The organism is Microcystis sp. M_QC_C_20170808_M9Col (assembly GCF_007095495.1).
Lineage (GTDB): Bacteria > Cyanobacteriota > Cyanobacteriia > Cyanobacteriales > Microcystaceae > Microcystis > Microcystis aeruginosa.
On the sequence record NZ_SFBZ01000240.1, the window covers coordinates 1 to 57,671 of the forward strand.

Sequence of the window (57,671 nt, forward strand, 5' to 3'; positions counted from 1 at the left end):
CAGCAGCAGGTGGAAATCTACCGACTAAATAGCGATGGGGAAATTATTAATTTACCTGCTATTTTATCCGGGGAAGATGTCTTACCCGGGTTTGTTTTGAATTTAACTTAGGAAGGATTACAGGGAATAACAAAGGGAATGACACCGAATCAGGCTATCTCTATTTTGTCAAAACATTTCCATAAAAGCGATCGATTGTCAGCTTGACGGTGTATAATCTCTTAAAGGCCAGCATCAAGCTACAAAGTTCTCAATATATCCCAAAAAAAACAATTAGGATTTCAGGAACAGATGCTCTGGCTTCTTCTTCAAAGAAAGAGGAAACTCTCAGTCACAACATTGATATTTGTCAATAATGTCACCTAAAATTTTCAATCATCACTTTACTCCTCTTAAATCCCTCTCTCTGGGATTATTTCTCCTGCAAGCTTTCACTCCCCTCACCCTAGCAGCCCCCCCGCGAGAACAGGATCAAACCGTCGGCTGTGATATTCTGGTGGTGGGTGGTGGTTTAGCCGGTGCCGGTGCGGCCTACGAAGCTTTATTATTAGGAAAAACCGTCTGTTTAACCGAGATTACCGACTGGGTGGGGGGACAGATATCTTCTCAGGGAACCTCCGCATTAGATGAAAGACGGACACAAAGAGAAAAATTATTTTTCCCGAAAGGTTATCTAGAATTTAGGGAAAGAATTAGAAAGCATTACGGGAAACGCAACCCCGGAGAATGTTGGGTAAGCGGGTCTTGTTTTTTGCCTTTTGATGGACATAAATTATTATTTCAACAGTTAGAAGACGCTGCCAAAAAAGGCAAAGGAACCCTGAAATGGTTTCCCACCACGGTAGTCAAAGAATTAAATATTGAAACTTTACCCAATCGCGGTACCGGTCAACAGATTACCAGTGTAATTGCTATTCAACATAGTCCCGTAAAAGGTACTCCTCCCCTAAATACCGAGTTTTTATCGCAAAAAATGGCGGATATCTATCGCTACGAAAATTCTCCCCGTTTTGATAAAAAAATCCTCCGTTTTGTCCCCAAATCCTCCCAACCGAATCAATTAGCAGATTGGTATGTGATTGAAGCGACCGAAACCGGGGAAATAATCGGATTATCAGATATTCCCTACCGTTTAGGTGTCGATAAGCGCAGTTATCTCGAACCTTCTTCCTCTAGCGTCACTGGAGACCCCTACTGTACCCAAGGCTTTACCTATACCTTCGCCATGGAGGAAACAGAAAAACCACAAACCCACGAGAAACCCGTTTATTATGAACGCTATGCCCCCTATTTTAGCTATGAATTGCCGCGATTAGCCGATTTTGACCTAGTTTTCACCTATCGTCGTATTTGGAGTCCGCAACTGGGTAAAGAGAAAACCTTTGGGGGAATTACTTTTACCGAACCCGTCCCGGGGGATATTTCCATGCAGAATTGGACCTGGGGAAATGATTACCGTCCGGGTACTGCTAAGGATAACTTTATCTACACCCGTGAACAGTTGCAACAGCTAGGACAGTTATCTCCGGGGGGATGGATGGGAGGATTACGCACCGAAACCCTCGCGAGGGGCGAAGAACACGCCATTTCCTACTATTATTGGTTAGTAGAAGGAACCACCGATTCCCAGTTAGGGGACGGGGTAAAAGTTCCCCATTTGAATAACCGTTATCTCTCCGGTTTTGATTCTCCCATGGGAACTGCCCACGGTTTGTCAAAATATCCCTATATTCGGGAAGCAAGACGGATTATCGGTCGTCCTTCCCTGACTTTCCCCACTGGTTTTACCGTCACGGAAATCGATATTTCCCGACAAAATTTTCAAAGCGATTTCTATCGTCAAAATCTTTCTCCGGCAGAATATCGGCGCTTAATTGCCACCTTGGCAGGATTAGAGGGATTTTCCGTACTTGATGGCACATTATCCCCCGATAAGGCCGTTAAACGCAAGCGCTCTACCATTTACCCCGATTCCGTCGGTATCGGTCACTATGCGATTGATTTTCATCCCTGCATGACAGAACATCCCCCCGAAAAACCGGGTAATACAGAAAAAGCAGGAGAAAGACGGGGACAAGGGCAAGCTTATCCTTTTGAGATACCTTTAAGGGCTATAATTCCCCAAAAAATCGATAATTTACTGATAGCGGGTAAAAGTATCGCTCTTAGTCATATTGCTGCGGCCGCCTATCGTGTCCATTCCTTCGAGTGGTCCTCTGGGGTAGCTGCTGGCATCACGGCAGTGTATGCTTTAGATAATAATGTACTGCCCTATCAATTAGTAGAAAGTGATTTTCTCATCGGGAATAAACAATTGCGAGAATTACGGCAAAAAATCGACGCAAGTGGTAATCCAACTGTGTTCCCCGATGCCTCAATTTTCCGGTCGATGGATGATTGGTATTAATTAGGGTTTGCTGAAAAAACTTTTTCAGCAGACCCTAGGTACTGCTCATCCATGTCTCTCAGATTGCCCGATTTCGTCCCCCCCCTCAACGGTTACGACTGTTTTGGGTTGAGAATACTATTAATAATCAGAGCGTTTTTGGGAAGATAAGGAGGATCAATCATTTCACGATGAATACCAGTGGCATAATGATTGATTCTTTCTCCTTTTGTTGCTTGTATCCAATCATCTTGAGCTTCATAGTTTCCCTCAGCACGAATCAAATGAATAGTCCCTTGAATTTGTACATTTTTTAAGTCAGAATTCCAAAGAAAATTAAAGTATTCCCACACTTGATTATAAGTGCGATTGCGGAGTTTTTGATTCTCTAAAAAGTAACCTCTTAATTCCTGACGTTTGGGATTTAATAAGAAAGCATCAACCCCTTCTTGAATCTCTGACATATCAGCTTTTTTAGCCTCACGTCCTCCTCTGTAAGTATCCAGTAAAATGACATCAGAAACAACTCTCCCTCGACTTTCTAATTGTTGCGCCATTAACATCGCTAAAAATCCGCCGGCGGAATGTCCCATTAATTTTATATCTTGATTCTGAGCCAAATCCTCAATTAATTCAGCGTATTTTTCTAACATTAATTCATCGCTAATATACCGGAAAGTATAGAGAGCATAATCCGTTATATACTCCGCTAAATTGGCATAAGCAGCAGCGAAACCAAGGGCGGGGGGAAATAAAAAGACGGCCTTTTCTTGCTCCTTATTAAACACCACATAAGGGCGTTCTTTCGGTTGAATATTCATCTCTTGAGCATAGATAATATAATCGCTTAATTCGGCTACTGTTGGCTTTTCATAAATCATTGATAAAGGAATTTCTATTGCGATTTTTTCATAAATTAAAGCCATAAGATTCATAGCTTGTAAGGAATGACCACCCAACTCAAAGAAGTTATCATTAACCCCTATCTTGCCAGCTTGTAGAAGTTGTTGCCAAAGGCTTACTAAGATAGTTTCCGTTGAATTGCGGGGGGCTAAATAGGGTGATTCAACTAGAGAAGTCTCATCCGGTATAGGCAATTTATGAACGTCTATTTTCCCATTAGGATTTAAGGGAAAATCCGACAACATGACAAAGGCAGAAGGGATCATGTAAACGGGTAATTTCTGCTGTAAGAAACGACGCAAATCCTGGGAAGTTAATAAAGTATCTTTTCTGATTACATAAGCAACTAACCGTTGATTATATAAGGTATCTTCCCGCATAATCACAACAGTTTGTTCAACGTTGGGATGAGTTTCTAAAACCGTCTGAATTTCTCCTAATTCAATGCGTAAACCTCTCAGCTTAACTTGATTATCAATCCGTCCTAAATATTCAATGTTTCCATCAGGAAGATAGCGAGCTAAATCCCCGGTTTTATATAATTTCCCCTCAGCAAAAGGATGAGGAATAAATTTTTCAGCCGTTAATTCAGGTTGGTTAAGGTATCCACGCGCTAAACCCATTCCACCAATATGTAATTCTCCAGCAACACCAATAGGAACCGGTTGGAGATAACTGTCGAGGATATAAACTTGGGCATTAGCAATGGGAGTTCCAATAGAAATTTGGGAATTTGGCTGACAGCACCAGATAGTAGTCTCAACCGCTACTTCTGTTGGTCCATAAGCGTTATATAATTCACAGTTTAACTGCTGAAAAAATCGTTGATTGAGTTCATAAGATAAGGCTTCTCCCCCGACAATTACTCGTTTTAAACAGTGGCAATCTTTGCTATTGGGATGTTGCAGAAAAACTCGCAATATTGAGGGAACACAAGTGAAATAAGTTACTTGTTCTTGCACAATTAAATCTATTAAATAATCTATATCTTTATACCCGTCAGGTTTAGCCACGACTAGGGTAGCACCAGATGTTAAAGATGAGAAAACTTCCCAAACTGAAACATCAAAACTAAAGGGAGTAATTTGGAGAATGCGCTCTTCAGAGTTAAGATTATAATTATCAATATTGTATTTTAGAGTATTGCAAATTCCTTGATGAATATTCATCACACCTTTAGGTTTTCCCGTTGAACCAGAAGTGTATATAACATAAGCTAAATTTTCTGGGGTAACTGGAGAGATCAAATTCTCTTGGCTATAATTAGCTATCTTTAACCAATCTGTATCTAAACACAGTATTTCGGGGCAATTTTCTGGTAGAGATTGGACTAAAGATTGCTGAGTTAACAACAGAGAAATAGCTGAATCGGATATCATATAATCCAAGCGCTCAGGGGGATAATTAGGATCCAAAGGAACATAAGCTCCCCCAGCTTTAATAATTCCCAATATTCCGATAATCATCTCAAAAGAACGCTCAATAAAAATCCCCACTAATACTTCTGAAGTTACGCCTTTTTCTTGTAAATAGTGGCCGACTTGATTAGCTCGATTATTTAACTCTCGATAGGTCAATTTTTCGCCGTCAAAAATAAGAGCTATTGCCTCGGGATTATCTCTAACTTTTTCTTCAAATAACTGGTGCAAACACTGTTGAGAATAAGCGACTTCGGTTTGATTCCACTCTATTAGTAATTGATGCTGTTCTTCAGGGGTTAATAAATTAATCTCAGATAATTTACAATCGGGATTCTGAATTACACTTTTAATAATTTGTAAAAAGTGACCGTTCATTCTGGCGATGGTTTCAGGCAAAAATAAATCTGGCTCATATTCGATCACTAATGTAAGATTATGACTATCTTCAAAGAAGCTCCAAGTCATATCAAATTGAGCCATCCGTGGTTTTAAGGGATAAGGTTGATGTTCCAAACCAGGAATTTTTAAGACAGTTTTGCTTTCTTTACCCAGTAGAGAAAACATGACATCAAATAAGGGATTTCTGGACAAATCACGTTCTAAATTGAGAGCGGATACTAATTTATCAAAAGGATAATCACGATATTCATAAGCATCAAGACAGGTGTTAGTTACTTCCCCTAAGACTTGCTTAAAAGTTACTCCCTCTGGTAATAAAGTTCTTAAGGCCAAGGTGTTAACATAAAACCCGATCTGGTTTTCTAAATCAGGATGATTTCGTGCTGAAATAGGGATACCAACCACTAAATCCCGTTGGCCGGTGTGGCGGTAGAGTAATATTTTAAAGAAAGTCAGTAGGGTAATAAATAGAGTCGTCTGATTTCGAGTTGCAAAGGTTTGTAATTGTTGGCTAAGACTCTCACTAAATTGATAAGTGTAGGAAGCCGCTTGAGAAGATTTTACTTGAGGTCGAGGGAAGTCTATCGGTAAGTTTAAGATAGGGGGATGTTCGGAAAAAACCTCACACCAATACTCATGTTGTTCTCTAACTTCTTCACTTTCTAACCACTGATTTTGCCATGCCGCATAATCTTTATACTGTAGAGTAAGAGGGGGTAATTCAGCTTTTTTTTGTTGAGTATAAGCAGAGTATAATATAAAGAACTCTTGAAAGATAATATCAAGTGATTGTGCATCTCCAATAATATGATGGACAGTCAAACCAAAGATAAATTCTTCTGACTTAATCTGCACCAATAAGACCCGAATAAGGGGCAACTTTTCTAAACTAAAAGGTAAATTTGCCGACTCTTGAATTAAATCATCTGCCAAGAGTTCAGCATCTTTTTCTGCTCTTAAATCTTTAAAAATGATTAACTGTTCTGTGGGGATTTGCTCATGAATAACTTGCTTAATATTGCCTCCAACACTGGCAAAAGTGGTTCTGAGAATTTCATGACGGTTCACCAGTTCTTGAAAGGCTGCTGTTAATATAGAAACATCTAACTTGCCATTAATTCTCATGGCAAGCCTAATATTATAAGCACTAGAAGATTCGCTGATATGCTGCAAAATCCAAAGCCTTCTTTGACCGTGAGAGACTTGGTAATATTTTTGTTTTTCCAGTGGGTTAATTGAGTCAGATTGTGGTAAGTTGATCATCGTTTTTGTCGGGATTGAATTAATACAGCTTGTTCTTTTAAAGTATTATGGGTAAAAATTTCCCGTAATCGGAGAGAAACTCCAAATTGATTACGGATTTGTGACACTAAGCGCATCGCCTTCAGACTGTTTCCTCCTAGTTCAAAAAATGACTGATTACTGTTACTAACTTCTGCTTCTAATAACTCACCCCAAAGGGAAGCTAATAAAGCTTCTTGTGGATTAAAATCTGGGACTTGGTTAGTTGAGTTAGTAATATTTTCTTCGGGTTTTGGCAAAGCTAGACGATGAATTTTTCCATTGGGTAACAAGGGAAAAGCTTCTAACCGCATTAAAAAGCTAGGCTGCATATAAATCGGTAAGAGTTGCTTTAGTTTACCTCGAATATATTCCTGATGAACTGTATCCTCGGCTTGATAATAAGCAATTACGTTTACTAATTCCTCCTTTTTATTAGCCATAACTAAGGCTTTTTCTACTCCCTCAATCCCACTGAGGACATCTTCAATCTCTCCTAATTCAATCCGTACCCCATTTAATTTAATTTGATTGTCACTGCGTCCTATTACTTCTAAAGTTAGATCAGGAAGCAGTCTGCCTAAGTCTCCAGTACGATAAACTATATCCCTCCCCCCATTCAAAGGATTAGGCACAAAAACTGAATGAGTTAAGCTTTCATCTTGATAATAACCTTTGGTTAAATAGGGGGATTTAACGAACACTTCTCCTACTTCTCCTATTGCCCTGGCGCGATTTCCATCAACCACTGCATAAGCGGCATCTGGCAAAGTTTGACCACCCGGAACCCGTTCATAGGGAATATTATTAGGGTTAGGAATTCGATAAAAATGCTTAACAAATGTAGTTTCACTTGCCCCATAAATATTCACAAATTCTGTCTGAGAGCCAAAAATTTGATGCCATTCAGCCAGTTCTTTCACAAATAAAGGCTCTCCTCCTAAGACAAAAATTCGCAAACTTTTCAGGAGATTATGAGCATTAATTAAACCACGCCCCATCTTTAAAAATAGACGCATTACCGAGGGGACAGTGTGTAGTAAGTTAATTTTCCATTCTCCTATTCGCAGTAATAAAAGCTCTAAGTCTTCTCGCTCTGTACTCTCTGGAATATACAGAGTTCCCCCTGAGCATAAAGTCACACAGGTTTCCCTCAAATAAGCATCAAAATTAATTTGAGCAATTTGTAAACAGCGCCAACTTTCATTAATGCCAAATTCCCGTTTTTCCCAATCAATGAAATGACGTAAGCTGCCGTGACTGCCTAAAATTGCTTTAGGTTCACCGGTTGAGCCAGAAGTAAACATAATATAATTAGAATCATCAGCATCCGGCATAGCTAGAAGGGGTTGCAGTTTGCTTAATTGGCAAGGAAACTCTTGATAATCCATGCCATTCCACTGATGATATTGCTGAATTTTATGAGCCTTAACCACTAAGATATGAGGCGGTTTTTCTAATGCGGATAGTTGGGGTTTAATCCCCTCTAAATTCTCAGCCGCAACTAAGATAATTTCGGGGCTAGTTTTAATCATCATGCGTTGCCGGCGCTCCTCGGGTTCATCTAAACGTAGAGGTAAATAGATTCCTCCGGCTTTAAATACTGCCAGCATAGCGATTAACTGACGATAATCTCCTTCTAGGAGAACACCACAAACCTTATCTTTTTCCACGCCTAATTCTTTTAAGGCATAAGCCCAAAAGTTAGTTAGTTCATGTAATTCTTGATAGCTAAATTTACCCCCTGGATAAATAATCGATGTTTTCTCCGGTTTGGCTGCAACTTGGTCAATAAAATCATGGATGATAGTACGGGTTTCTAAGCGAGGAATAGGATTGATAAAATTGGCAATGAAAGCGGTTTCTGCTGCCGATAACAAAGAAATGTCTTTGACGGGTTGGGCGGGGTTAGATAGCATTTCATTCAAGAGTTTATCGAAGTGAATGAGACATTTTTTCATCCTCTCCTCTTGGAATAAGTCGGTGTTATAAATTAGCTCTAATCTGAGTTTTTCCTGATCTTCACTAAACACAAAAGATAGATCAAACTTACTGGTCGGGGTCAGGGAATCTAGAGATTTTATTTGTATATTTTCCAAGCCTACAGGTTGATCAAAATTTTGCAGAAGGACTAATATATCAAACAAGGGAGTGCGGTTAATTTCTCTAGAAACAGCTAATTTTTCTACTAAAATATCAAAGGGATAATCGGAATGTTCTAAGGCTTCGGTAACGGTTTGACGAACCTTTGCGAGTAGATTTTTGTAGCCTTTTTCGGGTTCAATTTGGTCACGAATAACTAAGGTATTGAGAAATAAACCGATTAGAGATTGCAGTTGAGGATGGCTTCTGGTGGCGATTTCTGTACCAATAGTAATATCATGTTGACCACTGTAGCGATACAGTAATATTTTGACAGCCGCTACCAATGCCATGAATAGGGTGATTTCGTTTTCCTGACAAATTTTTCTTAATTTAGAAATCGTTTCTCGGTCAAATGTCCAGCTTAAATGAGAACCCTTAAACGTCTTTATTTGGGGACGTTTAAAGTCTGTCGGTAAGTGAACTCTGGTCAGTTGTCCATTGTCCAGTTTTTGCCGCCAGTAATCTAGGTTTTTGGGATTATTTTCGCTTCTTAAAAGATTATTTTGCCATCCTGCATAATCTTTATATTGTATCGGCAATGGCTCTATACTAGGCTGTAATCCTTTGGCTAAATCAGAGTAGTATTGTAAGCATTCTTTAGCTAACAAACTCATTGACCAACCATCACAGATAATATGATGAATTTCTAACTCTAAAATATATTCATTCGGAGATAGTTTATAAATCTTAGAGCGCACCAGGGGACTTTTCTCTAAGTCAAACGGTTTTCTCTCTTTTGCAATCGTTTCTAGGATTTCTTCATCAGGTTTATTTGTCCAGTCTTTAAATTCCCAATCAAAAGGACGATTTTGCAGGATTTTCTGTTGTGGTTCACCGTTAATTAAAATGAAAGATGTCCGCAGGGATTCATGACGGGAAATCAATAATTGTATGGCTTTTTCAAAGACATCGGGGCTAAAATCTCCTGCTATTTTGAGAGTGGAAACAATATGATAAGCTACATTATTGAGATCCATCTGTTGCAAGACATAGAAACGTCTCTGAGCATGGGATGTTTCGTAGGTTTCCTGTGCAGATACAAGGGGAATAGTGGCTACCGTCAGAGGGGTAACAGTGCTTAATAATGCTGCTTGTTCAGCAATGGTAGGATGAGCAAATACTTGTTTAATGGGCAAAGATTGCCCTAACTTTTCCTGAATTTTACTCACTAGAGAAATAGCTTTTAAGCTATGTCCTCCTAACTCAAAGAAGTTGTCACTAACCCCTATTTTGGATACCTGAAGAACATCTTGCCAAATCTGAGCTAAGAGGCTTTCTTTTTCATTTCTTGGGGCTATATAAGCAGATTCAATAATTGATGTCTCATCGGGGACGGGTAATTTTTTCCTGTCTATCTTGCCATTGTTATTTAAGGGAAAATCCGACAAGATGACAAAGGCAGAAGGCACCATATAAGCGGGCAGTTGCTGCTGTAAGAAACGGCGCAATTCTCCGATACCTAATGAGGGGTATTTCCTGACTATATAAGCGACTAACCGTTGATTGTCTGAGGTATCTTCTCGCAAAATAACTACGGCTTTTTCCACTTCAGAATGTGTCTCTAAAACTGCTTCTATTTCTCCTAATTCAATCCGTAATCCTCTCAGCTTCACCTGATTATCAATGCGCCCTAAAAATTCAATATTGCCCTCTGGAAGATAGCGAACTAAATCCCCCGTTTTATATAAAATACCCGAATTAAAAGGGTTAGAAATAAATTTTTCTTGAGTTAATTCCAGACGATTGAGATAACCCCGCGCTAACCCGACACTGCTAATATGTAACTCTCCAGGAACCCCAATCGGAAGCGGTTGTAAATTCTGATCTAAAATATAAATTTTTGTGTTAGAAATTGGCTTACCAATAGACGGGGATGAGGAGTTTCCTTCCTCATAATCGGGAACTAATCCTGAAGTGGTTACTACTGTATTCTCTGTTGGACCATAATTATTAATCAGCTTAAAAGGCATTGATACTGAAGGGTAATGATGGAGTTTATCCCCACCCGTTAAGATAATTCTGAGGGCTATATTTTCATCCCATTTTAAAGATAAAATCTTCTCAACTAGGGGAGTTGGTAAAAAGCTGACGGTGATTTCTTGGGCAATTAACCAGTCTCGCAAGTCCGGGGGAGATTGCATGATTTCAGGTTTAACTAAGACAAGACTCGCACCTGCTGTTAAACAGGGCCATAACTCCCAAACCGCAGCGTCAAAAGCACTTCTTGCTAGTTGAGTAATTTTGTCTAAAGGCGTAATTTCAAAAGCGTCTTGATGCCAACAAATTAAATTCATTAACCCCCGATGGCTAATTAATACTCCTTTGGGTTTTCCCGTTGAACCTGATGTATAAATAACATAGGCTAAATTCTCAGGAGTCGTTAGATTGAAGGGATTTTCTGGACTATAGGTAGCTATCTTTTCCCAATCCCTATCTAAACACAGTAACTCGGCCCCAGTTTGGGGAAGAAAATCCCCTAAAGATTCCTGAGTTAACACCAAAGAAACACCCGAATCTGAGAGGATATCCCCCAAGCGCTCGGTAGGATAATCCGGATCTAAAGGTACATAAGCTCCCCCGGCTTTTAATATCCCTAATAAACCGATGACCATCTCTAGGGAACGCTCCATAAAAATCCCGACCAAACTTTCTGGACCTACACCCTTATCTCGTAAACAGTGAGCTAACTGATTGCCCCGGTTATTTAACTGTTGATAGGTTAATTTTTGTCCTTCAAAAATAACCGCTATTCCCTGCGGATTCTGTGCAACTTGTTCCTCAAATAATTGATGTAAAGACTTATCTAAAGGATAATCTGCCTCGGTATTGTTCCACTCTACTAATAACTGATGTTGCTCTTGTGTTGTCAATATAGGTAATTGTGTTACCCGTTGCCGAGTATCAGTAACAATCCCTGTTAAAATAGTCTGTAAATGTGCTGCCATCCGTTCAATCGTATCCTGAGTAAAACGGCTAGTATCATAGACTAACTGAATCAGTAACTCTTGTCTAGGAATAGCAACCACCGTCAAAGGATAATTAGTTTCCTCAAAATTCTCCACATCCTTAACCCTTAAGGATTGACGAGAATCTCTCGATAACGCTTCTCTAGGATAATTCTCAAAAACGACCAAACTCTCAAACAGGGGAATCCCCGGTGGAATATCACTTAATCTCTGTATTTCAGCCAGAGAAACATAAGCATAATCCTGAATTTCTGCTTGCTTTTGCTGTAATTCCTGTAACCAAGATAGCAATAAATCTGATTCTCTGATGGAGACTCGCAGCGGCAATGTATTAATAAATAATCCTACCCTATGTTCTACCCCTGATAAATCATGAGGGCGACCAGAAACCGTAACCCCAAATAAAACTTCTGACTCCCCACTATAGCGACTGAGAAGAATCGCCCAAGCGGCCTGTACTAGAGTAGATAAGGTCAGATTATGCTTTTGCGCCAAAGATTGCAGGTCTTTGGAGTGAGAAGCCGATAAATGACAGTTATACTCTTTATAAGTTGGCTTACCTTCAGATTTCATTAACTGGAGTCTGTCCACCCTCAGGGGGGTGGGAGTCATAAACCCTTCAAGAGTTCGCTGCCAAAAACTCTCAGCAACAGATGGGTTTTGCTGCTGTAACCAAACAATATAATCTTGATAGGGACGCGGCAAAGGAAGATGATAACTTTTCCCTTGAATACCTGCCTCATAAAACCCTAAAACTTCTTGATAAATAATAGGCATACTCCAACCATCCAGAATAATATGATGATGATTGCAGAGGAATTTATAAGTTTGGTCCGATAGTTGAATCATCAAGCAGCGCATTAAAGGAGCAACTTTTAGTTCAAACCCTTGTTGACGCTCTGTTTGTAACAATAAATCTAAACGTTGTTGTTGTTCTGTGGGGGAAAGATTGCGCCAATCCTGATAATCCCAAGGCAAATCAACCTTTTTTCGCACAATTTGCAGAGGGTTTTCCCGTTTTTCCCAAAGAAATAGAGTCCTTAATACCGAGTGACGCTCTACAACTTTTTCCCACGCTTGCCTAAAAACTGCAAGGTTAATTTCTCCCTCCAGAGTAATTAGAGTTTGACTACAATAAATCCCTGAATCAGGAGTATAAAGACTATGAAAGAGCATCCCTTCCTGCATGGGGGAAAGAGGATAAATAGACTCCACATTTTTGGCGGGTTGATTTTTTGTGTCTGCCATGAAAGATTCTCCTTATTAGTCAATTTCTGCCAGAATATCGTCTAATTCCTGTTGATTCAAGTGCGCTACTGGAAAATCTGAGGGAGTGTAACCCCCAGCATCAGGAGATAAACAATGCTCAATCAATTTCAGCAAAGCTTCTTTATAGCTGCGCCCTAAATATTCTACCGTCGAACGTTCATAGATGAGATCGCTATAAGTCCAGTTTACTTGTAACTGTCCCTCGATAACTCTGGCCGTAATCTCTAATAAATGACTACGATGTCCCTTAAGACTGTGATTAGGCCCCTTAGACTCATTCGCTAATTTCCAATCCCCTTTTTGCAATTGTCCTTGCTCAAATTGACCTAAATAATTAAACAAAACTTCTCTGGCAGGAATTTCAGCTAATTGAGACTTAATATCAGCATCATCACTCAAATATCGCGAAATTCCATAGCCAATTCCCCTGTGAGGAATAGCTCGTAACTGTTCTTTAATAGATTTGAGCCGCTCACCCGGGTGATTTTCGGGGGGGAGTCGCAAAATAACCGGAAAAAGACTGGTAAACCAACCTACCGTCCTCGATAAGTCAACCTCACTGAACAAATCTTCTCGTCCGTGTCCTTCCAAATCAAGAGATATGGTCAAATTTTCTGTCCATTGTGTCAAAGTTTCCGCTAAAGCGGTTAACAAAACCTCATTAATTTGAGTGTTATAGGCAGCGGGGACTTTTTGCAAGAGGGTGCGGGTTTGTTCTTCATCTAGAGTCACCGTGACATCATTTGCCGTCGCTACTGTATTGTATTGTTTTCCAGCCTCGTCATCTACAGGTAAATTTCTCGCCTCTAACCAAGGTTGAGTTAACCAATAGTCTAATGGCTCTTTCGCTTTTTCCCCTTGTCCATAATCCCTCAAGAGAAGCGCCCAATCCTGAAAGGCTATGGTTTTAGGTGGAAGTTCTACATTCTCCCCCCTTTCTAGCTGTTGATAAGTCATCAATAAATCTTCTAACAAAATTCGCCAAGATACACCATCAACCCCCAAGTGATGAATAATAATCAGTAACCGACTGGGTTGATAGGGTGCCAATTCAAATAGTACCGCCTTGATTAATAGTCCAGTAGAGAGGTTTAAACTTGCCTGTTGAGTTGTTGCCATTGCTAAGAGAGTTTCCCTTTGCTGAGATTGAGGAATAGAAGACAAATCAATCACTTCAAAAGGTACTTCCTCCGGCATTCCTTCATTAACTTGTTGCCATTGTCCTTCCTCCACAGTAAACCGTAACCGCAAAGCGTCATGATGTTCAATTAATTTTCTCAGAGATTGAGCTAACAAATCAGCTTTCAGGTGATGGGGAACTTCTAAGAGGACAGACTGATTAAAGTGGTGCATTTCAGCGCGATTTTGCTCAAAAAACCACAGTTGAATGGGAGTGAGAGGCACAATACCCGTCACTAAACCCTGTTTAGCTAATTCGGCTGTGGAATAATCGGCAACTGTAGCTAGTTCAGCAAGAGTAGGATATTCAAATATCTGTTTAGGGGTAATCTTCAACCCGGCTTGACGAGCGCGAGCGACAACCTGAATACTGAGAATAGAATCGCCCCCAACTTCAAAAAAGCGGTCATAACGACTCACTTGTTTAATTCTGAGAACATCTTGCCAAATACTGGCCAAAATCTTTTCTTTCTGAGTATGCGGGGGGACAAAATCCTGCTCAGATGTCCAAGGTATCTCAGGGAGGGGTAAACTGGAACGGTCAATTTTTCCATTGGGAGTCAGAGGGAGAGTTTCTAAGGAGACAAAAAGAGCCGGAATCATATACTCTGGCAATTTCTGTCCCAAGAAACGACGCAAATCCTCAGTATTTATCGGGCCATTTTCTCCTACTAGATAAGCGACTAATCTCTTATTCCGATAGGAGTCTTCCCAAACCTTCACCACCTTTTGCTTAACTTGGGGATAAGTCCCTAGAGTTGCCTCAATTTCTCCTAATTCAATGCGGAAACCCCGCAATTTTACCTGATTATCACCCCGCCCCAAAAAATCAATATTTCCATCGGGTAAATATCGGGCTAAATCTCCTGTTTTATAGAGTTTGGCATTGGGTTCATTACTAAACGGATTGGAGATAAATTTCTCGGCGGTTAATTCAGGTTGATTCAGATAACATCGAGCTAACCCTTTACCCCCGATATATAAATCACCAATAGTTCCTAGAGGAACCGGTTGCTTAAAAGAGTCCAGAATATAAACTTGAGTATTGGCAATAGGCCGGCCGATACTCGGTTGTCCATGGTGTCCTTTAGGCACTAAGCTAAAAGTGGAATAAGTGGTATCTTCTGAAGGACCGTAGAGATTATAAACATTCTTAATGTTTTCCTGCTGGTAAAGCTTCTGTACCAATTGATTAGACAAAGCTTCTCCGGCGAGGTTTACCGTTTGCACAGTCTCAGGTATCGCCTCAATTTCCAGCAGTTGAGCGATCGCTGTAGGTACGGTATTAATTAATGTTACCTCTTTGGCTGCACTTAAACTAGGCAAATCTAGAACATTCTGGGCCAGAATAATCTTACCCCCCACAGCCAAGGGCAAAAATAGTTCAAATACTGACAAATCAAAACAAATAGAAGTAGCTCCCAAAACCCCCGCTAATTCCTCACTGCTAAAGACTTCCTTGGACCAATTCAGTAAGGTTGTGGTGCTGTGATGCTCAATGACAACCCCTTTTGGTTTCCCCGTTGAACCGGAGGTATAAATCACATAAGCGGTATTACTGGAACTTACGGGTAAAGAGAGGTTTTCGGGACTTTCTAGGGCTATATTTCTGGCTTCTGCCTCTAATATCACCAGATTCCCTGGATAATTCCCTAATTTCTCTACTAATTTTGCTTGTGTTAGCAACAAGGAAACTTGAGCATCTTCTAAGATAACATTGAGGCGTTCAGTTGGATAAGCTGGATCTAAAGGTACATAAGCTCCCCCTGCTTTGAGAATGGCTAATAACCCTATAACCATCTCAGGGGTCCGTTCTAGGCAAATTCCCACCAAAGACTCCGGTTTTAACCCTTTTTTGCCTAAATAATGCCCTAATTGATTCGCTTTTTCGTTTAATTGACGGTAGGTTAATTGTTCATTTTCTGTAATAATAGCGATCGCATCAGGACTGCGCTTAACTTGCTCCTCAAACAATTGATGAATACACCCATCCGGATAGTGAACCTCGGTATCATTCCATTCTTTTAATAATTGATGTTGTTCTTGCTCAGAAAGTAAACAACAAGTTTCATAACGTTCTAACCCTTCCGTTGCCATAGCGATGAGAGTTTTCTCGTAGTATCCTCCGATTAACTCCATCTGCTTTTCCCCTAGATAATTCCCATCATATTTAAGGGTAAGTTCTATTTGAGATGAAAGGGGATGAAGACTAAAATTAGCTAACAATGTAAAATTAGTTTGATTAAAAAACTTCCCTCCTAAGACCTCTAAATCTTTCACCCCGATGATACCTTGATAAACATGGAAATGAATAAAATTAAAAGCCGTATCAAACAAAGGTTGACCTGATTTTTGTAACTCAGCGAGGGGATATCTTCGCCAAGATAAGCATTCTCTTTCAACATCAAAAGCTTGCTTAACTAAATCGCTCCAAGGGCCTCCAGATAACTCTAAACGTAGGGGCAAAGTATTCAAAAATAAACCTAATATCTTTTCCCCATCGGCTGCTTCTAACCGTCCATTAGAGACTAAACCCGTAACAATATCCCTCTGATTATTCAGTAAACTTAATACCCGAAAATGAGCCGCCAATAAAACACTTTTTAGGGGTACTCCCACTTGTTTACCGAGTTGTTTTAATCCCTGAGATACCTGACTAGATATAGGAACTAACCAATCCAAATCTTGATTAACTTGATTAGATTTCGACCACTGAGGAAGTTTAGTCAGCGTCACATCTCTGAGTTTTTCTTGCCAATAATTCTGGCATTCTGGCGATTGGACAGTTTTCTTTTCTAAGGCAACAAAATCCCTAAAACTGAGAGCGGGAGTTGGAGAGAGAGGGAGAACTTTTTTGTCGAGAAGATAGAGATACTGTTGTAACAATTCTGTGAGCAACGAAGCCACACTCCAACCATCTAAAATAGAGTGATGAAAACTGAAAGTTAGGTTAAAGTTATCCTGACTGCGGCGATGGAGATGAAAGCGAAATAAAGGAGGAATATTCCAGTCAAAAGTGCGGATTTTTTCCCGCTCAATCCAATCATCAATAGCCGTGTCTTGTTCAGAAGTAGATAGATGGGTTAGGTCATCTAATCCTAAAGGAACATCGATTTGTCGATGAACTAATTGTAGGGGTTCCTGATATTCAAAGAGTGCGAAACTGGTTCGTAATACTGGATGCCGCTGGACAATCTCCTGAATAGCACTATGTAAAGCGGGAAAACTAAAATCAGCACGAATATGATAGGTAAACACATCATGGTACACCGATAGATTACCCTGATATTCACTATGAAATATCATCCCCAATTGTAGATCAGTTAGAGGATAAGCATCCTCCACTTCCTCCGGTAAATTGAGGCGAACTTCTTGAGAAATTAAACTAAAAACTTCCGTTTTTTCAGTCCCTAAAGTATCAATTTCATAGCTAACGCAATTGGCCAATTCTTGAATGGTTTGATGTTGCAATAATTGGGGTAAGGAAAAATGAAAACCCATTTGTCGCGCCTTAGCGATCACTTGTATGCCCCGAATCGAATCCCCCCCAAGTTCAAAAAAATTATCGTGAATACCAACCTCTTCGATGCCCAAAACTTCAGCCCAAATCAGCGCTAAAATTTCCTCAAGAGGGGTACAAGGTGCTACAAAATTCTCCGAATTCCTTAAACTGTTATAGCTTGGAGAGGGTAGGGCGCGACGGTCAATTTTTCCACTATTTGTCAGAGGAATAGCATCCAATTGCACAAAGGCATGAGGTATCATGTATTCTGGGAGTTGGTTTTGCAGATAACTCCGCAGTTGGGGAATCAGTTTACTGTTTAACTTAGACCTTAAAGGGTGATTTGCATAAAGTTGCCATTCAGGTTTTGCGGTGTGGGTGGGGGTAAAAGCGATGTAATTTCTACGGGAATTTTCCAGCGGGGCAAAAATCACATCGTAACGGTCTGGAGTATCCGACCAAGTTACCCAAACCGAAAGGGATAAATCCTCAGCTAAAGCCGAAAAATCTTCAGGTTCTACGGCATTTTCCGGTATAATGTCCGATTTAATAGCTCTAAATTCCTCGGTCGTCCCCAAGTCTTGAGAATTCCTCAACAATTCCGCACTTTTTAAAGGTCTGAACAAGCGAGAATTAGGGACACCTATCACCCTTAACCCCTCAGATTTCCCCAGTTGATTTCTTACCTCAGATAAAGTCAGCTGCTGTTCAGTCCAGTTTAATTCTGGAAAGTCGGTGCTAAAATCCAGAATCGTTTCAATCCGCAGAACAACATTATAACGGAATTGAGTTAATTCGTTGTGGTGTTGACCTCTCTCTAGATGAATCTCGACTTCAGTAATCTGAGGAAAATAGGACTGAATTGCTCTAAAAAAATCCGGGTCAATGAATAACTCATTTTCTTGCTCAATTTTTCTCTGTACACGCTGTTTAAAATCCTTAATCGCATCCTCAGGGTTAGCCTTATAAAGTTCTACATCAGCGTGAAAAGCTTCCATGAGTTGCAAGTTTCGCACATCTCCAAGGAAAATACACCCCCCCGGAGTTAGTACCTTGATAGCTCCCTCTAAAACCCGCAATAAGTAATCTATATGGGGGAAATACTGCACAACCGAGTTAAGGATAATTGTATCGAATCCTTCTGACTCCAAACCCTCAAAATTATCGGCTGTGCTATGCAATAGCCTGACTTGCTCTAGCTGAGGCCCTTCTTGATTAATTCGCTGAATATGGTCTAAGGCTACTGATGAAATATCGGTTCCCCAATAACACTGGCAATGGGGAGCAACTTGGAATAATATTAACCCGGTTCCACAACCTATTTCCAGAACTTTTTTAGGTTGTTGAGCGAGAATAACCTTAACTTTATCATCTAGCCATTCTCGCATCTGAGCAACCGGGATAGGTTCCCCCGTGTAACTACTATTCCAGCCAACAATATTAAATATCCCTTGAGAATCTGCCGATGTTTGGCTGTAAATTTGGTTATAGAGGCTTTGCCATTGCTCGATTTGCTCATCGAATAATTGCCCTTTTTCTGAAGTCGCCAAGAGTTCCCCCTCTTGAGACTGACCCACAACATAAGCAATTAGTGTTTTACTCCCTGTTTCTGTCTCCGATGCAATGACTACCGCTTGCTCAACTGCTGGATGTTCACTGAGTATAGTTTCAATTTCCCCAAGCTCAATCCGGAAACCTCGAATCTTAACTTGATGGTCAATACGCCCCAAAAATTCAATATTTCCATCGGGTAAATACCGGGCTAAATCTCCCGTTTTATATAATTTTGCCCTAATTTCTCCCCCTATTTCTCCTTCGACCTTAGCAAAAGGATTAGGGATAAATTTCTCGGCCGTCAATTCGGGACGATTGAGGTATCCACGAGCTAAACCTATGCCACCAATATGTAATTCTCCCACAATCCCTATAGGAACTGGTTGTAAATCCGGATTAAGAATATAAATCTGAGTATTGGCAATTGGTTGACCAATACTCACTAGAGCTTTTTGATTCTCCGGCAAACAGGGCCAGTAAGTCACATCAATCGCCGCCTCAGTCGGACCGTAGAGGTTGTGAAGTTCACAGTCAAAATGCTCAAAAAAGCGTTGTGTTAAGTCTAATGACAAAGCTTCCCCACTACAGAAAACCCGCTTGAGAGAACTACATTCTTTTAGCTCTGGTTCTTGCAGAAACACTCGCAACATTGAGGGGACAAAATGAAGGGTAGTGATTTGCTGCTTTTGGATCAATTGTATTAAATAGGTACTATCTTTATGACCTTCTGGTTTAGCTACCACTAGGGTTGCACCGGCTAATAAGGGCCAAAAGAATTCCCAGACTGAAACATCAAAACTAAAAGGGGTTTTTTGTAAAATGCCATCACTCTTAGTTAACTGATAAGTATCCTGCATCCACAACAAACGATTCCTAATCCCCTTATGATTATTCATTACGCCTTTAGGCTTACCTGTGGATCCCGAAGTATAAATAACATAGGCTAAATTTTCCCCCGTTACACCACTGTCACAATTGTTCTGACTTTCTTGAGAAATTGCCGGCCAATCTGTATCCAAAGCAACAACAATTCCCCGGTATTCCCCCAACAATCCCCGCAGCGATTCCGCAGTAATGATCACTTTTACCCCAGTATCTTCTAATAGATAACTTAGGCGTTCTTGAGGATAATTAGGATCTAAGGGGACGTAAGCTCCTCCAGCTTTCAGAACAGCCAATAATCCTACTACCATTTCTAAGGAACGCTCTAGATAAATTCCTACTAATTCCTCTGGTTTTACTCCTAATTTTTGTAGGTAATGACCAAGTTGATTGGCTTTTTCATTTAATTCTTGATAAGTTAATTCTTGATTTTCAAAAATGACCGCCACTCTCTCAGGGTAAAGTTTGGCTTGCTCTTCAAATAGCTGATGAATCCATTGCTTTTCAGGATATTGAATGGCCGTATCATTCCAATCTCTCAGTAATTGTTCTCGTTCTTTTGTCGTTAATATATCAATTTCTGACAAATCTATATCGGGATTACTCGTCACTGTTTCTAAGATTTCTAGGTAATGTCCTAGCATTCTCTTGACAAAATCTCTGGGAAATTTATCTTGAATAAAAGTGACAGAAACACCACTATCATCCGCTTCTATGGTAAAAACTAATTGAAACCGATTTAACGAAGAAATGTCCGCACACAGTCCTTCTTTAATCACAGCAACGTCAAAAATGTTCTCTAGATTTCCTCCTCTTGCTGCCAAGGTTTTGACCAAACTATCCAGCGTATAGTTTTGATGGCGATAGCCTTCTTGTAAATCTTTACGAATGATCCTTAGTAAATCTTTAAATGAACTAAAATTATGTTGATTGAACCGGCAAAATATCAGGCTATCTAATTTTTCTGTATTCAAAGCTCCTGTAGCCGTGGCAAACTCGACTTGAGCAGTATATTTAAACATTAAAACCTGGACAACAGCCAGATGAAATGCTAATTTATTAACGGAATTGTTTGCCGTTAAACTGTTGATTTTTTCCTGTAAATCTGTAGAGATAACTTCAATAACGCTATCTTGCTCCCCGGTTTTATTCTGACTTACATTACCAAATAGAGTAGTTACTGGATCTATTTCTTGAAGTTGCCGAATTTGGTAATCTATTGAAACCAGATGTGCTTCCATTGCTGTTCTAAGTAGTTGGACAAAAGTAAAGTTAACTGTAGGGTAAGGAGTCAGGAGACAGGAGACAGGAGACAGCTTTTGTGTATTCTCCCCACTTGCCACTTGCCACTTTCAAGTCAGGAGTCAGTAAGAATTGCGGCAATTTACATTTCTTAAGATAGACAACAGAATTTATGTCCGACTACTTAACCTTTTCCCTAAATAGTAGTTGATGGCGGTATTCAGAGTCATGGGGTACAATGCTTTTTCCCCGTTCCCAGTTCCCTTAAAGCGATAATTCCCGTCTCTGACGAGTGGGATTATTGCTATACGAACTACAGGAAACCCGCCTAGGGCTAAGGTCGAGGTTTCTGTCGCTTGTTCAAAATTGTTCTGAGCCTCGACATCATAGCATATTAACCGACATTCTGCACATCTTCATATACTTTTACATATTTTTACATTCCCCAAGCTGTTTTGACGAAAAATCTTCATTGTAGAAACTACTGTGGGAGCAATAAATTAGTAAAAATTATTAATTGAATATTAAGAAGTGCGGAAAGTGTGACATTTAAAGATAGATTAGCGCAAGACTATCAGATCTGAGGATGCCACACCCCATAAACGTTTATTGCAGATGTCTATTGACAATTACTACCTTGATCAGGTACGATTAGCTGTCTGGTCGTAATAGCTGAAGGGGTGACAACGAGGTTGAAGTTTAAGTGAGGTGGGGGAAAATTTTCCTCACTGTGATCCATCAAATTAATCGACTTACTAGACAAAAACCAAATTCCCTCGTTATCTTTTGGCGAAAGTCTCAAGCTTTTTCCCTAAACCCGACACTCTACACCCTGTTTCACTTTCCATCTGCTTGTCACCCCGTCAGTCGCAATAATTATTCTTTTCCAAGTCGATTCTAACACTATGGACTTTCAAGATAAAAAGAACTTATCCGAAAACGACCAATCAATCCAAACTAGAGTTTTTAAAGCTCTTAGTGAAGCTAAAGAAAAATTAAAAGCTTTCGAGTCTCAACAAAGCGAACCCTTAGCTATCGTCGGTTTAGGTTGTCGTTTCGGTCATAATATTGCGACACCTGAATCCTTCTGGTCTTTCCTCAAAGCGGGTAAAAATAACCTCAGAGAAATACCTAAGGAGCGCTGGAACCAGCAGGATTTTTATGATTCAGATCGGAATAAAGTGGGTAAAATCTATGTTTCTCAGGGGGGGTTTCTTGATGATGTCTCCCAGTTTGATGCCCATTTTTTCGGAATTGCTCCCAAGGAAGCCGTCGCTATGGATCCTCAGCAAAGGTTGCTTTTAGAGGTAGCCTATGAAGCTTTGGAAAATGCAGGAATGGCAACAACGACGGCTAGAAGGGGAAAAACAGGGGTTTTTATCGGGATTACCAACAATGACTATGCCCGTATTCTTACCTCAAATGAGGACTATAATGCCATCGGAGCCTATCATATTTCGGGTAATCATACTAATGCGGCAGCTGGGCGTATTTCTTACCTTTTAAATCTTAATGGTCCGAGTTTGGCAGTAGATACCGCTTGTTCTTCTTCCTTAGTCGCTGTTCATCTCGCTTGCCGTTCCTTACGTTCCCAAGAATGCAGACAAGCTTTAGTCGGAGGAGTGAACTTAGTTTTAACTCCAGAAGTCGTCATCGCCTTGTGCCGCAATCAGATGTTGGCCCCAGATGGCCAATGCAAAACCTTTGACGAAAGTGCCGATGGGTTTGGAATCGGGGAAGGTTGCGGAGTCATCGTCTTAAAAAGACTCAGTGACGCTCTTCAAGATGGTGATCACATTTGGTCCGTGATTCGAGGGACCGCAGTCAACAACGATGGAGCTAGTGGCGGCTTTACCGTTCCTAATGGGCCCGTACAGAGAGAATTAATCAGAGAAGCTCTAGCTGACGCTCGTTTAGATGCCGAGGCTATCGATTATGTTGAAGCTCACGGTACAGGAACATCTTTGGGAGATCCCATCGAAATTAAAGCCATAGCCGAGGCATTATGCCTCAATCGTCGGAAATCCAACCCGTTATTAGTCGGTTCTCTCAAAACTAATTTAGGTCATCTGGCGGCGGCGGCTGGAATTTCAGGATTAATTAAAACCGCATTATCGCTACACTACCGTGAAATTCCGGCTCATCTAAATCTCAAAAAACCCAATCCTCATATTAATTGGGATGCCTTACCGATTAGTATCGTCACGCAAAATTGTCCTTGTAATGTTAACAATGGCCAGCTCAAAGCGGCTGGAGTCAGTTCTTTTGGAGCATCGGGAACCAACGCTCATGTTATTTTAAGCGAACCGCCTCAACCGCAACCCCAAAACCCCAAAATATCCCCCATTCTCGTTACTTTTTCGGCTAAAGAACCCGAACGTTTACGTCTTTTTACGACTCAATTTGTGGATTATCTTGAGCAGAAAACATCTCTCAACGTCAAGGACATTGCCCTATCTTTAAATACCGGTCGTTTTCCCCATAAACATCGTCTCGCTCTTTTAGTTTCTAATCAAGAGAATCTGCGCCAAGGCATTCAGGCTTTTCTCAAGAGCAATGGGGATGAAAAGCAATTTCAAAATATTCAAAATAATAGCTTCGACATCATTTATGGAGAAGCGCAAAGCCATCCTAAAATTGCTTTTCTCTGCCATGACGAGCAAGAAATTAGTCCAGAAATCATTGAAACCCTGCTCAATAATGAGCCAGTATTTTATGATGCTTTTAGGCACTGTGATCATCTGTTTAAAAAATATTTAGAATTTTCTCTTCAGGAATTATTGTCATCTAAAAAAGCCTTAGAGCCTCAGATTCCTTTGTCTGTACAACCGGTATTATTTCCCTATCAATATGCTCTTTGTGAACTCTGGAAATCGTGGGGAATTTCTCCTTCTGCGATTTTAGGTTCTGGATTAGGGGAATATCTCGCCGCTCAACAAGCGGGCGTTTTTTCCCTTGAAGATACCGTCAAGCTGGTGGCAAAACGCGCTCAAATTAGCCCACAAAACCCCAACTCAGAAGACCTTGTATCCTTGCTCAAAAGCACCCCAGAAGTCGATTCTAACTCTCCCGATATTACCCTAATTTATCAGGGTGAAGTGGTGAAAAAATCCCTCAAAAATTCCGTGAATAGAGGGGAAAGGATTAGGCAAAAATCCGACGAAATCGCCCAGGGAATTTCTACTTTGCATCAAATGGGATATCAAATCTTCCTAGAAATGGGAATCAGTGCCAATCTCATTAATATAGGTCGTCAAAAGTTAGGGGTAAATTCAATTCTATGGTTATCTAGTTTAGGGGAAGATTGTCACAGTGATCAGCATGAGCAAAGGGTGCTAGGTCAACTCTATGTAAGAGGATTTAATATTAACTGGGAAGCCTTTCATCGCTCACATCCCGGGCAAAAAATTAGTTTACCTAATTCGCCTTTTATACGCAAACGCTACTGGATAAATTCTGGCAATAAATCAGAGTCTTCTAGCTATAAAAACCCTAATTATTACTCTGGACATCCCTTACTAGGCGATCGTTTTCCTTCTCCCTTAGCTTTCCTTCAATATCGAGGGAGCATTAGTAAACATAAACCTGCATTTTTAGGAGAACATCAGGTTTTTGATCAGGCCATATTGCCAGCATCTGCCTTGATAGAAATGGCTTTAGCTGCCGGGGAGAATCAAAAAGTTATTTTAGAAAATGTTGAATTTAAGAAGGCATTAATTTTAAAAGATACGGAAGACACATTACAGTTAATCATTGAGCAAAAAAGCTTTAAAATTTACCATGAACTTGAGCCAAATTGGGAAATCTTAGTTACTGGAAAAATTGAGGAATTGAAATCAACTAATTTAACCCATTGTCATCTAGAAGAAATCGCCAAAAATTGTTCCGAAGAAGTCGATATCAACTCCTTTTATGAAACTTATCAAAAATCAGGGATAAATTACGGGAGTAACTTTCGGCTCATTCATCAACTGAAGCGGGGGGAAAATACAGCTTTTGCTCAAATCAAATTAACCGATAGGTTAGAGCGGGAAAAATATCATTTTCATCCCGCTATGTTAGACGCTTGTTTTCAAGGGATTGCTGCCATTTTATTTAAAGAAGAATCCTCAGTAACTTATGTTCCTGTTCGCCTTGGGCAATTGGCATTTTTTCACCCTCCTGATGAGCAGGTAATCAGCGCGGTTCGACTGAAAAACTCCTCCCCTAACCCTAACCCTAACCCTAACATTATTATCGCTGATATTGATATCTATTCCCCCCAAGGTCAACCCTTAGCATCCCTCACCAACTTAGAACTAAAAGCCGTTCAATCTCAAGAGATTATCCCCCAAGAAATCCCCCCTCAAATCTATCTAGAAGAATGGATGCCTTGCGAGGAATTATTAGGGAATGGTAGAGACACTTTAGTAGCTCCCCAGGTGATTAAAAATCAAATTCACCCTGCACAGTTAGAACAACAACTAGGGGAAAAATTGGGGCAATATGAGCGCTTAATGGAAGCCTTAGAAAAGTTAAGCGTAACCTATATTTGGCAAGCCTTAACAAAACTTAATGGACAGCCAAAATTAGGTCAAACTTATTCCGAAGCACAGATAGCAAATCAAGGTAAAATTGTCGATTTTTACCGACCTTTATTATCTCGATGTTTAAGCATTTTAGCTGAAGAAAAAATCGTTAATCAGACAAAAGATGGCTGGTTATTCCTCAAAGAATTAGAAGCACCTTCATCGCCATCGCAAATTAAAATTCTCCGCCAAGAATTTGCCGATTATCCAGCAGAAATTAGTCTAATGGAGCGTTGTGGCTCTGCTTTGGCAGCAGTCATGAGTCGTCAAGTTGAGCCATTAGAATTACTCTTTCCTCAAGGGGATTTAGAAGCGATCGCATCAATTTATTCGGAAGCTGCCGGAGCTAAATTGATGAATCAGTTAGTCGCCACCACAATCCGCCGTGCTATTGAGAATTTACCCCCCCATTATACCCTAAGAATTCTCGAAATTGGAGGAGGAACAGGAGCCGTTACTGCTGGCATTTTACCTCACTTACCCACAGAACATATCGAATATGTATTCACCGATATTTCCTCTAGTTTCTTAACAAGAGCCAAGGAAAATTTTAGAAACTATCCCTTTATTAAATATCAAACTTTAGACATTGAAAAAAATCCCTTTACTCAAGATTTTCTCCCCGGCAGTTTTGACATAATCATCGCCGCTAATGTTCTTCATGCCACAGCCAACCTTCAAAAAACCCTGGAAAATGTGCGCTCTCTCATCGCTCCTAAGGGACTACTAATCCTCTTAGAAAGTACAGGGGCAAGACGTTGGGTAGATTTAACCTTTGGCTTGACAGAAGGATGGTGGTTATGTAGTCAAGATCTGCGGCGGAATGGTTATCCGTTAATCAGCACAAAAGATTGGCAAAATTTACTGATTGAGAATCAATTTGAAGACATTAATATTATCGAACCAAGCCAAGCAAAAACCCGAAATTTATTAAAACAAAGTGTCATCATTAGTCGAAGCAGTGAGCAATTACCTTCTCTTCCGGCAAAATCTTACTATCATCAAATAATCTGGGCAGATAGTCAAGGAATTGCTAACGGTTTAATCCCGCTATTCCAACAGAGAGGAATAAGTTGTTCTTGCGTCTTTTTCCAAGATATTAACCCGGAGATTGCTGATGATTACCTATCAATATTGAGAAACTCGATAACTTCAGAAACTCGTCAAATACTGTACTTCTGGGGCTTAGAAAAAATCCCTGGAGAAATGGATCAACAAGTCGAGATTCATTGTCAAAGATTTCTCTTTTTCTTACAAGCCTTATTGCAGCAAGAAAATCCGCCGGCTCTGATTTTAGTGACTCAAGGAGCAGTACCAGCAAAAGCCATTAAAACCCTGACCTCTCCCTCTCAAGCATCCTTATTAGGAATAGCCTTCAGCCTAGTCTTAGAACATCCTGAACTTAATTTTAAGGCGATTGACCTAGATCCAGATGAAGTAAACTCAGCCGACAAACTGCTGCAAGAAATCTACAGTAATCCCCAAGAAAACCGGGTTGCTTTGCGGGGGGAACAGCGTTTTTATCCCCGTTTAGTGCAGAGAAAACTTGAAGATGGAAATATCAATTTTAGTCCTGATGGCTATTATTTAATCACAGGAGGCACAGGGGGGTTAGGATTAGCAACAACCCGATGGATGATTGAAAAAGGGGCGCGGAATCTAGTTTTGTGTAGTCGTCGAGGGGCAGAAGGAGTTAGCCCTGAAATATTAGCCAATCTCTCCTCTAGTGGGGCAGAAATTACCCTCAAAAAACTTGATATTACCGATGCTGAAAAACTGCACACTGTCTTAGAAGAATGCCGTTCTAAATATCCTGTACGAGGCGTTTTTCACATTGCTGGAACCTTAGACGATACCACCTTATTAAGACTAACACCAGAGCGCTTTAATTATGTTTTAGCTCCCAAAGTTAAAGGAACTTGGTTGCTTCATCAACTCACCCTAAATGACCCATTAGAATTCTTTGTCTGTTATACTTCTGCTGTATCTTTAATTGGCTCAGCTGGACAAGCCAATGCCGCGGCAGCTAATGCCTTTGAAGACGCTTTTATCTATTATCGTCAGGCGCATCATTTACCCGGAACGGTCATAAATTGGGGTCCTTGGAGCGAAATAGGTGCAGCAGTAGATCGCAATGTTTTGGAGAGATTAGCCGCTAAAGGATATGCGGCTATGAAACCCGATTTAGCCCTTAATGCTCTCGAAAAAATTCTCCTAAATCAGATTATTCGCGCTGGTGTAATTAAGATTGACTGGCAACAATTTCCTTATATTCATCAAAGCTTTTATAAAAACTTTCTGCCTCAAGGAAAACCCCAAGCAGCCCCCTCATCTGAGTTTTTAAAACAATGGCAAAATTTAACCTTAAAAGAGCGTCCTAATTGGCTAACTAATCATATCATTATGCGTGTTTCTACTGTCTTAGGACGCTCAAATGATGAAACTTTTTCCCCTCAACAAGGCTTTTTTGATTTGGGGATGGACTCTCTCACTTCTACAGAGTTACGAAATCTTTTACAAACTGACTTTAATTGTTCTCTCCCTTCGACAATTACTTTTCGTTTTCCGAATGTTGAAGTCTTAGCTAATTATTTACAGCGAGAAGTTCTAGATAATTGTCAACCGGTATTTACCCCTCAAATAAAAGCAGAAATTTCTCAAAAACAGCCAGAAAAATCACAACTCGATGATGATCCTATTGTTATTGTCGGCATGGCTTGTCGATTCCCCGGCGGTGCTAAGAATTTACAATCTTTCTGGGAACTTTTAGAACAGGGAAAAGATGCTATAACAGAAATTCCTCAAGATCGCTGGGATCAGGAAACATGGTATGATCCTAATCCCGATGTCCCCGGCAAAATATACGCTCCTTACGGTGCATTTCTAGAACAAATTGAGGAATTTGATGGAGAATTTTTTGGCATTATTCCTAGAGAATCTGTCGCCATGGATCCTCAGCAGCGTTTACTCTTGGAAACTACTTGGCAAGCTTTAGAATCTGCTGGACAAAATCCCCAAAAATTACGCAACAGTCAGACGGGAGTTTTTATCGGTTGCATGACTCAAGATTATGCCCAATTAAGTTATTCTCCTCAAGCCATTAATGCTTATACTGGTTCAGGAACTTCTGTTAGTATGGCGGCGGGTCGTCTTTCTTATGTCCTTGGTTTACAGGGTCCATCAATGACTATTGACACCGCTTGTTCCTCCTCATTAGTAGCGATTCATTTAGCTTATAATGCCTTACTTAATGGTGAGTGCGATCTGGCTTTAGCCGGAGGGGTTAATATGATTTTAACTCCCATTATTTCTTTAATCGAAAGTCGCGCCCATATGCTTGCCCCTGATGGACATTGCAAAACCTTTGATGAGAGCGCAAATGGCATGGTGCGAGGAGAAGGCTGTGGAATAGTTGTTCTGAAAAGATTGAGCCAAGCAGTTAAGAATGGAGACCAAATTTTGGCGAAAATTTATGGCACAGCCGTCAATCATGATGGTCCAAGTAGTGGGCTAACTGTTCCTAATGGTCAAGCTCAAGAACAATTATTACATCAAGCCCTTAAACGTGCTAATCTCAAGCCTGAACAAATCGATTATATTGAAGCTCACGGCACTGGAACAGCCCTTGGTGATCCCATTGAATTAGAAAGTATGTCCGCCGTTTTTGGTCAACGCTCCCCTAATCGGCCTTTAATTATTGGTTCAGTAAAAACGAATTTAGGCCATTTAGAAGGTGCTGCTGGAATTGCCGGATTAATTAAAACCGTTCTAGCGTTACAACACCATAAAATACCTCCTCATCTTCACTTTAAAAATCCTAATCCCCGCTTTGATTGGAGTTCTCATATTTTTGAAGTTCCTGTACAAGGAAAACCTTGGCATATCAGCGAACGTTCAAGGATTGCTGGAGTAAGTTCCTTTGGATTTAGTGGAACGAATGCTCATATCATTGTTGGGGAAATTGACGCTGATTTACCTCAACCTTCGGAGAATAATTTTTATCTATTACCCCTTTCGGCTCGTTCTGAAAAATCGCTGCAAGAGTTAGCGAGAAATTATCAAGATATTTTGACTGAGTCTATCAATTTAGCTGATGTTTGTTTTACAGCCAGTACAGGGCGGGGGATTTTTCCGCAACGAATCTGTATTTTAGCAGACTCAATAGCCACGGCACAACGAGCATTAATTGATTACCAAGATGGTGAAAATTCTGACTCATTAATCCGACCGATTTTATCAGAGACTCCACAAAAGATAGCTTTCCTCTTTTCTGGACAAGGCTCTCAATATTCCGGCATGGGAGAAACCCTTTATAACCGAGAAGTTGTTTTCAAGGAAACATTAGATCTTTGTGATCAAATTTTAGAACCCCTTTTAGAAAAATCTCTCTTAGATTTAATCTTTCAAGAGCAAAATAGTGAGTTATTAGAGGAAACCCAAATCACTCAGCCGGTGATTTTTTCCCTTGAATATGCACTCGCCAAATTATGGCAATCTTGGGGAATACAACCTTCAGCCCTTTTAGGACATAGTATTGGGGAATATGTGGCTGCTTGTTGGGCAGGAGTCTTTTCTTTAGAAGATGCCTTAAAATTAGTGACTCAACGGGGTAAATTAATGGGAAAATTGCCCCACAATGGCAGTATGTCCGCTATTTATGCTGATTATGAGACGGTAGCAAACGCTCTAACTTCTTATGAAAATCAAGTTAATATTGCTTCAGCCAATGGCTCAATTACCGTCATTTCTGGATTTAAAGAGATTGTTGAGCAACTCGAAAAAGAATTTATTGATCAAGGGCATAAAACTAAACGTTTAGCGGTATCTCATGCTTTTCATTCGCCTTTAATGCAGCCCATTCTTGATGATTTTTCCCAGGTCTTAAAAACAATTTCTTTTCATGAACCTAGCTTAACGATTATTAGTAATCTGACAGGGAAACCTGTAGGTTCAGAAATTACAACTCCTGATTATTGGGTAGATCATCTGCGTAATACTGTACAGTTTAGTCAAGGATTTCAGTCTTTAATTGATCAGGGTTATCGTTGTTTTCTAGAAGTCGGTTCTAAGCCTGTATTACTGAGTATGGCTCGCCTTATTGCTGCCAACCAAGACCTATTATGGTTGCCTAGTATTGTACCCGGTCAGGATGAACAGGCACAAATGTATAGAAGTTTAGCGACACTTTTTGTTAATGGTTATTCCCTAGACTGGACTAAAGTATTTAAACAAGGTAAGCGGATTATTTTACCGACTTATCCTTTTCAAAGAGAACGGTATTGGTTATCTAATTCGGAATTTTCTCTAGGGCAAATCAAGACTCAGTTACATCCTTTCATTAGAGATTTTAAAAAGTTAGCAACGGGAGACATGATCTTTGAAGGTGAGGTGAGTTCTCTTAACCCTAGTTATTTAGAAGAACACAAGGTATTTGAGAACATTGTATTTCCAGCTACCGGTTTTATTGAAGCTATTTTAGCCGCAAGTCAGAAAATATTTAATGGGCATTTTGTCACCCTTGAAAATGTCTCTATTCATCAGGGATTACTCTTATCTCCAACTCCCTTAATAGTCCAAATAATTTTTAAACCTAAAAAATCATCTCAACTGATTTATACTTTTGAGATATTTAGCAGTGATTCTGCACAAGAACAATGGGTTCTTCATGTTACAGGTGAAGTCAAACCTAATGATATACAAAGCTTGGCTGCCTCAGAATTAACCCAAACTAAATTAGAAAGAGAAACCCCTAAAGAATCGATTTCTATTCGTGAATTCTATGAGCTTTATCAGCAGATGGGTATCAGGTATGGGGAGCAGTTCAAAGCGATTCAAGAGTTATATTCTTTTAAAAAAGGCTCTCAAGCTAAAATTAGTATTAACCCTAGTTTAGCGGATCGGCGTTATTATTTTCATCCAGTTCTTTTGGATGCTTGCTTACAGAGTATTGGGGCAGCTTTCCCCGAAATTCATGGTCAAGAATTGCATCTACCTTATCGATTCTCTTCCTTGGAAATATTCCTAAATCCAACTTCGCAAGTTTGGACAGAAGTTCAGGTCACCTCAGATACTAATGGTGAAATGAGAGTAAATGTTAATATTTATGATGAACAAGGACAGCTTTGCGCTCGCTTTACTGACTTAACAGCACGGCGCATAAATCCAGCTATTTTACAGAGTTTATGGCAAGAAAAGTCAAATAATTGCTTTTATAAAGTGGAATGGAAAAAACTTTCTTCCATGCCAACTGTTGCCGTCGATCCTCAAAATTCTTGGTTAGTCTTGGTTCGTCCAGAAACAGACTTAAATTCCCTAATTAATTTATACAGAAAGGCAGGAGAAAAAGTAATTACTGTAGAAATGGGGCAGAATTATCAATGTTATTCTCAAGATTTTTTTGTGATCAATCCGGATAATAAATCTGATTTTCAGCGTCTCTATCAAGAAGCTTATCCATCTGGAGAATTTCCGACTGGTGTTGTTTTTTGTTGGGAATCTTCAGAAGCTGAAGACGTGCTAGATACAGTATCTCAGAGTTCTCATGCCGTCTTAAATTTAGTGCAAACCCTCACTAATAACTGGGAGAAATTACCCCATTTATGGCTGATTACTCGCGGGGCTAATAAGATTAGCAATGATACGGCTTTATCTCCTCAACAGTCCCATTTATGGGGATTAGGAGCAGTCATTAATCAAGAGTATCCTAAAATGGGTTGTGTTTGTTTAGATTTACCAATCCATAAAGAAGCTAATGAAGCTGCACTTTTATTCAATGAATTAAAGTGTTTCCCCCATGAATTCCGTTTGGCTTTACGTCAAGGAAACCGCTACGCAGCCAGGTTAGTTTCTGCATCTCTTCCTACCTCAGAAAAACGACAGTTTATTAATCAGTCAGGGGCTTATTTAATCACGGGAGGGGGAGGAAAACTCGGCGGATTAGTGGCTCAATGGTTATCAGAAATGGGAGCAAGTCACCTAGTTTTGTGTAGTCGCCATGTTAAATCTTCAACAGAATTGATAGCCCCATTAGTGGAGAAAGGAACAAAAGTAACCTTGATTGAAGCTGATATTACTTCCCCCACAGATATGAAAAATTTATTCTCTCGTTTTGGGGCAGACTTGCCCGTCTTACGAGGAATAATTCATGCAGCAGCGGTCTTAGAAGATGGGCTTATCAGTAATCAAAGTTGGCAAAAATATCAAAAGGTAATGAGTCCAAAAGTAGCAGGAACTTTATTATTAGATCGTTATACTCGCTCTCTATCTTTAGACTTTTTCGTAAGCTTTTCTTCTGCGGCTGTCATCCTTGGTTCACCGGGTCAAAGTAATTATGCGGCGGCTAATGCTTTCATGGATGCTCTAATGCAGCAACGGCAAAGTTTAGGATTACCTGGTATTAGTATCAATTGGGGAGCTTGGGAGACGAGCAACCAAATTGATCAACAACGTTTCGCTAATTGGGGTTTGCAGATGATGCCTTCTGAGCAAGCGTTTCAATATCTCAACCAGATAATTTTAGGTGATATTAACCAAGGAATAGTTATCGATATTAATTGGTCGATTTTTAATCAAACTTTCAATATTAATCAACCCTTCTTTAGCGAGGTATTAACCCTAAAAAATCAAAAACAAACAAGTCCAGCAAAACTATTAGAACGATTAAAATCTGTCTCTATAGACGAACGAATAAACGCTTTAGTAGAAGGACTGGAGAAAATATTAAGAGAAGTGACAGGGTTAAATGGGAACAAAGTTATTCCTCAACAAACATCATTCTTAGACTTAGGTTTAAACTCTCTAATGGTCATAGAATTTAAAAATCGCTTAGAAACAGATTTAGGGTGTAAATTGCCATCTTCGATCATTTTCGATTATCCTAATCTTCTCAGCTTAAGTACCTACTTAAGGGAACAAATTCTAGCCAATCATCTCGATTTTGAGATTAAAATAAATCCAATTCCTGACAATCATAATCCCTACGACAGCCTCAGTGAAGACGAACTGGCAAGATTACTTAATCAAAAATTAACGGAGCTTGATCAATATGGAGGTTAAATTTTAAAAATAATGTTTCAAAAGCCATAAGATGTGGTAGGCTAAGTAGGTGAACATGAGTAAGCTTAACTCTGTGGGGTTAAACTTTTGTTTATATTCACTGATAGTAGCATCCTAATTTGTGTTTAACGGCGTATAAACTTAGAAATTATCGAGAATGGGGCATGGTTGAGAGTATAGATTACAAAAAATTAATGGCAACGACCTTAAGCAAAATGGAGGTAATGCAAGCTCGTATCCATGAATTAGAGACGAGACAAAGTGAATCCATTGCGGTGGTCGGAATGGCTTGTCGTTTTCCTGGAGGTATTAATTCCCCAGAAAAGTATTGGAGTTTTTGTCAAGCCGGACTTGATGCTATAGTAGAAGTTCCTAAAAGCCGTTGGGATATCTCAAAACTGTATTCTCAAGAACCAACTTTAGGAAAAATGAACACCGCTTATGGGGGATTTCTTCAAGAGAATATCACAGAATTTGATGCCCGTTTCTTTTCGATCTCAGCAAGAGAAGCAGCCTCCATGGATCCTCAACAAAGGTTACTCTTAGAAGTTGCTTGGGAAGCGTTAGAAAATGCCAATTTACCTCTGAAAAATTTAGCCGATAATAAGGTAGGGGTATTTGTGGGAATTACTAGCATTGATCATGCTCTGAAGGTTTACGGCACAAACTATGATCAAATTGACTCTTTTTTTGGCACCGGCAATGCTCTAAGCGCAGCCGCCGGAAGGCTATCTTATTTTCTCAATCTTCACGGTCCTTGTCTCTCCATTGATGCAGCCTGTGCATCCTCATTAGTAGCCGTCCATCAGGGGATTCGTAGCCTGAGAAATCGTGAATGTGAACTCGCTTTAGTGGGTGGGGTAAACCTCATTTTAGAACCCGCCATTACGATTAGTCTTTCTCAGTCGGGAATGATGTCCCCCGATGGGCGTTGCAAAACCTTCGATGCCTCTGCCAACGGATATGTGCGAGGGGAAGGCTGTGGGGTTTTAATCTTAAAAACTTTATCAGAAGCCCAGAAAAACGGGGATCAAATTCTTGCCCTGTTGCGAGGTTCGGCGGTGAATCATAATGGTGCTGCTGCCGGTTTAACCGTACCCAGTGGACCCGCTCAGCAAGAATTGCTCCGTCAAGCTCTAGCTGATGCCAGAATACTCCCGGAAGATGTCAGCTACATAGAAGCTCATGGCACAGGTACTTCTTTAGGAGATCCCATCGAATTGAATGCCATTGCCTCAGTTTATGGAAAGCGCTCTGACCCTCTTTATGTCGCCTCAGTGAAAACCAATATCGGCCATCTTGAAGCCGCTGCTGGCATGGCTGGAATGATCAAAACAATTCTGATTCTTCAACAGGGTGAAATCCCGCCTCATCTTCATTTCCAAAGCCCTAATCCTCTGATTAATTGGCAAGACCATCCTATTAAAATTCCTACTCAAAATATACCTTGGCCGAATAACAATAAAGTCCCTATAGCTGGGGTAAGTTCTTTCGGGTTTTCCGGCACAAATGCCCATGTCATTGTTCAACAAGCACCCGTCAGCAAAATCTCAGAAATTCAACAACAAATTCCTAGTCATCTCTTAACTCTTTCAGCCCACAACAAAACCGCTTTAAAAGAATTAGCTAAACGTTTTCATACCCTCCTAGAATCTCATCCTGAAATTGGAGATATTTGTTATAGTGCAGCTGTCGGCAGGATAGATTTACCTGAACGTTTAGCCATTGTTGGCGATACTTGTCCAGAATTACAACAAAGATTAGCCGCTTTTGCTGAAGAAAACCCGCTTGATGATTTGACTTTTTATCAACGTTTTACATCGGAAAAATCCCCTAAAATTGTTTTTCTTTTTACAGGGCAAGGGGCTTGTTATCCTGGCATGGGACATCAACTCTATCAAACTCAGCCGACATTTCGTCAATATATTGATCAATGTGCCGCAATATTAGCGAAGCATTTAGACCATCCTTTAACTGAAATATTATTTGGTGAACAGACCGATTTACTCAATCAAACCGCTTACGCTCAACCGGCTATATTCGCCCTAGAATATTCCCTAACAATGCTATGGAAATCTTGGGGAATTACCCCCAGTTTACTGATTGGCCATAGTGTGGGAGAATATGTAGCAGCTTGTATCGCAGGAGTATTTAGCTTAGAAGCTGGACTCGCCTTAATTGTCAAACGGGGGCAATTAATGCAAACCACAACCTCCGGGAAAATGGCTTCAATTTTTGCTGATGAAGAGACAGTAAGTTCCCTAATTAAAAATTATACTCAAACGGTTTCAATAGCTGCCATTAATCACCCTCAACAGATTGTTATTGCTGGAGAAAGTGCCAGCCTTGAGGAAGTTATTAGCACCTGCAAAAAGCAAAAAATTCCCGCTCAATATCTCCCCGTTACTCAGGCTTTTCATTCCCCTTTAATGGAGCCAATTTTAAAAGAATTTGAAAAAGAGGCTCGTCAAATTTCTTATCAACGCCCCCAAATTCTCTTACTTTCAGGACTTAATGGAGAGGTTTTAGAAAATGCACCAGATGCCACTTACTGGAGCAAACAATGCCGAGAACCAGTAAGATTTTTGTCGAGTTTAATAACCGCTTTCAACAAGGGATATAACCTATTTTTAGAAGTGGGACCAAGACCAATACTGGCAGAACAAGGTCGTCGTTATAAAGATGAGGTCATCTGGTTAAGTTCTCTCAATCGTGGCTTAGATAACTGGCAGACAATTCTTTCAGCCTTGGGACAACTCTACCTAAATGGCGCACCTTTCAATCCAGAACAATTCAATCGAAATTATGGCTATAAAAAAGTCAGATTGCCGAACTATCCCTTTCAAAGGAAACCTTTCCAATTTCAGCCTAATCCTCGAACAGAAAATCAGAGCATTGACAAAATATTTCTAGACTCACAAACCTCTAACCTTACCGATACCGAAACCACAGTTTTCAATATGCAAAAACATCAACAGGAAATCCGTAATCAATTAAAATCAATTTTGGCTTTACTTCTGAAAGAAGATGAGAACGAACTGCCGGAGGATGAGACATTACTAAACTTAGGAGCAGACTCAATTATCTTGACTGACTTTTCTCGCAAAATTGAAGAAAAATTTCAAGTCAAAGTGAAAATAGATCAACTCTTTACCGATTTACAAACTCTTGTTGATATCGCCGAATACCTCTGCCAATTTGTCAAAGAAAAACCCTTAGAAAATGCTTCAGAAATAACGGCTAAAGTTATCGATGACGAGACAGAATTAAGCAATTATCTGCAAGTCATTGATCAATTGCAACCCATCGCTACAGCCTATATCATCAAGGCCTTAGAGTCCCTAGGAAAAAAACTTAATCAAGGGGAACAATGGACGATAGAAAACCTAAGACAAACCTTACCCGTTGCTCGTAAATATCACATTTTGCTCAATCGTTATTTGCAGGATTTAGAGCAAGCTAATATTCTTCAAAATCAAGGGAATATTTGGACTGTCAAAAACTTGCCTGAGTCTTTTTCCTTAACCCAAGCCCTACAAAAGCTAGAAAAAACTTGTCCATCTGCAAAACCTGAATTAGAAATGTTGCAACGCTGCGGCGAAAATTTAGCAGAAGTTCTCAAGGGAAATATAGACCCCTTGACATTAATTTTCCCAGAAGGTTCCGTTGCTCATGCAGAAAGTATTTATGGCAATTCTCCCGTATCTCGATTGATGAATCAACGAGTTGCCCAAGCTATTAACCAGATTTTAACGCGCTTTTCTAATAGTGATCGCCCCTATCAAATTCTCGAAATAGGAGGAGGAACTGGTGCCACTTCAGAAGCAATTCTTCACTACTTAAACCTCGATCATGTCACTTATTCTTTTAGCGAAGTTTCTCCCTTCTTACTGCATCAAGCTAGGCAAAAATTTCAGAAAAAATATAACCTAAACTTTCATCAACTAGACATTGAAAAGTCCCCCATTTCTCAGGGGATACCTGCCCATAATTATCATATTGTTGTCGCCGCTAACGTCCTTCATGCGACCCGAAATATTACAGAAACTCTAACCCATATTCGGGAACTTCTGCGCCCCGGTGGTTACTTAGTTCTCCTCGAAACCGTAGAAAATAACTCATGGCTGAATTTAACCTTTGGATTAACCCCCGGATGGTGGCGCTTTCAGGATCAACAATTACGCTCAGATACACCCTTATTAAGGGGTGAAAATTGGTGTTCCGTTTTAAAAAGTTGTGGGTTTGCTACGGCGAATAGTTTCTCTAAACAAAACAATATTCCCATTCACAATGGCCAAGAATTAATTCTTGCTTGTGTGCCAGATGAACCCCTCTCAATTCCTGCAAGGACTAAGCTTACTGTCTCTGGTGAAAGCTCCGGTAAAGAAGCCTTAATGATGGCTCAATTACAATCTTTAAAAGACCTAAAAGAACTCCATGAGAAAACCATTATCAAGCAATTAGAAGTTCTTCAAGCTGCCCCCGTTTTTCCAGGTATAGTCCCCGAAATATTAACGAATCAGACTCAAATCATTCCTGCCCAAAGCTCTAAAATAGAAACTTACCCGCCGGTTTCTCAAGAGAAGCCCAAATCTCCTGAGAAACCTAGTTCTCCCAATTTAAACCCCTTAGCCTTAAAGCTCACTGAGAACAAATCCTTAACCGAACAACAACAAGCCTTTATTCAAAATTTACAGAGTATTTATAACCAGAAAACCGCCAAATCAAAAGCCTATTCACAAAATAGCCGTAAGACAATGGTAGATGTTAAACCGACCATTGACTTCCGCATGGCCTTAAAAGAATTTCAATATCCCATTGTTTCAGAATCCGCTCAAGGGGCTTATTTTAAGGACATTGATGGCAATAATTACATTGACTTAGCTATGGGGTTTGGGGTTAACTTTTTTGGGCATAGTCCGGATTTTGTCATTGAAGCAGTTCAAGAACAAATGAATCGAGGAATAGGCTTAGGAATGCAGTCAAATCTGGCCGCCGAAACCGCCGCTTTAATTAGTGAAATGGGCCGAGTCGAAAGAGTCGCTTTTAGTAATACGGGAACCGAGGCGATTATGGCGGCTGTTCGCATTGCTCGCTCCCGGACAAAACGTCAAAAAATCGTTATGTTTGCCGGCTCCTATCATGGAACTTTTGACGGCATCTTAGCACGAGTAGGAGAAGATAAAACCACTGCTCAACCCTTAAGTCTAGGCACCCCTTTAGGAATGGTTGAAGACGTAATAGTCTTGAGTTATGGAGTTGAAGAAAGCCTCGATATTATTGCTACTCATGCTGATGATTTAGCCGCCGTATTAGTCGAACCAGTTCAAAGTCGCAAACCCGATTTACAGCCTCAAGAATTTCTGCAAAAACTACGACAAATAACCCATAAAAAAGGAATCACACTCATTTTTGATGAAATTATTACCGGCTTTCGGATTGCTCCGGGAGGAGCGCAAGAATGGTTTAATGTTGAAGCTGATATAGTCATTTATGGTAAGGCCATTGGAGGAGGTTTACCAATTAGTATGATCTGCGGTAAAGCAGATTTCTTAGATACCGTTGACGGCGGTTTCTGGCAATACGGAGATGACTCTCATCCGCAAACCGAGTTAACCGCTTTTGGGGGAACTTTTTGTCGTCATCCTTTAGCCCTTGCTGCTTGTCGTGCTGTGCTGTTACATCTTCGGGAAAACAGCCCAACGATTCAAGAAAAAGTGAATCAATTAACTCATCGATTAGCCACCGAAGTCAATCAATTCTTTCAAGAAATAGGCATTCCGATTCGGGTTGTTAATTTTGGATCTTTATTCCGCTTTGAACCCTTTGGAGCTTATAGTATCTTCTTACAACCCATCGAATTACCCCTCTTTTATTACCTATTAAATCTTAAAGGAATCTACACATGGGAAAAACGAGTTTGTTTTCTCTCCACCTGCCATACTAATGAAGATGTAGACAAAGTTATAGTAGCCGTCAAAGAAGCGATTACGGAATTGCAGCAAGCCGGTTTTTTTGCTAATGCTAAACGCCCCCAAGTCAAGAAAGAAGAAAAAAAGCCGCTTTCTGAAGATGAAGATGGTAGGGGACATTTACCATCTTTAAATCAATCCTTTCCCACCAGTGAAGCTCAACGTCAGCTTTGGTTATTAGCTGAATTAGACCGTAATGCTTCAGCATCCTATAACGTCACAACATCCCTAGAATTACGAGGTTCTTTAGATGTTTACATTTTAGAAAAAACGATTAATCAAGTTATTAATCGCCATGAAGCTTTACGAACCCAAATTATAGAACAAGGAGAATTACAGGAAGTTGTCAATCAAGTTAACATTAAATTAAAACTAATTAATTTGAAGGATGAAGATAATCCCGAAGCGACGGCCTTAGCGTTACAATCTCAGTTTTCCCAAAAACCCTTTGACTTGTCGATTGCTCCCTTATTTGCTGTGATTTTAATGCGCTTAAAACCTGACCATTATCTGCTGTCTTTAAAAACTCATCATATTGTGGCAGATGGTTGGTCACTAGGATTAATTTTGCAGGAAATTGGTCAACTTTATTCATCCCAAAATAACACAACTAAAGAGGTTCTCACACCACCGATGCAGTTTCGGCAATATTTAACTTTGCGAGCGCAAGAGACGCAAAGTCCACAAATGTTAGAGCATCGGGATTTTTGGTTGAAAACCTATCAGGAAGATCTCCCAACCTTTGAGCTTCCCACCGACTTTCCCCGTCCCGCCGTTAAAACCTACACTGGCGGACAAGAAAGTCAAGTCATTCCCTCTGAAGTTGGGCAAAATTTGCAGAAAGTAGGACGCAAAAATAAAGCTACATTATTTATGACGATGTTCGCCGCTTATACTGCTTTTTTGCGTCGAATTTCTGGTCATAAGGATTTAGTCATTGGTATTCCTATTTCTGGGCGACAAATAGAAGGCAGTGACAACTTAGTAGGCTTTTGTTCTCAATTTTTACCCCTGCGGATACAAGTCGATGCTACCACCTCTTTTATTGAACATTTACAACATACTAAACAAACCCTGATCGACGCTTTTCGCCATCAGAGTTATACTTTAGAGGATTTATTAGCAGCTTTACAATTACCTAGAGATTTTTCTCGTTCTCCTCTCATTTCTGTATCTTTTAACATGGATCCTAGTTTAACTCTGCCTGAGTTTAAAGACTTAACAGTATCCTTGCCACCGTCACCAATTAGTTACACCCCTTTTGATCTAGGATTTAACTTAATTGAACTTAATGATAACCTCATTATTTACTGCAATTACAATACAGAACTATTTAAACAAGAGACAATTAAACAATTTCTTGAAAGCTTTCAAATTTTGCTGAGGGGAATCATTGACGATGCTAATCATCTCCTTTATCAGCTACCTTTATTAACCCCAGTCCAACAAGAGAAGTTACTCAGACAATTAACGGGAAAAACTCGCAAACTCCCTGAAAAAGCCACCATCATTGATGACTTTGTAGCTCAAGTTAAATTAACCCCTAATGCTCCCGCCTTAATTGCGGGAAAAATTAGCCTTAGCTATCAAGAATTAAATGAAAAAGTCAATCGTCTTACTCATTATTTACAGCAGGAATATCAGCTAGGTGTAGGAAAAGTGATTGGGGTCATGCTCCAGCGTAATCACCACTTAATCATCGGGATTCTGGCTACCTTTAAAACTGGAGCGACTTACGTTCCTATAGACTCTCAATATCCTCACAGTCGCATTGAGTTTATTTTAAAAGATAGTGGCTGTCATGTTTGCCTAACGGAGAGTAATTTTATCTCTAAGTTACCTGAAAAAATGGAAAAAATTTGCTTAGATAAAATTGATCCTATTGTTGAAAAATATGACAAAGATGAGCCTAAAATATTTCGCAATTCTAGCCAAACTGCTTATATTTTTTACACTTCAGGTTCAACTGGTAATCCTAAAGGAGTCATGGGCCGTCACATCTCAATTTTGAATGTTATTCAAAGCTTACGACTTACCTTTGATTTAGATAAACATCCTGAATGGCGCTATATTTTCACAGCTGCCGTTACTCATGATCCATCTATTCGTAATATTTTTCTCCCCTTAACCATAGGTGCATCCCTATATATGTACGAAATAAAATATATAGGACATTTGGTTTCTTTCCTACAGGAAAATCAAATTAATGCCCTACACACCACCCCATCTATCTATCGAGAAATCTTGGGGCTACTTGAACCAGGAGAAACCATTTCCAGCTTAAAATATATCTCGGTAGGAGGGGAAAAATTAGATCGGGAAACTGCCTTAGCTTTACGGAAACGTTTTCCAGCAGAAATTATTAGCAATGTCTACGGATCTACAGAAACTTGTGTGGGAGTATCCCAGTATGAAATCAAGGAAAACTTAGACAGCGAAATCCCCCTCGGTCAAGTTTTCCATAACAATCGCTTAGGGGTTCTTGATGAATTTAATAATCCCGTTCCCCTCCATGTAATCGGCGAAATTTGTGTAGAAGGTGCCGCCCTAGCATCGGGTTATCATAACCAACCCGAAATGACTCAAGAAAAATTTAAACCTAGCTTTCTTGATGAGACAAAAACTCTCTTTAGAACCGGCGATTTAGGCAAGCAAACTGCTCCCGGTATCATTGAGTTTATGGGACGAAAAGATAATCAAGTTAAGGTCAATGGTTATCGAATTGATCCCGGAGAAATTGAATATCAATTGACTCGTTATGCTCCCATTGAAAGAGCGATTGTTTTACCCGTTCAAGTTAATAATCAAACTCAATTATCTGCTTACTGTCAAACAGACGAAACTCTAGAAATTGCTGAGATTCGAGAATTACTTGCCAAATTTTTACCAGTTTATATGATTCCGAGTTACTTTATTTTTTTAAAGCAATTCCCCTTAACTCGACATGGGAAACTTGACCTGCACTCCCTGAGAGAACTCAGAGAAACTGGTAAATCTCTGGTGAATTCTAATTATGTTGCGCCTCGGAATTATTTAGAATCCAATCTCGTTAGTATCTGGGAAAAAATTCTCTCTAAACATCCTATCGGTATTTTTGATAACTTCTTTGAAATTGGCGGTCATTCTCTACTCTTATCAAGGGTTGTAACCCGGGTTCATAAAGAACTAAATGTATCCGTAAAATTGGCTGACTTCTTTAAAGTTCCAACCATTGCTGGATTGGCGACTTTAATCTCCCAGACTCAATACAATTATCAAGAACCCATTTCGGCAATTCCCCCCCAAAAATCCTATCCGATGTCTCATGGTCAGCGTCGTCTTTGGGCTTTAGAATTTCTAGATCAAAATCATAATGCTTACGGAATGCCCAGTGCTTATCAATTCAAGGGCAATCTCAATATTGATGCTTTTGAAAATGCCTTTCAACAGTTAATTCAACGCCATGAAATTTTGCGGACTACCTTTACTTTAATCAATAATCAACCCCGTCAAATTGTCCATAATCAAATGAACTTTGTCATTAAACAAATAGACCTGACAGCTTATGTTAGCACAGAACAAGAAAACTTGATCGAAGAAGCGATCAGCCATAATGCCAAAACGACTTTTGATTTAGAAGTCGGACCGTTACTTAAAGTTAACTTACTTAAACTAAGCCAAGAGAATTACATCGTCTTGTTTAATATGCACCATATCATTTCTGATGGTTGGTCAGCAGGGGTTTTAATTAAAGATTTCCTCAGCCATTATCACGCCTATGGACAAGAAAATTACCAATTAATGCCCCCTCTCAGAATTCATTATAAAGACTATACTTCTTGGCAAGAAAGTCAATTAGAAACCTCGAAACTTCAAGATCAACGGGATTACTGGTTAGCTAAATTAACTCCTGTCCCTGTGCGTCTTAACTTACCTGTTGATTATCCGCGCCCACCTGTTAAAAGTTTTCAAGGAAATACAATTACATGGCAACCTGAACCCGAATTGATCGATACTTTTGAGAAGTTAATTAAAGCACAAGAAGCCAGTTTATTTATGGGTTTAGTTAGTTTGGTTAAGAGTTTTCTATTCCGTTATACTGAGCAAAATGAAATTACAATCGGCTCTGCTATCGCCGGCAGAAATCATCCTGATTTAGAAGATCAAATCGGATTTTATGTTAACACTCTAGTCCTGCGGGATCAGATAGCAGATCACGACAGTTTTACGGATGTCCTTAGCAAAGTAAAAACCACCACTTTAGAGGCTTATGATAATCAAGACTATCCCTTTGATCAGATCGTATCTGATTTGAATTTACAACGAGATCCTAGCCGGAATGCTCTCTTTGATGTGGCAATTGTCCTGCAAAATAATCAAAATGTAGATCTGGCATTGAACGGAATTACAGTTAACTCCATTGACCCAAAAATGATGACCGCTAAATTTGATTTAGAATTTATCTTTGTTGAGGAAGAAGAACTTTATCTCAAGCTAATCTACAACACAGATATATTTATCCATGAGCGAATTTTATTGCTCATAGATTTGTTCAAAAACTGGCTAGAGCAAGTTTTAAAATTTGCCCATGAACCTTTGATAAACTTATCCTTAGCTTCCTCAGAAAATCTTATTCAAGAGGGGCAGGATCTGTTCACAGAAGATTTTAATTTTTAGTCAACAGCAATTATACGAGCAGGAGATTTTAATGAAGACAAAACTACCGATTCTTGGCGTTTTAGGGGGTATGGGACCAGTGGTTACCGCCGAATTTCTTAAGTCGATTTATGAATATAATCCTTTTATTGATAAGGAACAAGAATCCCCTAATGTCATCGTTTTTTCTTTTCCCTCTGCACCCGATCGCACAGGTTCTATTGATAGTGGAAAAGAAAGAGAATTTATTGATTTTATCCAAGTCAATCTAGAACATCTCAATAAACTGGCTGATTGCATAGTCATTGGCTGTTGTACGGCTCATTATGCTCTACCCCAGATCTCCGAAAATCTGAAGGATAAACTTCTTTCCTTAATTAAAATAGCGGATCAAGAACTCCAAGAATATAATGAACCTACCCTTTTACTTGCTAGTACAGGGACTTACCAGAAAAAATTATTTCATGAAGGATGCACCACCGCAGATCTGATTATTTCTCTCTCAGAAAGCGATCAAAAGTTGATTCATGAAATGATCTATAAAGTGCTAAAAAGAGGACACGATCCGTTAAGTATTCTTAGGGATATAGAAGCATTATTAGAGAAATATAACACTCGCTCCTATATTTCTGGGTGTACCGAATTTCATCTCTTAACAAAATCTCTCAAACTCAAAGGAATTGACTCCATTAAAGCGATCGATCCTTTAAGTACCATCGCTCAAAACTTTTCTCAGTTAATCATCAAACAAGCTCAGGTAGACCGAGGGACCGACTGCCATCAACCTTCAACCCCAAAAAGCCCTTGACCATCGCAGCCCTAGGAGGTACAATTTAAACTTGAATTGGCCACTTCTGACTTTTAACTTGCGCGTAGCGATATACTGATTCATAGGGTTTTCGAGATTGGTTCTATTTTTGATCAAGAGGTGTAAAAAAAGTGTCTAAGCATTCAATCAGTTTTGGAGGACAATTGGAAGATAATTGGCGGACTCTGTCAGAAGTCTTAGAAACTGCCACTAAACATAATAATCATGGAATTACTTATATCAAAAATGACGCAACTGAATATTTTCAGAGTTATCAAGACTTATATCAAGATGCTCTCGTTATTTTAAATGGACTGGAACAAAAAGGAATAAAATTAGGGCATAAAGTTATCCTACAAATTGCCAAAAATCACGACTTTATTCCCGCACTTTGGGCTTGTTTTTTAGGGGGAATTATTCCAGTTCCTTTGACCGTTGCTCCTAGCTATGATCTGGAAAATTCTGCCGTCAAAAAACTAGAGAATGTTTGGAAAATTTTAGACAATCCTTTGATATTATCCGATAGTGAACTAATTACTGAAATTGAAAAATTAGGAACTTACTCTCATCTAGAAGGGTGGCAAGTTATCTCAGTTAATGAACTCAGAAAAGCCCCCTCTAAAGTCCATCAATTGCCGATTCTTGATCCACAAGCTCCAGCCTTATTACTCTTTACTTCGGGTAGTACAGGTATGCCCAAGGGAGTAATATTAACTCATCATAATATTCTGTCCATGACTGCTGGTACAGTGGCAATGAACCACTTTACCCAACAAGAAGTTACCCTTAATTGGATGCCCTTAGATCATGTAGGAGCTATCGTATTTTTAGGAATTATGGCGGTAGATTTGGCTTGTCATCAAATTCACGTTCCGATGGAATTAGTCCTACGCCAACCCCTCCAATGGTTAGAACTCATTCAAAAGCATCAAGTAAGCATTTCTTGGTCCCCTAACTTTGCATTTTCCTTAATTAATCAACAGGCAGAAGAACTTAAGCACGCCTCTTATAACCTCTCCTCAATGAAATTTTTAGTGAATGCTGGCGAGCAAGTTTCAGTAAAAACGATTCGCCTATTCTTAGAAATTCTTGAAAAACATCAACTACGGGAGAGAGCGATTAAACCAGCTTTTGGCATGACTGAATCCTGTTCTGGGATTACTTGGTCAGCCGGTTTAAGTAAAAATGAACTCACCGAAGAAAATAGTTTTGTCTCTCTAGGAAAGCCGATTCCTGGAGCAACTATCCGGATAGTCGATCAGGAAAATAATCTTTTACCTGAAAGAGAAATTGGAAAGCTTCAAATTCAAGGTAATTCTGTTACTAAAGGATATTACAATAATACTGAACTCAACCAGGAAGTTTTTCAAGAAGGGTGGTTTACTACGGGAGATTTGGGGTATTTATTTAAGGGCGAACTCTTTATTACTGGGCGAGAAAAACAAGAAATTATAATTAATGGTGTTAATTACTTTGCCCATGAACTTGAAACAACAATCGAAGAATTAGAAGGGGTTAAAGTATCTTATACAGCCGCCTTTGCCGTCTTTGATCAAAGTCGAGAAACTGACTTATTAATTATTACTTTTAGCCCAGAATCTGATCAATTTGAACACTGGATAAAAGTTGTTAGAAAAATTCGCAGTCATTTGACCCAAAAATTCGGAATTGCTCCAGCTTATGTCATTCCCTTAGAAAGAAATTTAGTTCCTAAAACCTCTATTGGCAAAGTTCAAAAATCTAAATTAAAAAAGGATTTTGAACAGGGATTATTTAGCAGCCGTATCCAAGAAATAGATCAATATTTAGCAAAAGAGCGTCAGAAAAATCAAACCTTACCTCAATCAGAAAATGAACGTCAAATAGCAGCAGTTTGGAGTGAAGTTTTACAGTTAACCTCAGTTGGTTTAGAGGATAACTTCTTTGAACTAGGGGGACATTCTATACACTTAATCCGAGTTCAAAATGAACTTGAAAAACTTTTTAACCGTCAGCTATCCCTTGCTGAAATGTTTAAAAATCCTACCGTTGCCACCCTAGCCCGTTGCTTAAGCGAAGAATCAAATACCACTCAAGTTATAGCACAAAAAAGCCGTCAACGTGCCGAAAATCGGACCCGTCGCCATAATGAAACCCATGACATTGCAATTATTGGTATGGCGGGGCAATTCCCGGGAGCTAAAAATTTAACAACCTTCTGGGAAAATTTAAAAAATGGAATCGAAACTATCTCTTTCTTTTCGGAAGAAGAATTACAAGAGTCGGGAGTGTCTCCGGAACTCTCGAATCAGCCTAATTATGTTAGAGCTAGACCAATTCTCGAGCAAGTTGAATACTTTGACAGCGAATTTTTTGGCTATACAGATAGAGAGGCAGAATTACTAGACCCTCAGCAACGTTTACTTCTTGAATGTAGTTGGGAATGTTTAGAAAACGCCGGTTATAATCCCAGTAATTATCAAGGATCAATTGGTATATTTGCTGGCGCAAGTATGAACACCTATTTGATCAATAATTGTTATCCTAATCGGGGTCAATTAGATAGTAATGACGAGTTACAACCCTTCACACTAGATTCAACGGGAGGGTTTCAAACAATGGTAGCTAATGACAAAGACTATTTAACAACGCGAATTTCTTATAAACTAAACTTACACGGCCCAAGCGTTAATGTTCAAACTGCTTGCTCTACTGGATTAGTTGTAGTTCATCTCGCTTGTCAGAGTTTAATTAGTGGAGAAAGTGACATGGCTCTAGCTGGAGCTGCTTCAATTAATTCTCCTCAAAAAATTGGTTACTTATATCAAGAAGGACTGATCATGTCTCCTGATGGTCATTGTCGCGCCTTTGATGCTGAAGCAAAAGGGACTATTTTTGGCAGTGGAGTAGGAGTAATTCTGCTCAAAAGATTGTCAGATGCTTTAGCCGATCATGACTATATTTATGCAGTTATTAAAGGCTCTGCTATTAATAATGATGGTGGCCAAAAATTAGGATTTACTGCGCCTGGTGGAGAGGGTCAAATTGCTGCCGCTACGGAAGCCCTAGCCTTTGCCGGTGTTGATGCTAATACAATTAGTTTTGTGGAAGCTCATGGCACAGGAACCCCCCTTGGAGATCCCATTGAAGTTGATGCTTTAGCTAAAGTTTATCAGGGTGCAAATGAGGGAGAATGTGCTTTAGGTTCAGTAAAAACCAATATCGGACATATGCAGATTGCTTCCGGTATTGCTGGTTTAATTAAAGCGACTTTAGCCCTCAAATATAGAGTTATTCCGCCTACATTACATTTCCAAAATCCTAACCCTCAAATTAATTTTTCTCAGACTCCTTTTTATATTAATAATGAAGCTATTTCTTGGACTACTAAGCAAGACAAGGACGAAAAATTACCCCGACGGGCAGGGGTAAACTCTTTAGGTATTGGTGGGGTTAATGCTCATGTTATTCTAGAAGAAGCTCCTCCCATTATTCCTCAAGACAATCAGAGCAAACGTCCCTATCATTTGCTCACCCTTTCCGCTCGAACCGAACCGGCTTTGAAAGAGTTAGTAAGTCGCTACATAGACTTTTTAGAAAGTCAACCTGAAAAGGATATGTCTGATGTAGTATTTACGGCAAATACAGGCCGAGTTCATTTCTCAAATCGTTTAGCCTTAACTGGCTATAAAAACAGTGATTTTATTGAACAATTACGTCAGTTCAAGCAACTAGATTATCAGTCAACTATTCATGGTATAGCTGATGAAAAAAGACCGCCTAAAATTGCCTTTTTATTTACAGGACAAGGTGCTCAATATGCAGGGATGGCTCATCAACTCTATCAGACTCAACCCACCTTTAGAAAAACTTTAGACGCAGGGGAAAACTACTATCAAAAACTAACTGGTAAATCCCTGCTAAACGTCGTATTTGCCGATACAGATGACCCCTTAAACCAAACCGCTTATACCCAACCGGCACTATTTCTGATTGAAGTTGCTCTCGCTCAATTATGGCATTCTTGGGGAATTCAACCAGCCGCCATTTTAGGGCATAGTTTAGGAGAATATTCTGCTGCTTGTTTTGCTGGCGTTTTTGATCTTGAAAGTGGCTTAAAACTGGTCACCCATCGAGGCAATTTGATGGGGCAGTTACCCCAAAATCAAGGGGAAATGGCCGCTATTTTTATCGATAAGAACTCAGTTATTGAGCAGTGCCAAAGCCAAGGCATAAAAATCGCTATTGCTGCCATTAACGCGGAACAACATACCGTTATTTCTGGAGAAAAAAGCGTAATTCAAAAACTCTGTAACCATTTCACTAATGCCGGGGTGAAAGTTCGTCAACTCAAAGTTTCCCATGCTTTTCACTCCCCTTTAGTAGAGCCAATGGTTGCAGAATTTAAAACGATTCTTCAAGAGATTTCTTTCAGTCAACCTCAAATTTCTCTGGTCTCTAACCTAACAGGAGAAATTGCTGATGACAGCATTATGACTCCTGAGTATTGGCTTCAACATTTACTAAATACGGTACAATTTCATCCAGGGGCTTTATTCCTACAATCTCTCGGATGTGATACCTTTATTGAAATTGGACCTCAACCTATTCTCTCAGGAATTGTTCAATCATCCCTATCTTCATCTGAACCTCTAACTCTACCCAGTTTACGCTCAGGATTTTCTGATTGGCAAGTTTTATTAGAAAGTCTGGGCAAACTTTATGTTCGCGGTGCAAAGATAGACTGGTTTAGTTTTGATCAAGACTATCATCCTAGACGATGTGCTTTACCTACTTATCCCTTTCAAAAACGTCAACACTGGATTCCTTTAAAAACCCCATCTGCAACTGTTCCACAGGAATCTAATCTAGTCAAAATGTTATCTGAAAAGGACAAAAATACTTTGATGCAAACCCTCTTAGAAACAGGTCATTATTCTGAAGATGAAAAACCAACAATCTCCGCCATTGTTCAACAGTTGATTAAACTCTATTATCAGGAAAAAGAGGACTTTAATTTTGCCAAATTACTTTATCAAGTAGCTTGGCTTCCCTGGGATTTAGCCAACGGTAAGCTACAAAATTTGACCCCCCTTAAAAGTGATTTAGAGGTTTACTTAGAACCCCAATTACACTCCTCAGAATTGATGGGAGTTTCTCGCGCTTTTTCCGAAATGGAAAAACTGGCAGCTGACTTTGTTGTTAAAGCTCTGCAAGATTTAGAACTCTTTCAAATGAATACCTTTCTTGATCCTGATCAAAGTTTTATTCAAGCTGAACTCAAACAAGAATATAAATCTTTCTGGAATCATCTTCTAGAAATATTAGCGAAAGTCGGCATTTTAGAAAAGCAAAATACCCTATGGAAAATTGTTAAAGAACCCGAACAGTCTAATCCTGATTTAGCGGTAGAGGATTTAATCAATCATTATCCTAATGCTCAAATAGAACTCAATCTATTTCGACAAGTTGCCACAAATTTAGCAGCCATTATTACGGGAAAAATATCTCCTTTATCTATCCTATTTTCTCAAGATGGACAAGGAGGAGCCAGCGAGTTTTATAAAAATACATCTTCGGCAAAAATTCTCAATCTGGGTATCTCTAAAACCGTTGAACTTCTCCTCTCAAGTTATGCCCCCTCAGCTTCCATCCGCATTCTCGAAATTGGCGCGGGAACTGGAGCTACAACCCAACAGGTTCTTAAAGCTTGTAAGTCTCGTCAAATTACCTACACATTCACTGATGTTTCCCCCTTCTTTCTAGAGAAAGCTAGAGATAATTTGGCTGAATTTTCTGGACTAGAATACAAAGTACTCGATATTGAAAAAGAGCCGAAATTACAAGGGTTTTGCTGTCATTCTTATGACTTGATTATTGCGGCTAATGTCTTACACTCTACCGCCAATTTACAAGAGGAAACCTTGCCTCATATTCAAAGTTTACTACGTCCAGGCGGTCATTTATTACTGTTAGAATTAACTCAGCAATCTCCCTGGATTGATTTAATCTTTGGTGTGACTCAAGGTTGGTGGCGTTTTAGCGATTATCATTTGCGCCCAAATCATCCTATAATTACAGCATCGACTTGGGAATCTATTCTGCTTAAATCGGGGTTTTCTCAGGTAGAATTTGTTTCTCCTGATCAAAAAATAGGTAGTGTTTTATTTCAGCAAAGTATTATTCTGGCTCAAAGTTCAGAAATCCCCCCTAACCTCGCTAAAAACTGGCTAATTTTTACCGATGTTGACCCAGAACAAAATACTTTTCCCTTAGGGATTCAAGAGCAACTACTTAAAAAGTGTGATTCCTGTCGGATAATTTATCAAGGGGAGAAAAATACACAAATATCATCTTCTGAGTCTTGTTTGAATGCTAATCAACTACAACAATTAGAGGAATGGTTTGCGTCAAATCCATCTCCAGATCGAATTATTTATCTTTTGAATAGTACTCCCAAAGAGCAACCAGAATCCATTTTATTGAATCGCTGTAACTATCTTTTAAATCTTCTCAAAGCTATTCAAACAATCCCTAATCCCCCTCAATTATTCCTTGTCACTCAGGGGGCCCAACCCTTTGAATTAGAACAGCCTTCTTTAGGGTTTCAGTCTCCTCTTTGGGCAATGGGGCGTGTTATTGCCCTAGAAAATCCGCAATTATGGGGAGGTATGCTGGATCTTGATCCCGACGTTGATATTAATCAAAATATTACCGCATTACTATTAGGATTAACTCATGCTCACGATGAGGATCATTTGGTCTTCCGCAAAGGTCAAGGCTATATTGCTCGTCTGCTTCCTCTCAAGTCTCTAGAGACAACAACCGTTAAGATTCAACCTGAGGCTACCTACCTAATTACGGGAGGAATAGGACATCTAGGCTTAGAATTGGCGGAACATTTAGTCAATTTAGGCGCAAAACATCTCATTTTAACGACACGCCGCTCATTACCGGCTCGCTTCCTGTGGGATTCAGCAACCGAATTAGCCCAAATATCAGAAAAAATCAGAAAATTAGAGGCAAAAGGAGCATCAATCGAAGTTATTTCGGCAGACGTTGGCAATTTTGAGGCTATGCAGGCCATATTTACCCAGATTGAAAAAACCGCTTATCCCTTGCGTGGCATTTTCCATCTTGCTGGAATCTCAGGCCGACAAGCTCAATTAAAAGACTGTACTTTGCAGGATCTCGAAGCAGTTTTTCAGGCAAAAGTTAAGGGTTCTTGGAATTTACATCAACTATCTTTGGGTACTCAATTAGACTATTTTGTGCTGTTTTCTTCGGCGGGTGCAATTTGGGGGGCAAAGGAACAAGGCTTATATGATACTGTTAGTCATTGGCTGGATGCTTTGGCTCATTTTCGTCATCTTCAAGGGCTTCCTGCAACGGCTTTAAATTGGGCATTATTGGCGGGTCATGGTATAGTGTCTCAAGACTATGAGGACTGGCTCAAACAGATTGGCATCAGGGAAATTGCTCCAGATATGGCCTTGAGGGTGATGGATGCTATTATGGCTTCTAATCAAACACAAGTTTTAATCGCTGATGTGGATTGGGTTCGTTTCAAAAATATCTATCAATTTAAAGGCGAGAAACCACTCCTAAAAAATTTAGGACTCTCAGAAATTCCCATTAAGTCTGTTCAAGAATCAGACTCTGTACTGATTCTTTTAGAGAATATTCCTTTAGGAGAACGTCGGGAATATTTGTTAGAATATGTTAGCAAACAAGTCAGAATTATTTTAGGGATTAAATCTATGCCAGATTCAGAACAAGGATTGATAGAAATGGGGATTGATTCCTTATCCTCTATTGAATTGAAAAATCGTTTAGAGAAAGGATTAGAAGTTCTCTTACCCACTTCTTTAGTCTTTGACTTTCCTAATATTAGACGCTTAGTTGATTATCTGTTTGACCGTATTTTCGGTGAAAAAGTTCAAAAAACAGCCGAGAAGATGATTAACTTCACTGAAGTTCAGCAGGAGATTAGTGAGGATTTAATCTTACAAGAACTTACTGATTTGGAGGCTTTTTTAGGAGATTAAATAATCCTAAGCCTTGAAGTTAGAAAGCTTGAAGTAAAAAAAAATTCAAGGCATTTCCTAAAAGTTACCCTATATTCAAACTATGCAAACTCCATTTTTTCAACAAGAAACCGTAAAAAGTTCTCATCAATTTTTTGACAATTTGAAATTGATTGCCGCTCCTTACTGGTATCCAACCGATCCTAAAGGAAGGACATTTTCAGAGGTAATAAGTTCATGGGGAATGCTGTTTATCCTTGTTTTAGTAATTGTTGGACTGGTGGCCTCTAATGCAGTTAATAGCTTCGTTAATCGCTATTTGGTTGATGTCATTATTCAAGATAAAAATGCCTCTAAGTTTATGACAAGTTTATTACTTTATGGCTTAGGATTACTTTTAATTACCCTGTTTACTGCATTTTCTAAATTTGTTAAAAAAAGAATTATTCTGGATTGGTATGAATGGCTAAATCAGCAGGTTGTTACCCAATATTTGAGCCATCGCGCCTATTATAAAATTAATTTTAGATCCGATGTGGATAATCCGGATCAAAGGATAGCCCAAGAAATAGAACCCATTGCTAGAAATGCTGTTAATTTTGGAGCTATTTTATTAGAAAAAGTCTTAGAAATGACGACTTTTTTAGTAATTCTTTTCTCAATTTCCCGACTAGCCGCCTTGATTTTAGTGGCTTATACAATTATCGGCAACCTAATTGCTGTTTCTTTAAGTCGAGAATTAGATAAGATTAGTCAAGAAGAATTGGAATCCAAAGCTAATTACACCTACACTTTAACTCATGTTCGGAATCATGCTGAATCTATTGCCTTTTTTCAAGGCGAAAATCAAGAGTTGAAAATCATTCAACGTCGATTTAATAATCTCGTCAGAAATTCTCTCAGTAAGATTGATTGGGAGAAAAATCAAGACATTTTTAGTCGAAGTTATCGCTCAGTTATTCAAATATTTCCCTTTGTCGTCTTCGCTCCGGCCTATATTCGGGGGGAAATTGATTTCGGACAAGTTAATCAGGCTATTATTGCTTGCAGTATGTTTGCTAATGGTTTTTCTGAGTTAATCCTTGAATTTGGTTCTTTGGGCAGATTTTCCAGTTATGTTGAGCGTCTATCTGAATTTTCGTCGGCCTTAGAAGAAATGGACCGACAACCCAAGGATGCTAGTACCATTAAAACCCTTGAACAAAATGAGATCGAGTTTGAGGATGTTACTTTACAAACACCGGATTATGAAAAGGTAATTGTTCAACATTTATCCCTATCTATCGAACCAGGCGAAGGTTTATTAATTGTCGGACCGAGTGGACGAGGTAAAAGTTCTCTATTAAGAGCTATTGCTGGCTTATGGAATGCCGGAACTGGTTGTTTAAAACGACCTCCCTTAGAAGAATTTCTCTTTTTACCTCAACGTCCTTATATTATTTTAGGAACTCTAAGAGAACAGTTACTTTATCCTAAAACAACCCGTGAAATGACCGATGGAGAACTTGAATCCGTTTTACAACAAGTTAATCTTCAAAATATAGCCACAAAAGTTCATGGCTTTGATGCGGAAGTTCCCTGGGAAAATATATTATCTTTAGGAGAACAACAACGCCTTGCTTTTGCACGATTGTTAGTAACCCATCCCCGCTATGTAATCTTAGATGAAGCCACAAGTGCTTTAGACTTGAACAACGAACAAACCTTATATCACCAGTTACAAAAAGCACAGACAACTTTTATTAGCGTAGGTCATCGAGAAAGTTTATTTAAGTATCATCAATGGGTCTTAGAACTTTTAGAGGATTCTAGTTGGCGACTTGTTTCCATAGATGATTATCGAGCCTCAAAATCTCTGTAACTGTTTCATTGCTAAAACTCAATTTACGAAAAATTACGATGACTACTACTTCACCAAAAACTCTGACTATGGATATTCAAAAACACAGGGTTCTTTTAATCGGAAAAATGTATGATGAAGCGGGGCAAAAACTTCTTGAAGAATCTACTAATATAGAGATTTTGTCCAACCCTACACCGGAGGAAATTAATGAGGCCATTCAAGAAGTATCTGGCGTATTTGTGCGTTATCCTAATAAGTTAGAGGCTTCATCAATCCGATTGGCAAAACACTTAAAAGTAATTAGTACCTCTGGATTTGGCACAGATTCTATTGATATTATGGCAGCAACAGAACAGGGGGTTATCGTTGTTAATAATCCCGGAATGTCAACTACAGCTGTAGCAGAACACACCTTATCTATGATTTTAGCCCTTGCCAAAAAGCTCCCTTTTTTAGATCATTGTGTGAAAAAGGGTAACTATTTAATTCGCAATCAGATGCAACCGATTCAACTCGAAAACAAGACCCTTGGTATTGTAGGTTTAGGAAGAATTGGTACTCTGGTGGCTCACAAATGTAACCTAGCACTGGGGATGAGAGTATTAGCTTATGATCCCTATGTTCCAGCCAGCAAAGCGGAGACAGTAGGAGCAACTTGGGTCAAAGATTTAGATGTTCTTCTGGCTGAATCGGACTTTGTTTCTTTGCATACTGAACTAACAAGTGAAACGCGGGAAATGTTTAATATATCAGTTTTTAAAAAGATGAAACCAACAGCTTTTTTAATTAATACCTCCCGGGGAAAAGTCGTTTGTGAAAAGGATTTAGGGATCGCCCTTAATCAAAAATTGATAGCTGGATGCGCCCTCGATGTCTTTGAACCAGAACCGCCGGCTTTAGATAATCCTTTATATAATTTTGAGAATGTCATTCTCTCACCTCATTTAGCCGGAGTAACCCCTGAAGCGAGTCTAGCGGCTGCTGTTTCGGCGGCGAATCAAATATTACAAGTGCTTCAGGGAGAGAAGCCTCCTTATATGATTAATCCGGAGGTGTGGAATCTTTTTTAAAGCATCTAGAGAATCTCAGGGATTCGGTTAATTAAAAATGGCAATATTTCTGCAAAATCCTTAGGAGGATAATAATTTGGAAAACATCGGCAAAATTCCCCTCAAAGATGAATGGCGTAATCGCTGGGCAACCATCAAACAATTTATCCTTAATCCAGCTCGAGAAATGGCGTTTTTGCAAGATCAGTTTCAAGTTTCTGAACTGTATACTAATATAGCGAAACGCGATCCTCATCTTCATGATCCTAATTTTCCCCAATGGCTTAATTTTGGTTATTGGCAAGAAGAAACAACTTATAACGGAGCTTGTGCCGCTTTAGCGCGTAAATTAGCCGAAGTAGCCGAACTTAAAGCCGGAGATCACCTTTTGGATGTGGGTTTCGGTTTTGCTGAACAGGATTTACTCTGGGTAAGAGAAAACAATGTTGGCTCAATTATCGGTCTAAATACAACCGAGTTACAAGTAGAAATTGCTCAAGAAAGAGTAGCTAAAGCAGGTTTATCGGACAGGATAAAACTTCAAGTCGGCTCGGCTACTCAAATACCTTTTCCTGAGAATTCTTTTGATAAGTTGACCGCTTTAGAATGTGCTTTTCATTTTGACACTCGTGAGGATTTTTTCGCAGAAGCTTTTCGAGTTTTGCAGCCCGGTGGAAGGTTGGCTATAGCGGATTGTTTGCCTAGAGTGGGTCGAGAAATTAACTTCTGGCTGCGGGTTAATAGTAAGAAAATGTGTATTCCCTTTGCTAATCAATACGACCGACATACTTATGTGGAAAAACTCAAAAAGCATGGATTTGTTAATATCCAAGCTTTATCTATTAGTGAATATGTTTGGCCGGCAATGGTTCATTATTTTGCCCAGATTAGCCAAGGAATTAGTAAGCATGATTTAGTTATCGATCTCCAGAAAGATAACCCTGGACTTGAAGCTTGGTCAAGAAATCGGGGTTGGTTTATGGCGTTTGATGATTATCTTTTGTTTTCGGCAGAAAAGCCTAAATTAAACTGAGTTCGGTTTAAGCAGATTGATGTAAAACCCAGTCCATCGGTAGGGGGGACTTCTTGTTAGCGATCGCCATTAATACTAAATCCGTTCAGTATAGGCTACATATCAGGACAGGCACTCATGCAAGAGGCACTCATGCAAAAGGGGGAATGAATAATCAGTCTTTAATAACCGGATTTAGTATAAGATATCCATTCAATCCGTGAAGTTGTTCAATGATCAACAGTATATCGCCAAAATAGAGAAAATAAACCCAATCCTTTGGCGAGAAAATAGGATTCAATAAGTAGTTAGGCGTTAAAAACTATCAGACACCCCCCTTATCAAGGGGGGATTAAGGGGGGATCGACACCCCCCTTATCAAGGGGGGATTAAGGGGGGATCGACACCCCCCTTATCAAGGGGGGATTAAGGGGGGATCGACACCAAAATCTATCTTCAATTTAATTATAACCAGCTACTTACAATCAAAAATGGGATAGGTTAAAAACAGATCCCACAATTCCAATTAAGTCAGAACTACTGACGAATTTGTACCGGCATCACCAAATAGGTCATCTTTAAACCTCCCAAGGG

12 protein-coding genes and 1 pseudogene (1 of these 13 running past the window's edge) are annotated in these 57,671 nt (G+C 39.6%); 9 read left to right on the top strand and 4 right to left on the bottom strand.

Features of this window, described 5'->3' with window-relative positions:
* Both EWV68_RS13980 and EWV68_RS13985 read left to right on the top strand, forming a co-directional pair.
* Positions 1 to 111, top strand: a pseudogene (locus EWV68_RS13980) (Uma2 family endonuclease); the annotation flags it as partial.
* Positions 112 to 355: 244 nt separating this feature from the next.
* A complete protein-coding gene (locus EWV68_RS13985) occupies positions 356 to 2,407 on the top strand; it encodes an FAD-dependent oxidoreductase (RefSeq protein WP_287170154.1) in 2,052 nt (683 codons plus the stop codon).
* A 92-nt stretch (positions 2,408 to 2,499) separates the two neighbouring features.
* Here EWV68_RS13985 and EWV68_RS13990 read toward each other — a convergent pair whose 3' ends face one another.
* Genes EWV68_RS13990 through EWV68_RS14000 form a run of 3 tightly spaced genes read right to left on the bottom strand, consistent with a single transcriptional unit; the run spans position 2,500 to position 21,128 of the window.
* The gene (locus EWV68_RS13990; protein WP_287170155.1) at positions 2,500 to 6,372 is read right to left on the bottom strand and encodes a non-ribosomal peptide synthetase; all 3,873 of its coding nucleotides are present in this window, start codon (positions 6,370 to 6,372) and stop codon (positions 2,500 to 2,502) included.
* Positions 6,369 to 12,749, bottom strand: a complete 6,381-nt coding sequence (locus tag EWV68_RS13995; protein ID WP_287170156.1) for a non-ribosomal peptide synthetase — start codon at positions 12,747 to 12,749, stop codon at positions 6,369 to 6,371. Before EWV68_RS13995 ends, EWV68_RS13990 begins: the two co-directional genes overlap by 4 nt.
* Positions 12,750 to 12,764: 15 nt before the next feature.
* Entirely contained in the window at positions 12,765 to 21,128 is an 8,364-nt protein-coding gene (locus EWV68_RS14000; RefSeq protein ID WP_287170157.1) for a non-ribosomal peptide synthetase, read from the bottom strand.
* Between the two features lie 906 nt (positions 21,129 to 22,034).
* Between EWV68_RS14000 and EWV68_RS14005 the strand changes: the two genes are divergently transcribed.
* The 7 genes from EWV68_RS14005 (at position 22,035) to EWV68_RS14035 (ending at position 57,098) form a co-directional block, all read left to right on the top strand.
* On the top strand, positions 22,035 to 33,752 hold the full coding sequence (locus tag EWV68_RS14005) for a type I polyketide synthase (RefSeq protein ID WP_287170158.1): 11,718 nt from the start codon (positions 22,035 to 22,037) through the stop codon (positions 33,750 to 33,752).
* Between the two features lie 164 nt (positions 33,753 to 33,916).
* The gene (locus EWV68_RS14010; protein WP_287170159.1) at positions 33,917 to 44,380 is read left to right on the top strand and encodes a non-ribosomal peptide synthetase/type I polyketide synthase; all 10,464 of its coding nucleotides are present in this window, start codon (positions 33,917 to 33,919) and stop codon (positions 44,378 to 44,380) included.
* A gap of 31 nt (positions 44,381 to 44,411) precedes the next feature.
* The gene (locus tag EWV68_RS14015) at positions 44,412 to 45,167 is read left to right on the top strand and encodes an aspartate/glutamate racemase family protein (RefSeq protein WP_061431774.1); all 756 of its coding nucleotides are present in this window, start codon (positions 44,412 to 44,414) and stop codon (positions 45,165 to 45,167) included.
* Between the two features lie 131 nt (positions 45,168 to 45,298).
* Positions 45,299 to 53,194 (top strand): type I polyketide synthase, encoded by a 7,896-nt coding sequence (locus tag EWV68_RS14020; protein WP_287170160.1) that lies wholly within the window; start codon positions 45,299 to 45,301, stop codon positions 53,192 to 53,194.
* An 82-nt stretch (positions 53,195 to 53,276) separates the two neighbouring features.
* Positions 53,277 to 55,034, top strand: coding sequence for an ABC transporter ATP-binding protein/permease (locus EWV68_RS14025; protein ID WP_061431772.1), 1,758 nt, complete (start codon positions 53,277 to 53,279; stop codon positions 55,032 to 55,034).
* A gap of 38 nt (positions 55,035 to 55,072) precedes the next feature.
* On the top strand, positions 55,073 to 56,086 hold the full coding sequence (locus EWV68_RS14030; protein WP_287170162.1) for a hydroxyacid dehydrogenase: 1,014 nt from the start codon (positions 55,073 to 55,075) through the stop codon (positions 56,084 to 56,086).
* A gap of 76 nt (positions 56,087 to 56,162) precedes the next feature.
* Complete coding sequence (locus EWV68_RS14035) at positions 56,163 to 57,098, top strand: class I SAM-dependent methyltransferase (RefSeq protein WP_287170163.1); 936 nt, start codon at positions 56,163 to 56,165, stop codon at positions 57,096 to 57,098.
* Between the two features lie 516 nt (positions 57,099 to 57,614).
* Here EWV68_RS14035 and dnaN read toward each other — a convergent pair.
* Positions 57,615 to 57,671: the end of a DNA polymerase III subunit beta gene (gene dnaN, locus EWV68_RS14040; RefSeq protein ID WP_287170164.1), read on the bottom strand. The gene runs 1,092 nt beyond the window's last position; the window shows 57 of its 1,149 coding nt (coding positions 1,093-1,149); its start codon lies beyond the right edge, outside the window; its stop codon occupies positions 57,615 to 57,617.

What these genes read in the sequence shown, in the direction of transcription:
- EWV68_RS14005 (WP_287170158.1), top strand. Translation starts at nt 22,035, where the DNA reads ATGGACTTTCAAGATAAAAAGAACTTATCCGAAAACGACCAATCAATC.
- EWV68_RS13995 (WP_287170156.1), bottom strand. Translation starts at nt 12,749, where the DNA reads ATGGCAGACACAAAAAATCAACCCGCCAAAAATGTGGAGTCTATTTAT.
- EWV68_RS14010 (WP_287170159.1), top strand. Translation starts at nt 33,917, where the DNA reads ATGGTTGAGAGTATAGATTACAAAAAATTAATGGCAACGACCTTAAGC.
- EWV68_RS14000 (WP_287170157.1), bottom strand. Translation starts at nt 21,128, where the DNA reads ATGGAAGCACATCTGGTTTCAATAGATTACCAAATTCGGCAACTTCAA.
- EWV68_RS14015 (WP_061431774.1), top strand. Translation starts at nt 44,412, where the DNA reads ATGAAGACAAAACTACCGATTCTTGGCGTTTTAGGGGGTATGGGACCA.
- EWV68_RS14030 (WP_287170162.1), top strand. Translation starts at nt 55,073, where the DNA reads ATGACTACTACTTCACCAAAAACTCTGACTATGGATATTCAAAAACAC.
- EWV68_RS14025 (WP_061431772.1), top strand. Translation starts at nt 53,277, where the DNA reads ATGCAAACTCCATTTTTTCAACAAGAAACCGTAAAAAGTTCTCATCAA.
- EWV68_RS13990 (WP_287170155.1), bottom strand. Translation starts at nt 6,372, where the DNA reads ATGATCAACTTACCACAATCTGACTCAATTAACCCACTGGAAAAACAA.
- EWV68_RS13985 (WP_287170154.1), top strand. Translation starts at nt 356, where the DNA reads ATGTCACCTAAAATTTTCAATCATCACTTTACTCCTCTTAAATCCCTC.